At 33.4% G+C, this 57671-nt stretch carries 37 protein-coding genes (2 of these 37 only partly in view); 12 read left to right on the top strand and 25 right to left on the bottom strand.

All coding sequences use genetic code 11. The annotated features are described in order from the left end of the window. On the top strand, window positions 1–483 hold the final stretch of the coding sequence (sucC, locus tag PBN93_RS00500; protein WP_077398404.1) for an ADP-forming succinate--CoA ligase subunit beta. The gene continues 708 nt to the left of window position 1, outside the view; the window shows 483 of its 1191 coding nt (coding positions 709–1191); the start codon falls outside the window, past its left edge; it ends in the stop codon at window positions 481–483. Window positions 484–553: 70 nt separating this feature from the next. Here the strand turns inward: sucC and PBN93_RS00495 are convergent, their stop codons facing one another. Next, complete coding sequence (locus PBN93_RS00495; RefSeq protein ID WP_077398402.1) at window positions 554–940, bottom strand: DUF1456 family protein; 387 nt, start codon at window positions 938–940, stop codon at window positions 554–556. Window positions 941–1077: 137 nt separating this feature from the next. Between PBN93_RS00495 and PBN93_RS00490 the strand changes: the two genes are divergently transcribed. Next, a complete protein-coding gene (locus PBN93_RS00490; RefSeq protein WP_077398400.1) occupies window positions 1078–1485 on the top strand; it encodes a hypothetical protein in 408 nt (135 codons plus the stop codon). 205 nt (window positions 1486–1690) lie between these two features. After that, complete coding sequence (locus PBN93_RS00485; RefSeq protein WP_077398398.1) at window positions 1691–2113, top strand: Hsp20/alpha crystallin family protein; 423 nt, start codon at window positions 1691–1693, stop codon at window positions 2111–2113. Window positions 2114–2213: 100 nt separating this feature from the next. Here PBN93_RS00485 and uvrB read toward each other — a convergent pair whose 3' ends face one another. The 5 genes from uvrB to PBN93_RS00460 form a co-directional block, all read right to left on the bottom strand. Beyond that, a complete protein-coding gene (gene uvrB / locus PBN93_RS00480; protein WP_271081175.1) occupies window positions 2214–4199 on the bottom strand; it encodes an excinuclease ABC subunit UvrB in 1986 nt (661 codons plus the stop codon). A gap of 134 nt (window positions 4200–4333) precedes the next feature. After that, complete coding sequence (locus tag PBN93_RS00475) at window positions 4334–7063, bottom strand: T9SS type B sorting domain-containing protein (RefSeq protein WP_077398394.1); 2730 nt, start codon at window positions 7061–7063, stop codon at window positions 4334–4336. Between the two features lie 30 nt (window positions 7064–7093). Next, window positions 7094–7927, bottom strand: coding sequence for an ABC transporter permease (locus PBN93_RS00470; protein WP_077398392.1), 834 nt, complete (start codon window positions 7925–7927; stop codon window positions 7094–7096). A gap of 27 nt (window positions 7928–7954) precedes the next feature. Next, entirely contained in the window at window positions 7955–8857 is a 903-nt protein-coding gene (locus PBN93_RS00465; RefSeq protein ID WP_271081174.1) for an ABC transporter ATP-binding protein, read from the bottom strand. A gap of 86 nt (window positions 8858–8943) precedes the next feature. Then, a complete protein-coding gene (locus tag PBN93_RS00460; RefSeq protein ID WP_077398388.1) occupies window positions 8944–11394 on the bottom strand; it encodes a DUF11 domain-containing protein in 2451 nt (816 codons plus the stop codon). Between the two features lie 172 nt (window positions 11395–11566). Here PBN93_RS00460 and PBN93_RS00455 point away from each other — a divergent pair, with 172 nt between their 5' ends. Continuing rightward, window positions 11567–12652: a hypothetical protein gene (locus PBN93_RS00455; RefSeq protein WP_077398386.1), complete on the top strand. Its 1086-nt coding sequence runs from the start codon at window positions 11567–11569 to the stop codon at window positions 12650–12652. A 57-nt stretch (window positions 12653–12709) separates the two neighbouring features. Here PBN93_RS00455 and PBN93_RS00450 read toward each other — a convergent pair whose 3' ends face one another. Genes PBN93_RS00450 through PBN93_RS00440 form a run of 3 tightly spaced genes read right to left on the bottom strand, consistent with a single transcriptional unit; the run spans window position 12710 to window position 15395 of the window. Beyond that, window positions 12710–13768, bottom strand: coding sequence for a nucleoid-associated protein (locus tag PBN93_RS00450; RefSeq protein ID WP_077398384.1), 1059 nt, complete (start codon window positions 13766–13768; stop codon window positions 12710–12712). 54 nt (window positions 13769–13822) lie between these two features. Then, window positions 13823–14335, bottom strand: coding sequence for an IS1096 element passenger TnpR family protein (locus tag PBN93_RS00445; protein WP_077398382.1), 513 nt, complete (start codon window positions 14333–14335; stop codon window positions 13823–13825). Between the two features lie 25 nt (window positions 14336–14360). Further along, window positions 14361–15395 (bottom strand): COX15/CtaA family protein, encoded by a 1035-nt coding sequence (locus PBN93_RS00440; RefSeq protein WP_271081173.1) that lies wholly within the window; start codon window positions 15393–15395, stop codon window positions 14361–14363. A gap of 292 nt (window positions 15396–15687) precedes the next feature. Between PBN93_RS00440 and PBN93_RS00435 the strand changes: the two genes are divergently transcribed. After that, on the top strand, window positions 15688–16266 hold the full coding sequence (locus PBN93_RS00435) for a TetR/AcrR family transcriptional regulator (protein ID WP_271081172.1): 579 nt from the start codon (window positions 15688–15690) through the stop codon (window positions 16264–16266). 75 nt (window positions 16267–16341) lie between these two features. On the opposite strand, the gene PBN93_RS00430 is transcribed toward PBN93_RS00435, so the two are convergent. Genes PBN93_RS00430 through PBN93_RS00420 form a run of 3 tightly spaced genes read right to left on the bottom strand, consistent with a single transcriptional unit; the run spans window position 16342 to window position 31589 of the window. Further along, on the bottom strand, window positions 16342–18285 hold the full coding sequence (locus tag PBN93_RS00430) for an OmpA family protein (RefSeq protein WP_271081171.1): 1944 nt from the start codon (window positions 18283–18285) through the stop codon (window positions 16342–16344). A gap of 13 nt (window positions 18286–18298) precedes the next feature. Then, the gene (locus tag PBN93_RS00425) at window positions 18299–19240 is read right to left on the bottom strand and encodes a PorP/SprF family type IX secretion system membrane protein (protein ID WP_077403228.1); all 942 of its coding nucleotides are present in this window, start codon (window positions 19238–19240) and stop codon (window positions 18299–18301) included. Between the two features lie 37 nt (window positions 19241–19277). Beyond that, a complete protein-coding gene (locus PBN93_RS00420) occupies window positions 19278–31589 on the bottom strand; it encodes an Ig-like domain-containing protein (RefSeq protein WP_271081170.1) in 12312 nt (4103 codons plus the stop codon). A gap of 522 nt (window positions 31590–32111) precedes the next feature. Between PBN93_RS00420 and PBN93_RS00415 the strand changes: the two genes are divergently transcribed. Then, window positions 32112–32690, top strand: coding sequence for a TetR/AcrR family transcriptional regulator (locus PBN93_RS00415; protein WP_077403234.1), 579 nt, complete (start codon window positions 32112–32114; stop codon window positions 32688–32690). Between the two features lie 75 nt (window positions 32691–32765). Here the strand turns inward: PBN93_RS00415 and PBN93_RS00410 are convergent, their stop codons facing one another. The 9 genes from PBN93_RS00410 to PBN93_RS00370 form a co-directional block, all read right to left on the bottom strand. Further along, window positions 32766–34709, bottom strand: coding sequence for an OmpA family protein (locus tag PBN93_RS00410; protein WP_271081169.1), 1944 nt, complete (start codon window positions 34707–34709; stop codon window positions 32766–32768). Between the two features lie 13 nt (window positions 34710–34722). Further along, window positions 34723–35664 (bottom strand): PorP/SprF family type IX secretion system membrane protein, encoded by a 942-nt coding sequence (locus tag PBN93_RS00405; protein ID WP_077403228.1) that lies wholly within the window; start codon window positions 35662–35664, stop codon window positions 34723–34725. Window positions 35665–35701: 37 nt separating this feature from the next. Further along, window positions 35702–43402 (bottom strand): Ig-like domain-containing protein, encoded by a 7701-nt coding sequence (locus tag PBN93_RS00400; RefSeq protein ID WP_271081168.1) that lies wholly within the window; start codon window positions 43400–43402, stop codon window positions 35702–35704. 440 nt (window positions 43403–43842) lie between these two features. Further along, window positions 43843–45258 (bottom strand): CCA tRNA nucleotidyltransferase, encoded by a 1416-nt coding sequence (locus PBN93_RS00395; RefSeq protein ID WP_271081167.1) that lies wholly within the window; start codon window positions 45256–45258, stop codon window positions 43843–43845. A gap of 2 nt (window positions 45259–45260) precedes the next feature. Next, on the bottom strand, window positions 45261–45851 hold the full coding sequence (locus PBN93_RS00390) for an L-threonylcarbamoyladenylate synthase (RefSeq protein ID WP_271081166.1): 591 nt from the start codon (window positions 45849–45851) through the stop codon (window positions 45261–45263). Then, on the bottom strand, window positions 45835–47661 hold the full coding sequence (locus PBN93_RS00385) for a CDP-glycerol glycerophosphotransferase family protein (protein WP_271081165.1): 1827 nt from the start codon (window positions 47659–47661) through the stop codon (window positions 45835–45837). The genes PBN93_RS00390 and PBN93_RS00385 overlap by 17 nt, the downstream gene beginning before the upstream one ends. Then, window positions 47658–48344, bottom strand: a complete 687-nt coding sequence (locus PBN93_RS00380; protein ID WP_077402471.1) for a phosphocholine cytidylyltransferase family protein — start codon at window positions 48342–48344, stop codon at window positions 47658–47660. Before PBN93_RS00380 ends, PBN93_RS00385 begins: the two co-directional genes overlap by 4 nt. A 131-nt stretch (window positions 48345–48475) precedes the next feature. Next, the gene (locus tag PBN93_RS00375; RefSeq protein ID WP_271081164.1) at window positions 48476–49312 is read right to left on the bottom strand and encodes a glycosyltransferase family A protein; all 837 of its coding nucleotides are present in this window, start codon (window positions 49310–49312) and stop codon (window positions 48476–48478) included. 39 nt (window positions 49313–49351) lie between these two features. Beyond that, window positions 49352–50209 (bottom strand): ATP-grasp fold amidoligase family protein, encoded by an 858-nt coding sequence (locus tag PBN93_RS00370; RefSeq protein WP_077402477.1) that lies wholly within the window; start codon window positions 50207–50209, stop codon window positions 49352–49354. 80 nt (window positions 50210–50289) lie between these two features. On the opposite strand from PBN93_RS00370, the gene PBN93_RS00365 reads away from it, so the two are divergent. Beyond that, on the top strand, window positions 50290–51111 hold the full coding sequence (locus PBN93_RS00365; RefSeq protein WP_077402480.1) for a glycosyltransferase family 2 protein: 822 nt from the start codon (window positions 50290–50292) through the stop codon (window positions 51109–51111). A 64-nt stretch (window positions 51112–51175) separates the two neighbouring features. Here the strand turns inward: PBN93_RS00365 and PBN93_RS00360 are convergent, their stop codons facing one another. Beyond that, window positions 51176–51991, bottom strand: coding sequence for a 2,3,4,5-tetrahydropyridine-2,6-dicarboxylate N-succinyltransferase (locus tag PBN93_RS00360; protein WP_077402483.1), 816 nt, complete (start codon window positions 51989–51991; stop codon window positions 51176–51178). 105 nt (window positions 51992–52096) lie between these two features. Between PBN93_RS00360 and ruvX the strand changes: the two genes are divergently transcribed. The 5 genes from ruvX to PBN93_RS00335 all read left to right on the top strand — a co-directional run bounded on the left by ruvX (window position 52097) and on the right by PBN93_RS00335 (window position 55314). Continuing rightward, window positions 52097–52507, top strand: a complete 411-nt coding sequence (gene ruvX / locus PBN93_RS00355; RefSeq protein WP_077402486.1) for a Holliday junction resolvase RuvX — start codon at window positions 52097–52099, stop codon at window positions 52505–52507. A gap of 48 nt (window positions 52508–52555) precedes the next feature. Then, complete coding sequence (def, locus tag PBN93_RS00350) at window positions 52556–53146, top strand: peptide deformylase (protein WP_077402489.1); 591 nt, start codon at window positions 52556–52558, stop codon at window positions 53144–53146. Window positions 53147–53204: 58 nt separating this feature from the next. Continuing rightward, window positions 53205–53636, top strand: a complete 432-nt coding sequence (locus PBN93_RS00345) for a DUF5606 family protein (RefSeq protein ID WP_077402492.1) — start codon at window positions 53205–53207, stop codon at window positions 53634–53636. Between the two features lie 188 nt (window positions 53637–53824). Further along, window positions 53825–54916, top strand: coding sequence for a PAS domain-containing sensor histidine kinase (locus PBN93_RS00340; protein ID WP_077402495.1), 1092 nt, complete (start codon window positions 53825–53827; stop codon window positions 54914–54916). Then, window positions 54916–55314: a response regulator gene (locus PBN93_RS00335; RefSeq protein WP_077402498.1), complete on the top strand. Its 399-nt coding sequence runs from the start codon at window positions 54916–54918 to the stop codon at window positions 55312–55314. The genes PBN93_RS00340 and PBN93_RS00335 overlap by 1 nt, the downstream gene beginning before the upstream one ends. A gap of 35 nt (window positions 55315–55349) precedes the next feature. Here the strand turns inward: PBN93_RS00335 and PBN93_RS00330 are convergent, their stop codons facing one another. The 3 genes from PBN93_RS00330 to PBN93_RS00320 form a co-directional block, all read right to left on the bottom strand. Beyond that, window positions 55350–55946 (bottom strand): LURP-one-related/scramblase family protein, encoded by a 597-nt coding sequence (locus PBN93_RS00330; RefSeq protein ID WP_077402501.1) that lies wholly within the window; start codon window positions 55944–55946, stop codon window positions 55350–55352. Between the two features lie 133 nt (window positions 55947–56079). After that, a complete protein-coding gene (locus tag PBN93_RS00325; RefSeq protein WP_271081163.1) occupies window positions 56080–57660 on the bottom strand; it encodes a family 20 glycosylhydrolase in 1581 nt (526 codons plus the stop codon). Window positions 57661–57669: 9 nt separating this feature from the next. Further along, window positions 57670–57671: a 2-nt sliver of a GDSL-type esterase/lipase family protein gene (locus PBN93_RS00320; protein ID WP_271081162.1), read on the bottom strand. 643 nt of this gene lie beyond the right edge of the window; a 2-nt sliver of its 645-nt coding sequence is all that appears in the window; its start codon lies off the right edge, out of view — the gene reads right to left on this strand; only part of the stop codon is in view: it crosses the right edge, with 2 bases visible at window positions 57670–57671.

Genomic DNA, 57671 nt, shown 5'->3' with positions numbered 1-57671 from the left:
CAATACGCAGAAATGAGAGATTTGCGTGAAGAAAATCCAATTGAGGTTGAAGCTGGAGCATTAGGCTTAAACTATGTAGACTTAGACGGTAACGTTGGTTGTATGGTTAATGGTGCTGGTTTAGCAATGGCAACTATGGATTTAATTAAGCAAGCAGGTGGTGAGCCAGCTAACTTTTTAGATGTTGGTGGTACTGCAGATGCTGCACGTGTAGAGGCTGCTTTTAAAATTATATTAAAAGATCCTGCTGTAAAGGCAATCTTAATTAATATTTTTGGTGGTATTGTACGTTGTGACCGTGTTGCTCAAGGTGTTATAGATGCTTACAAAAATATGGGAACTATAAATGTGCCAATTATTGTACGTTTACAAGGTACTAATGCAGATATAGCTAAGGAATTAATAGACAATTCTGGTTTAGATGTACAGTCTGCTGTACAGTTCCAAGAAGCTGCAGATAAAGTAAAAGAAGTTTTGGCTTAAGCTAAAAACAGTAATACTAAAAAAGGGACAATCTTAAAGATTGTCCCTTTTTTTATGCTAAAAAAATATATTATTTTTTCTTGTTTTTATACTTTACATTGCTAAGATCCTGAGACCTGTTCTTTTCTCTAACCTTATCTTTGTAAATAGGTTTAGGTTTGTTGTTGGCGTATATTTTTTTCTTTGGTAGGGTACTTTTTCCTTTTTTAGCTAAAGCTTCAGCAGGAGTAGTTGGGTTATCCTTAGATCCTCGCAAATAAATTACAAGTCCGTTTAAAAAATTACGAAGAATTTGGTCTCCACACTCCATATATTTAGGATGATCTTCTTTCCTAAAAAAAGCACCAAGTTCACTTGTAGAAATTTTAAAGTCCACTAGTTTTAAAATTTCCACAATATCATCATCACGTAGCATAAGTGCTACTCTCAATTTTTTTAGGACATCATTATTTGTCATATATAACTATATTATTTTGCACAAAGTTACTATAAATATACCATTGATACATAGATATGCTTCAGTTATACATTTTCTAGACAATTTTTTGGATGATTTTTATAAAATGCAGTATATTGCTGCCAATAAATTTAGCTATGTCTGTAAAAACCAATTATTTAAAAAAACTTAGTGTATTATTAGATTTAATTGATTTGGCTAAGGTTGATGGCCTTGTACAATCTGAGTACGACTTTTTAGTAGAAGTTGCAGAAGACTTAGGTGTAGATGCTGTGGTGTTAGATTCTCTTTTTGAAGCAAAAATAGAGCGTATAAAGCCAGGTACAGAAGCAGAAAAAATTAGTCATTTTTTTAATCTAGTTAAATTAATGAATGTAGATGAAAAACAATCTATATTAGAAATTAACAAACTTCACAAATTAGGTTTAGGTATGGGATTATCTCCAATGGCCATACAACAAGTTTTATCTATTATGCATAATTACCCAAATAAAGAAGTTCCTTTAGCTGTAATAGAAGAGGCATTTAAGGCTCAGCAAAACTAATTACCTCACTTTTTTAATACTTAACGTTAACTGCTCTTACTTTATAGTTTGTTGTAGCACAATTTTTCGTGCCCAACATTTCTAAATATGTCTTTTTGTCACTTTAATATCATTTAAATATGTCAAAAAGTCATTATTTATAGGTTGGTATAACATTTGAAAAGTAACATAACAAGAAAATTATTAAAATTTAAAATTGTTAGTTATGAGTTTAGTTAAAAGAAATACAGTTTTTCCATCATTATTAAATGAAATACTAAATACAGATTGGTATGGAGGTTTAGAGAATAATACATCTAACACTGCGCCAGTAAATATTAAGGAAAACGAAAAAGATTATACCTTGGAGTTATTAGCTCCAGGCAGAGAAAAAGAAGATTTTAATATAGAAATAGATAAAAATATTTTATCTGTATCTGTGTTAGATGAAAAGGTTAAAACAGATGTAAACGAAAAGTTCTCATTAAAAGAATTTAGTGTAAAAAGCTTTAAAAGAACCTTTAGTTTGCCAGATACTATTAATGATGATAGTATAAACGTAACCTATAAAAATGGAATTCTAAAGTTTACTTTGCCTAAAAAAGAAGAAGCATTACCTAAGCCAAAAAGGTTAATAGAGATTGCTTAATAAAGTTTAAATATTGTTTTGTATGCTAGTACAAAGCAATATTAGATTTGGTTGGTTAGTTTTTGTAAAGTGCCCTAAGTAAAATTACTTAGGGCATTTTTTATTTTTCCTGTAAAGCTTTTATTTCATCTCTTAATTTAGCCGCTTGCATAAAATCTAATTCTTTAGCAGCTTTTTCCATAGCTTTACGTTTTTCACGTATCATTTTATCTTTTTGGTCTGTTGTTAAGTACGCCATATCTGGCTCTGCAGCTCGCATTTCTTCTTTTTCAAAATGGTATGTAGAAACAGAGTTTTGAGACAAAGCACTATCCAAACTTTTATTTAAAGCCATAGGCTTTTTATTATGTTTAGTGTTGTAAGCAATTTGGCGTTCTCTTCTATAGTTGGTTTCATCAATAGTTTTTTGCATACTAGCTGTAATTTTATCAGCATACATAATAGCTTTACCATTCACATTTCTGGCAGCCCTACCAACTGTTTGTGTTAAAGAACGTGCGCTACGTAAAAAGCCTTCTTTATCAGCATCTAAAATTGCAACTAAAGACACCTCTGGTAAATCTAATCCTTCTCTTAAAAGGTTTACACCAATAAGTACATCAAACAAACCTTTACGTAAGTCTTGCATAATTTCTACACGTTCTAGCGTATCTACATCACTGTGAATGTAACGGCAACGTACACTAATACGGTCTAAATATTTAGCTAATTCTTCCGCCATACGTTTGGTAAGCGTAGTAACTAAAGTGCGCTCATCTTTTTCTATACGTAAGTGTATTTCCTCTACCAAATCATCTATTTGGTTTAAACTTGGTCTTATTTCTATAATAGGGTCTAGTAAGCCTGTAGGTCTAATAACCTGCTCTACATATACACCACCACTTAACTGCAATTCATAATCTGCAGGAGTAGCACTTACGTGTATTACCTGGTTCTGTATCATTTCAAATTCTTCAAACTTTAATGGCCTGTTGTCCATAGCAGCTGGTAATCTAAATCCATATTCAACCAAGTTTTCTTTTCTACTTCTATCACCACCATACATAGCATGTACTTGTGGTACAGTAACGTGGCTCTCATCTATCACCATTAAATAATCATCCGGAAAATAATCTAGCAAACAAAAGGGTCTAGTTCCTGGGAGTCTTCCATCCAAATATCTAGAGTAGTTTTCTATCCCAGAACAATACCCAAGTTCACGTATCATTTCTAAGTCAAACGTAGTACGTTCCTCAAGGCGTTTAGCCTCTAAATGTTTACCAATTTCCTTAAAATAATCTACCTGTTTAACCATATCTGCCTGTATAGCGTGTATGGCATTTTGTAAAATATCTGGAGATGTAACAAACATATTAGCTGGGTAAATATTTAAATTCTCATATACCTCTAATACTTTGTTGTGTAATGGGTCAAAAGCTTCAATTTCTTCAATTTCATCACCAAAAAAATGAATTCTAAACGCATGATCTGCATAACTAGGAAAAACATCTACCACATCTCCTTTAACTCTAAAGTTTCCATTTCTAAAATCTTCAGTAGTTCTAGAGTATAAACTTTGTACCAATTGGTGTAAAAATTTGGTTCTAGATATAATCTGATCTCTTTTTATAGAAATTACATTTTTTTGAAACTCCACAGGGTTACCAATACCGTATAAGCAAGATACAGACGCAATAACAATAACATCTCTACGGCCAGAAAGTAGAGAAGATGTAGCACTTAATCGCAACTTCTCTATATCTTCATTAATAGATAAATCCTTTTCTATAAAAGTACCGGTAGTAGGTATATACGCTTCAGGTTGATAATAATCATAATAAGACACAAAATACTCTACAGCATTTTCTGGAAAAAACTGTTTAAACTCAGAATACAATTGCGCAGCCAAGGTTTTATTATGTGCTAAAACCAATGTAGGTTTTTGTACCTTTTCTACCACATTGGCCACTGTAAACGTTTTGCCAGAACCCGTAACCCCCAGCAATGTTTGGTGTTTTTCTCCTTCATTTACCCCTTTAACCAACTCTTTAATTGCTTGTGGTTGGTCGCCAGTAGGCTCAAATTTTGATACAACTTTAAATTTCATAGATTAAAAGTAACAAATACCGCAATAAAAGCATACAAATAAGCAATGTATTTTGGACGCTCGGGCGGGCTTTACGCTATACTCCGTTTTGCCTATCGGCAAATACGTGGTGCCACTTCAATCCCTAGCGCAGCTTATCGTTTTAAAGAAAAATGACCATTAAAGTCTCTACCGTTTTCAAGTTTAGCTCTAAACCAATAATCAGACTCAGGAGCCGGGATACCTTTACTATCACCATCCCAACCATTAGAGCTAGGGTCAATTTTGGCAACAAGTACACCATATCTATCAAAAATATAAATATCACTTTTGGCCAAAAATGTAGCACTAATACCATCAATCTGCCAAGTATCATTAATGGCATCGCCATTTGGAGTAAACATTTTAGGATAGCCAATTACAGACACTTCAAAAGGAGTTGTAGTTCCACAACCATTTTTATCCCTTACAAAAACCTCTAAAATACCAGCAGGAACGTTGGTAAATGTATTGTTATCTTGGTATGGTCCGCGAGGGTCTAAAATAGCATACTCATAATCGCCATCTCCAGTAGCAATAATACCAATGCTATTATTGTTACTTAAATCTTTAACCTCTACATTAGTAATAATAGCAATATTAGATGGTGTAACAGTAAAATCTTTATAATTTGTACATATTTGTGCACCTCCATTATAGCTATAACCAAGTTCTAGCTTATATGCACCAACAGTGCTAATGGTAATATTGGCAGTGGTGCCTATTAAATTTTCTGTACCATTGGGTTCAATTTTAAACCAATTGTAAACGTCATAACCAGCTTCTGCATTAAGCTCTAAAACAGGATTGTCTGTACATAAAAAATACTCGTTATTAATAACAACTTCTGGGGTTGGTTGTACAATTAAAGTAATTTCTTCTACACCTTGGCATTGGTTGCTAGCTTCTAATCTAGCATATAATGTAGCACTAGTAGAAATGTAATTTTCACCAGAAATTGGGTTTAATTCTAAAGATGCATCTGTGATAGATGCATAAAAATTAACCTCTAAGCCTGGGTAGTCTAAAGTTTTTATATCTTCTAAATTAAAAACACCTGTTATTTCCGTATCAAAAGGATTACTATCACAAGCGTAATAGGGTAGTTTTGTAGGTAAACTACTAGTAGTAGGTTGTACCTCTAAATAAAGTTCGGCATAGGCAATACAACCATTTTCATTAGTAACACTGGTATAAATTGTTTGGTATTTAAAGTTTGTGTTTGTAAAACCAACAGGGTTTGTTATAGGTAAATTGGCATCTCTGTCTGCAACAGAAGCATAAAAGTTAACCGTATTCTCTGCTATACCGTTAGATATATAAAAACTAGCCTCTTCTAAATTAAAGCTAGCAAAACCATCTGTAGAATCAGTATCTAAATCGCACTGCGTTAAAGTGGTATTTATAACAATAGGTAACGGATTTATAGTTACTTGTGCTTCCCCAATTATAGGACACTCAGATGGGTCTGCAGGAGTTACTTCTAATGCATATTTTCCTGCATCTGCTAATGTAGCATTAGTAACATTTAATATATTACTATTATTTGTTATTGGAACTCCATTTAAAGACCAAGTATAAGTTGCTCCAGGAAGATTATCCACTTCTAGCGTAAAGTTATCTGCCTCACAAATAGTTAAAGACGGACTGGTACTACCGTCTGTGTTTTTTACCAAATCTTCTTTAGCAAAAAAAGACTGTATAAAAGGTGGCAAGCCTTGTGTCGCAAACTTACCTTGTAAATTAACAGCGTTATGTTGGTAGTTGGCAGCATTACCAATTTGGTTGGGGTTATTTATTACGCCTAAATATTGTGTACCTTGGTCATAATTAGTAGCAATGGTTCTGTAAATTTTACCATTTTCACCTAGTTGTAATGCGCCACGGTAAATATTTCTGTCATCTAAAACAACTTCACTAGCAGAAATACTAGGAGCCATTAAATTGTATTGCAAAAGATTAGATGTTTCTGTGGTTAATCCTTGTTGAGCATTGTAAGTATGTACGTAAAGCAACTCGTTATTAGGCGAAAACTCTAGTCCGTATGGATCCTTATTTGGAGCATTAATGTTTATGCGTTGTTCATTTGTGAGCACACCAGTGTCTGCATCAAAATCGTACAAATATAAACCCTGACTAACATTAGCAGATGCCATTTTAGTACCATCTGAAGAGAGTTTTAAATAACCTCTTTTATCAGAAATAAAACTACTTACTTTAGATTTTACAGAGGTAGTAACAACACCAGTATCATTTACCTCAAAGGCGTGAAATGTATCAAAAACACCTTCACTACCATCATTGGTAGCATAGGTAATTACCCAAACAGATTTATCAAAACAATCTTTAAGTACCGCTGTAATTTTTTCAGAACAGTAATCTAACAGTCTAACGTTTTTAGAGGTTACAGCACCTTTTCCACCATCTAAAGACATATCTACAGTAGAGTAATTAAGGCCATAATCTGGGTCTGCTTCAAAAACACTAGTATCTACAGTAAAAATGTAAAAAATATTAGTGTCTTTTTGGTTGGGAACAATCAATGCAGATTGCGAGCTAGAAGGATCACCATACAAGCCCGTACCATTCTGCATTATTGTATGGTCTTTTGTAAAAACACGTATGCCGTCAGTATAAAATAATAAGTTCCCAGTATCATCAGATATTGTTGCGCAACCTTCTGTTGTATTTAATTTACCGTCTGTAAGTGCACTAACGCTACCATCACCATTAAAACGTAAACCAGCACCTTCTCCAAAATACCAATTAGAGGCCTGTGTTTGACTAAAAGAGAGCAGGGGCAATAACATAGCTATTGCAAGTAGTAGTTTAGTGGTTGGTTTCATAAAAGCGTTCTCTAAAACGCTTAAATATACTTATAAATCTCGTTTTTTTAACAAAGCGTATGATAAATATATAAAAATAGCGGTCCAGCATAATACAATTACCAATTGTAATGGCTGTACACTGTAGTCTCTAGTGATATCTTCACCAACTTGCTGTGCGGCAGATTTTATAACATTTAACCTGCTAAAAGGTTCTGTTATTGTACTCCACATAGATCCAAAAGGGAAAAAACTAGTTACATTATCTGCTAATTCTTTAGAGTATTTAGATGCTAAATAAGTGTAAGGAATAATTTCTGCTCCAATAAACCATATAAATAAAAAGCCAAGAGCAAAAGCAGAGCGTTTTACCAAAATACCTACAAAAAAGCAAAAAGAGAAAAAACCAATAAGCTTTATAAAGTAGGCAGCTAAGTACTCTAAATCAGAAAATATAATAGAAAACTCATTAAAGTCTGAATAAATTAAACCTAAAAACAAAGAAATTAAAAATATAAAAACAGTAGATGCTAACGAAAATACACCTATTGTTAAAAATTTAGAAAGTATTAATTCTTTTTTAGATAGACCATCTATAAGGTTCTGCTTTATTGTTTTATTACTGTATTCATTAGCTATCATAGATACAATAACTATTGCTAAAAATACTTTTAGAAAAGCAGCCATAAAGGTGTTAAAATGCCAAATGTATGGGAAATTAAAAATACCAACATCTGCTATATGAAATTTTAATGGACCAAAATCAACTTTTATCATAGAAATACCAGCAATAAGTATCATTAAAATAAAATAAGATAGTATAAGAACTTTACTAGCTCTGTTATTCCATAATTTTATAAATTCTATTTGTAGTAAACGTAACATATTTTTTAGTTTTTTTGATTGTTGTAATTAGTTAGACTGGTTTTTTGTAAGCTCTAGAAATTGCTCTTCTAAGCTTTCTTTACGTTTTACTAAATGAGATAGAATTATACCATTATTATACAGCTCTTTGTTTAATTCTGAGGCATTTATTTCAGCTTTTAAATCTGCTATAATTAAACCACTTTCTTCTCTAACATTACTAAAATTAGGATTTAGTTTTAAAAATGATAAAAGTGCTTCATTGTTTTCTGCTTTTAACTCAAAAAAGCCATGACTAACAATCATTTCATCAACCCTACCAGAATATAATTTCTCTCCTTTTCTTAAAATAACTACGTGGCTACACACTTTTTCTACTTCATCTAATAAGTGAGAAGCTAGTAATATAGTGGTTCCTTGAGCAGCAATAATTTTTATAATTTCTCTAATTTGATGAATTCCTTGTGGATCTAAACCATTTGTTGGCTCATCTAAAATAAGTATTTCAGGGTCGTTAAGTAGGGCAGAGGCTATGGCTAAGCGTTGTTTCATACCTAAAGAATAGGTTTTAAACTTACTATTTTTACGATCTAAAAGTCCAACTAACTCTAGTTTTTCTTCAATTTTAGACTCATCTACCTCTTTAATTTTACAAACTAGCTTTAAGTTTTGTACGGCAGTCATATATGGGTAAAAGTTAGGCCTTTCTATAATGGCCCCAACTCTTTTTAAAGCTTGGTGCGTATTTATGCTCCCATCAAACCAACTAAAATCTCCAGATGTTTTATTTACTACATTAAGTACAATCCCCAGGGTTGTAGATTTTCCACTTCCGTTTGGACCTAATATGCCATATACATTGCCTTTTTCAATTGTAAAAGATAAGTCTTTTACCGCGGTTAAATACCCGTATTTTTTTGTTAGATTTTGAACTTTAAGAATTGTTTTCAAAAGTAGTTGGTTTTATGATTGTTATTATCATATGACGAACTACTTCAGAATTTGTTACAATGTCTTACAAAAAATGATTGTTAACTTTAATTAAGTTTTACTCTATGTGTTATTCTTCTGTTGGTAATTACAGTTTTAGGTCTACCTAAAATAACAATGGTAACATCATCTGGTTCTCCATCACTATTTATATCAAAATCAGTACTATCACTTGGGTCATCAGAGGTATCTGAAATACTAAAACCATTTGGTAATTCTGCTTGTGCTTTAGCACTATTTGTTACCATTAAAGCCATTAGCTCTGCATTATTTATACTATGTGTTAATGTAAACCTTGCAGATGCAGATGGGGCTAATGTAGCAATAGATGCCGGAGTAATACTACCAGAATCTGCAATAGGGTCTGATATAGTTACATTGGTTAATGCGTTTGGTCCGTTGTTGGTTACAATAAGCTCATATGTAATTTGCTCGTTTAGAGAATCATAAGATCCGTCTGGTGCAGGTAGAGCAGACTTGGTTAATGTAATTTCATTATTTACTATGCTAACAGTTTCCGACATATCATCACTTGTAGTATTACTATCCACTTGGTCTTGGGAGTTGGTAACTGTATTAGTGTAAGATGTTGTACTAGAATTAAAAGGTAATTCATCTGCCCTAACTTCTAAAATAATAGATACCAATTCTCCTTGACTAAGAGTTCCTATTGTCCATTCTGGAGCAGACCAACTTCCTACGCTAGGACTAGCAGATAGTAATGTTAAACCAGCGGGAATAACATCAGTGATTTTTATGTTGGTAACATCATTAATACCAAGACTTTCTACAGTTACTTTAAACTCAAAAACATCACCTTCTAAAACAGAACTTACATTGGCTGTTTTTTTAACAACAATATCTGGCAAACAATAATAAGCAGCAATTGGCTGAGAATCATAGGTACAACCACCTTTGGTTACCCTAACAAAATAATCTCCTGCTTCATTAGGTGTGTAGCTAGAGAATATTGCACCAGGCACAGCTGTTCCGTTTTGAAACCATTGATATGCATCAAAATTGGCATCTACCACTTGTATTATGGAGCCAGGTAAACAACCTCCACCAGTTACTTGCAAATCTACTTCAGGAACTGTATCAAAACCAGAAAAATAGCCAGCAATACCACGTGCGCCATTAAAACCTAAAAACCCAACAGCTATAGGTCCTGTAGATTGTACAGAAACATTACCTGTTAAGTTAGGAACATAAAAGGTTTTCCAATCTGGAGAACCGGTTACTGGCGTTGCAGCTGGTAGTGTAACGTTTCCGTTACCATCTGTAACAGTTATATTACCGTCTGGAGTAGTGGTAGAGGCAATTATTGTAACCCCACCATTCATTGTAATGCCAGCGGCATCTTTTATATCTGGAATATTATTTAAACTATCTGGAAGTAAGCAGTTTACTGGAGCAACAAAGTTTAAGCCTACTGTAACTATAGAGGTACCACCAGCTAAAGATTGATAAGCATATGCATCTTTAGAAGTTGTTACAAACATATTGCCACCAGCTGCATTACTAGAATAATAGCTATCTGGAATTTCAAAATAATCTCCGTTGTTTATAGTAGCAATAGGTGTTGCAGATCCATTAACAAATATATCAGTACTATTTTGAGTACCAATAATTATTGGTTTTTCTGTTTCGTTATTACCATTACCACGAATAAAAACATATTCTTTACCTATTTTGTTTTGAGGTACAGGTTGGTCTATAGCGGCATCTCTACTAGAATTTCCGGTGCGCACAGCAATATTTAAACCACCGTTACTAATTACAATATTTTTAGTTGCTTGTACAGTAGCACCTAGCCAACCATCAATATTTGCGGTGGTCTGTTTTACATAGGCTTCAAATACAAAACTTTCATTTGCATTTAAAGTTACTTGGTATGTATCATCTGTTATGCCGCCAGCACTATTTCCTAATCTAAACTCAGTATTAGGGTCATAGCCAGATAATGTTACAACGGTGTTGTCTTCTGTAGCCATAATACCTAATGAGTTTGTTAAGCTGTTGTGTGTACCTCGGTTAGGAATACCGCCCCATTTAAAAATTTGCCCCATTGCTTGCCTACCTTTACTGGTAAGCGATGTAGATTGTGAGTTAGAGCTACCTCTGTAATTTACATAAAATTTTTCTCCACCAGGAGATTCAAAACGTAATCCACTTTGAGTTAAAACAATACCCGTATTGGCATTTTTAACTAAAGTAATATCGTTATCTCCATTAGTTAAATTGTAAGTGACAGGAGCTCCATTAGATATAGTTAAAGTAGCTATAGGAGCAGCAATTGTACCTTGGTAAACGTTTACAGTAAAAGCAGTAGTTTCTGGTGTAGATAAATACACGGCTTGTTCTCTTACAGCTTGGTTATTTCCTCCTTGCTTTAGCGGTGGTAGGTAGTGTAAATCACTTAATTGAGCGTATCCAAAATAATTAAATATTAAAAATAAAAGTACGCTTAACTTTTTAAAGGATTTAGTATGGTTCATTTTGTATTTTATATGGTATAACAAATAAAACCATACAATTTACATTTTCTAAATATATGTTGTATATGTGCTGTTAATTGTTGTAATATGTAATAACTGATAGTTAACAAATAGTATTTATTTCTTTTTTATCTCAAGTAATTTTCTATTTTTATTGAAAACGTAAACTACAATGTCCGAAAAAAAATTAATGTCTAAAAAAAAGCCAGCTTACCCAGTAAGTAGTCATTTAGATGCCTATTTAGAATATTATAATAGAAAAATTGAAATTCCTATTTTTTATGAAGATTTACTACGTTTTTCTGGGTCTGTAGTTGTATATGATGCTGATGATAATGATACTTTGTGGGTACGTGTATACTACTCTGAATTTGATAGAGCAGAAATAGATTTGAGCCTTAAAAAAGTATACTCCATATTACTTTCTGATGGTGGAGATAATATTATACAATATTTAAATGTAGATGCTGTAGACTTCTGTACATTTGGTAATTCTAAGCCATTTAGAATAAAGGTACGTAATATTTTAAATGATAACTTCACTTACTTTTATGTGAAAAAAACAGACGCATCTAGAATTTATGGTTTAGAGCTAGAGCATATGCTTTCTCCTTATAACCTTAACTTTTTGGTGTATAAAGATACTTTAATTGAAGAGCATATATCTGGTATTCCGGGAGATGTTTTTATTAAAGATATGTTGCCAAAATGTACAGAGTCTGAAAAAGCACAACTTGCAAAGGAATTTGTTAAGTTTAATGAACGTTGTATGATAAGGTTGTTAGGAGATATGAGATCTTACAATTACGTTATTGTACCAGTACATGATTTTGATCATGTAGTTTACAGAATTAGAGCAATAGATTTTGACCAGCAATGTTTTGAAGGTAATTTAAAAGTATACAGACCTCAGTTTTTTAAAGAAAATTTTCAGATGGTAGAATTAGTTCGTAAAAAACTGTTAATTAGCTCTGTAGACCAGTATAAGTTAGAGGAGCGCTCTATTGTAGCAAAACGAATTATAAGTTCTGGGACTAGAATTAAAAAGTTAAGAGCAATTTGTAAAAAAGATACTATTTCTTCTCCAGAAAACATAAAAATGTTAAGAGAGCACATTTATGAATTAACTTTAGATATGCAGTTTAAAAAATGTCGTAAAATGGGAAGAGTATTAGATTTGGCTTTAGATTTTGTGAAGCGTAATTATGAAGATGTAAGTATGAAACAAATAATGGAACATAGAATTAAAATAAATTAATCTTATGCTCCATTACCAATACATTTTAAAAACTAAAGGCTAATTTTTAGTTAGTTTTTAGTTTTTTTCTTCTTTATTAAAATATACTAAGTAGTAATACATTTGTCGTTCTTCATCCCAACCTTTTTCTACAAATTTTTCTGCAGATTCTGGATTTATAAAGTCCATTTTTATTTGAATATTGGTATCTAAATTAATAACATTTTTAATTTTTTTACGAACATCAGATACTGCTTTATTAGCAATATTAAAGTTAGATACGTCTTCTACACTAAATTTAGGGCCTTTTTCAACTTTGTAATGTTTAAACTCTGGTATTAACTCAGGGTTTTCCATTACTTCATTTAAGAATTCGGTTTCTTCAAAATTGTCATTTTTTGCAAAATGATTTACAGCCTTGTTCATAAATAATACTTCTTGCTGCTTGTCTTCTGCAGGTAAAACCACATCCTTTGCAAAGTTCTGACAAAATTTTAAATAATTTTTAGTGTAAAATGTTTCATCAGCTAAAGCATCTACCCCCAAAAAGTTTTCTAACCAATACTTGGTATCGTAACGGTTACTATCTACAGATAAAACCTTATAACCTTCTTCTTTATGTGAGTTAAAAATTAGGCAACCCTTATCTAGCTTGTTAATGTTTATACCCTGTAAAATATTAATATCTATGTTTTCTCCGTCCTCTATTAGTTGTAAGAAATCGTGTTTAAGCTCGCTTTTAAATATACCAATTGCATCAATTTTTCTGTTATCTAATAATACATCGGTAAGGTGAGTTACATATAATTCTCCACTTTTAATATGTGGGTGGTTAGACTGCTCAAAAAGGTGGGTAGCTATTTTTTTAGAAACTGAATGGCAGCTTTCTGGTGCATCAAAAATTTCTGCAGCTAATTTGTATATTTCATTAAACTCTACATCTACCTCATTTGTAAATTTAAAATAGTTTTCTTCTTTTTCTCTAAATGGTTTAAAAAAGTACTCTTTTAAAAGTCCAGTAGTTTCATCATTTAAAGTAAACGGCTGACTAGATAAAAAGGCGCCTTCACCCTTATTTTTATTGCCCACACGGTGTATAGAAATACTTTCTATTTGAGTAGAATATAAATTTATCAATGGTATATAGTTTTATAATTAGTATTTGTAAAAGTATGTTATTTGTACTTAAAATTAGTTCCAATTTTCATCAAAATCTAAATCTTCATAACTACCTAGATCGTCTGTGTAATTTTCATCAAAATCATCACCTTCTAAATTGTCTGCTTCAAAGTTTTTTTCTGGCGGACTATCTGGTAATTCTCCAAAACTAAACAATACATTAGGGTAGGTTATACCGTCTTCGTTATCTACAATATCAGCAAGCTCTACAAAGAAAGTCCACATACTTAAAAAATCATACACATAAATTAGTTTAGGTGTTTTTTCAGTAAGTATATCTTCTAAAAATATTTCGTTCATTAGTTTAACATCAGAACCATTTTCACTCATATCAAAAAGTGCAATTTCTTCGTCTTGGTTCCATTCTTCATCACAAGTATAAAAAGATGCCATTTCGCTTCCTAAAAAACCAAAAGCTTGTGTTATGGCGTTGTGTAAATCTTCTAGAGTATTACTATCTTCAATTTCTAAATCTCGGAATACATCATCTTTAGCATCTAAGATAATTCTAATTTTATAAATCATTTTTTAAATTTTGCGGGTTGCAAAGTTACAAAGTTTTATCTCTTTTAGCCGTATTTGCTAGTTCTAATACCATATAAAATTGAACTCCAAATAGTAATGAGGCTAAAACTAGGTGAAGGGTTTGGCTACCAAACGGAAAATGAATATAATTCATAGCTACACCAGTTATAATCTCTAGCAATAACAATAATAATACCCAGTTTATTTTACTTAATCCTAATTTTAATTTGTGTATTCTGTAAAACAAGTATGCGTTTAATAGTAGTACAATAATAGAAAAAGATCTGTGAATGTAAAAAGTAATAGTAACATTGTTTAACCAAAGATGTTTAGCGGTTTCGCCAACTATATCTGCTTGGTCATCTACCATTTGCCTTACTTGTGTGCCTAGTATTATTTGTACTAAGGTTAATAGTAAAGTAATAATTATTAATTGTTTGGTTTTTTTGTCTTGAGTTCTATTGTTTACTGTTTTATTTACAGTATAAATTAAATAGAGCAACATTGCAACTATGGCTAAAGCCATAACCATATGTACAGTTATTTTAACGGGGTTTAAAACTGAATAGACTACTGTTGCCCCTAACCAAGCCTGAAAAACCATAGCAAAAACTATAGCCCAAGAAAGTAAGGTTACTATTTTTTTAGTTTTCCAATATTTTAATGATAGCAAGGCTAAAACCAAGGTAGCTAATCCTGCTAATGCACCAAAAAGTCTGTTTATGTACTCTATCCAAGTATGTGTGGCATTAAAGGTTGCGTAGTCATGTTTGGTATATGCTTCCCAATTTTTAATGTTAAACTGGGCTTTAGTTGTAACATCTCTAGTGGCAACTTGTAATGTTTTATCTACTATAATTACTTCTCCTTTTTTAAAAAAAGAAAACGGCTGCCATTGCAATTCGGTAATGTTAGTTGGCGGTATATATTGTCCAAAACATTTTGGCCAATCTGGGCATCCCATTCCACTACCTGTCATCCTTACTACTGCACCAGCAATAATAACCAAGTACACCAATATTAAAGATAATTTAGCTGTTTTTATAAATGTTTTTTGCATTTTTTTTGGAAGTCTAAAGTATACTGCAAAAATACGTCTCTTTTGGTTTTAAAAGAAGCATTAAAAGCTAATAAAGTTATCTTTTTGTAGTGGCTTTAGTTTTTTTATTTAAACGTAGTTAACCTCTTGGTTGTTGTTTGTATTCTTTGTTGTTAAAAAAAAAACTTTAATTCTACTGTTTTTTAACACAGCAATGCTTGTGAAGTTAACGTATGTTCATATATTTGACTTATGATATAATATTGTAATTATTATTAAAATTAATACTCCCCATATTAACAACCTATTTACTATGAAAAAATTGACAAAAAAAGAATTATTTTTTGAAAAGACACTTAAGTTAATAAGTGAAAAAGGCTTTAAGGCCACCACAATGCGAGACATTGCTCATGAATTAAATTTTGAAGTAGCTAATGTTTACAATTATATAGATTCTAAAGAATCTTTACTAGAAGATTATTTATTTAGCACCTTAGAAGAATTTGTAGTTTATTTAGATAATATTATGAATTCTTCTTACTCTCCTGTAGAAAAGTTAAAGTTTGTAATATCTAAGCACGCCCAATATGCAATAAACAAGCCTTATGAGGTAGCACTTTTTGTATACGAGTGGCGTAATTTAAAAGGAGATAAATTACAGGAGTTTAAGGAAAAAAGAAGTAATTATATGTATACCGTGCGTCAAATCATTGAAGAAGGTATTAGTGAAGGGCAACTAAGAGAAATGGATGGTGAGTTTGCAACGTTTATGTTTTTCTCATCTATGCGTTGGTTATTTAGTATGATTACTAATGATGATATAAAAGTAAACCCAATAGAGATAGAAAAGCAGTTAACAGATTTTATATTTAAAGGGATAGAGAATAAATAATTAAATGTGTTTATTATAAAAAAGAGGAAGCTTTTTTAGCTTCCTCTTTTTTGTTTTTATAGGATGTTTTGTTGTTTAATTTTTAACAACAATAAACTCAGACCTTCTGTTTTTTTGATGTTCTTCTTCAGAACATTTGCTGTTAGAGTCACAGTTGTTTGTAAGCTCAGACTCACCAAACCCTTTACCAGAAACACGTTCAGGAGCAATACCATTGTCTAGTAAATATTTTACTGTTTCTTTGGCTCTTCTGTTAGATAGTGCTAAGTTGTACTTAGTAGTAGCTCTGGCATCAGTATGTGAACGGACTTCAATAACCACCTCTGGATATTCTTTAAGGTATGCAAAGACTTGTTGCATAGTAATTTGCCCATCAATTCTAATAAACGATTTATCTAGGTCAAAATAAATAGGATCTAGTTTTAAGTACTTAGTTAAATCTGTACCAATAGGCGCAGCCTTTTTAATAGGATTTAATTTTACAATAACAGGTTTTATTTCTTTATTGCGTTCTATAGCAAAACTAGTAGCGCCTTGCTCAAACTCTATTTTTTCTCCTAGTAGAGTATAGGTGTCTTCCCAACAAATATCATCTAATTTAAAGTTTCCTTTTGCATCAGATTTTGTTTCAAAAACTAGATTGTTCTCACTGTTTTTAATTTGTATTGTAGCATCAGCAATAGTTGCACCAGTTTTAAGGTTTACAGCAGTTCCTGTAATAGTATTGTAACAGTTAAGGTTAAGTTCTTTTGTTTGTGTAAAGCTATAAATATCATCATATCCTTTACCACCATCCCGGTTAGAAGCAAAAAAACCTTTTTGTGTATCTTCATCAAAAATTAAAGAGAAATCGTCTTGTTTGCTGTTAACGGGTTTTCCAATGTTTAGGATGTATGATTCGTTAAAGTTATCAGTAATTTGTGTTGCAAAAATATCAAGACCACCTAACCCAGGGTGTCCATCAGATGCAAAATACAATATATTATTTTTAGAAACATAAGGAAACGTTTCTCTAGATTCAGTATTAATTTTATTTCCAAGATTTTTAGGAGCACTAAAGGTTCCATCGGCAATAATATCTACCACATAAAGGTCTGACATACCACGAGTTCCAGGCATATCAGAAGCAAAGTAGAGTTTGGTTTCATCTGGAGATAGGGCAGGGTGTGCTACAGAATAGTTATCACCATTAAAAGGTAATTCTGTAATTTTTTTCCACTGCTCATTTACCTTAGTAGCTCTGTATAGTTTAAGTCTACTAACGCCGTCTTTATCACGGGCAAACCTGCCATTGTCAGAGTTATTTCTTGTAAAATACATAGTATTTCCATCTTTGGTAAAAACGGCAGAAGACTCGTGAGTTTTTTTATTTAGCTTACGGTCTAATTTATCGGCATTAATAGGGTTGCCTTCTTCATTAATTTGCGCAGCATAAAGGTTTAAAAACGGTTGATTGTTCCATTCATGAATAGATCTACGCACCACACCAGTATCTCTTGCCGAGGAAAAAACTAATTTATCATTATAATAAGCAGGAGAGAATTCAGAAACACTAGAGTTCATTTCTAAATTTTTAATGTTGTACCTACCGGAGTTTTTTTCAATTACGTTAAGATAATCTGTGTTGTTTTCAAATAATGAAGCTCTAGAATCGTATTGTTTTAAGTCATCAAACTTACGCATCCAAGCGTCCGACTTGTTGTATTGACCAATAGACTTTAAAGACAAAGCATATTTGTAAATTTCTTCAGGATCAACGTTAGCACCTTCTAAATTAACTAGTTTTTCATACCATTTAGCAGCATTTTCATACCTAGCATTAAGGTAATTAGAGTTCGCTAGTTTTCTGTAAATTGTTTCAGAAGTATATCCTAGGTCAATAAGTCTTTCATAAACGTCAATAGCCTCTGCGTATTGGTAGCTTTCAAACTTATCATCGGCCCTTTTCTCTTTTTTAGTTTGTGCATTTGTAAAAGCACAACAAAACAAAAAGGCAAGTGTTATGTATTTAAATTTCATTTGTTTTGTTTTTTTAGAAGAATCTAGGGGTAATTACTTTTTTATATCTTGATCTTAGCTCGTACCTTAAAAATACTTCAAAAGAGCCATCGTTAAAAGATGTGTTTCCAAGGTCTGTGGTTTCTTTATCATAGGCTAAACCAAGCATTAATTGGTCACTAAGTTGAAATCCCACCAGCGCACTAAGAGCCGCATCCCAACGGTAAGCCGCTCCAAAGCTAAATTTATCTTTAAGTAAAAAAGTAGCGGATAAATCTGCTTGTAATGGCGCTCCTTTAACCGCTTTAATAAGTGCCGCAGGTTTAAGTTTTAAGTCTCTATTAAGTTCAAAAACATATCCTGTAATTAAATACAAGTTCATACGCTCTACGGCAACAAAAGAACTGTTTTGTCCTTCTGAATTATCAAAATGTTCGGTTTCTAAAAAGTTAGGTACCGATATACCCGCATAGAATTTATCAGTATGGTAATAGATACCAGCTCCAAAATTAGGGGAGAATTTTTTCTCGATATCATCATATCCAGCAGGGGTAGACTCTTGCCTGTAATTAGCAAGTTTAGAAAAGTCAAGATTTAAGAAATGCCCACCAGCTTTAAGTCCAAACGATAGTTTACCTTGATCCCCAGTAGGAACTGTATATGAGAAAGCAGCATCTATGTACGTATCTTGATTGGTACCGTTACCAATTTCATCATGAACTACAGAAAGTCCAAGTCCCACTCTTCTAGAGACAGGAGAGTTAAGGTTAAGAGTTTGAGTAGTAGGCGCACCATCAAGTCCTACCCATTGCGATCTATGCAGTGCAGCAATACTAAATACACCTCTAGATCCAGCGTATGCAGGGTTAATAGCAATGGTGTTATACATATATTGGGTGTATTGAGCATCTTGTTGAGCAGAAGAGTTCTGCACAGCAAGAAAAATAAGAACAATACTAACAAATAATTTTTTCATAATTTATGATTTATGCGTTTAATGGTTGTGTTTAAAGTTACCTATTTAGATATAAATATCCGGCTTTAGATTTGTTTAGTCCGTTATTATTGTAATTAATAATGTAGTAGTAAACACCAGCAGGAAGTTCTTCATTTTTATTAATTACGACTCTCCCGTTAGATATACCTCTAAAAACGTTAGAACCACGATCATATCCATTAGTTTCAAAAACAAGAACACCCCATCTGTTGTAGATTTGTACAGTATTGTTAGGGAACTGCTCAATATTAATAATTCTAAAGTAACCGTCATCTACACCAGGCCCCACAAGGTCGTTGTAAATAGAGATATCACAAGCCGAACCTTCAGGAGGAGTACCACCAATATTATCACAAGGATCAAGTGGGTTTGTTTCATCATCTACTTCTTTACCATCTAAAATTAAATCACCATCTGAATCTGGGTTAAAAGGATCAGTACCTAAAGCCGCTTCTTCCGCGTTAGTTAATCCGTCCATATCACAATCACTAGAGTCTAGAGGAGTACCACCGTTAGACTCACAATCATCAAGCGGGTTGGTATTATCGGTAACTTCTTGTCCGTCTAAAATGGTATCACCATCTGTATCAGGATTGTTAGGATCTGTACCTAAAGTTACTTCTTCACCATCTAAAAGTCCATCATTATCAGAATCAGAATTATTAGGATCAGTTCCAATGGAAGCTTCTTCAGCATTAGTTAACCCATCCATATCACAATCACTAGTTGGTAAAGGTGTACCACCTACAGAATCGCAATCGTCTAAAGGATCTGTACCATCTGTAATTTCTTGTCCGTCAGAAATCCCATCGCCATCTGTATCAGGGTTATTAGGGTCTGTGCCTAAAGTAGCCTCTTCATTATTTGTAAGTCCATCACCATCTGAGTCTACAGATATAGTAACAGCTCCAGTACCCCTGTTGCCGGCATTATCAGTTGTAATAATATCTATAACATCCTCATCAGTCAATACCGGAAAAGAACCGTTAATTGGCGATTGCGTTTCAGTATCTAAACTCCAGTTTCCTGCAGAGTCAGTTGTAACGGCATATGTAACATCTATTATATTATCACCATTTGTGTCAAGTTCAATAATAAGAGCCTCATTAGCATCTCCTTGACCTGTTAATACTGGATTAATATCTGAAGTACTAAAGCTATCTACAATTGGCTGTGAATTATCTAAAGTAATAGGATCATTGTCTGTAGCTGGGTTAAGAGCAACATCGGTAACATCAGCGGTTACAGTAATTATTCCGTTAGTTAAGCCCGAAATATCTGCATCTGCTGCAGTCCAAGTATTACCAGTAACAGTAGCCGTTGTGGTTACTGTATTTGTACCATCAGAAAAAGTTACTGTTACAGTTTGTCCGTCTTCAACATCGGTAGTAATACCAGAAATAGTTACATCACCATCTTCCGATGCATTTACAACATCATCACCTTCAATAGGTGTTGTAATATCAATAGTTGGTAATGTGTTATCTAGAATAATAGGATCATTATCCGTAGCAGGATTAAGTGCAACATCGGTAACCTCTGCGGTTACAGTAATAGAACCATTAGTTAAGCCCGATATATCTGCATCTGCCGCAGTCCAAGCATTACCAGTAACAGTAGCCGTAGTGATTACCGTATTTGTACCATCAGAAAAAGTTACTGTTACAGTTTGTCCATCCTCAACATCAGTAGTAGTACCAGAAATGGTAACATCACCATCTTCTGCAGCATTTACAACATCATCACCTTCAATAGGAGTTGTAATATCAATAGTTGGTAATGTGTTATCTAGAGTAACAGGATTATTATCCGTAGCAGGATTAAGTGCAACATCGGTAACCTCTGCGGTAACGGTAATAGGTCCGTTAATCAAACCAGAAATATCTGCATCTGCCGCAGTCCAAGCATTACCAGTAACAGTAGCCGTTGTGGTTACCGTATTTGTACCATCAGAAAAAGTTACTGTTACAGTTTGTCCATCCTCAACATCAGTAGTAGTACCAGAAACGGAAACATCATTATCTTCCGATGCATTTACAACATCATCACCCTCAATAGGTGTAGTTATGTCTATTGTTGGTAATGTATTATCTAAGGTAATTGGATCATTATCCGTAGCAGGATTAAGAGCAACATCGGTAACATCTGCGGTAACTGTAATAGGTCCGTTTGTTAAACCAGAGATATCTGCATCTGTTGCCGTCCAAGTATTACTAGATACAGTAGCTGTGGTGGTCACAGTATTTGTGCCGTCACTGAAAGTGACTGTTACAATTTGATTATCCTCAACACCTGTGGTAGTACCAGAAATGGTAACGTCATTATCTTCCGATGCATTAACTACATTATCACCCTCAATAGGTGTTGTAATATTAATAGTTGGTAATGTGTTATCTAAAGTAACAGGATCGTTGTCCGTAGCAGGATTAAGAGCTACATCGGTAACATCTGCGGTAACGGTAATAGGTCCGTTAGTCAATCCAGAAATATCTGCATCTGTTGCCGTCCAAGTATTACCAGACACAGTAGCTGTGGTAGTCACAGTATTTGTGCCGTCACTGAAAGTGACTGTAACAATTTGATTATCCTCAACACCTGTGGTAGTACCAGAAATAGTTACATCACCATCTTCCGATGCATTTACAACATCATCACCCTCAATAGGTGTAGTTATGTCTATTGTTGGTAATGTATTATCTAAGGTAATTGGATCATTATCCGTAGCAGGATTAAGAGCAACATCGGTAACATCTGCGGTAACTGTAATAGGTCCGTTTGTTAAACCAGAGATATCTGCATCTGTTGCCGTCCAAGTATTACTAGATACAGTAGCTGTGGTGGTCACAGTATTTGTGCCGTCACTGAAAGTGACTGTTACAATTTGATTATCCTCAACACCTGTGGTAGTACCAGAAATGGTAACATCATTATCTTCCGATGCATTTACAACATTATCACCCTCAATAGGTGTTGTAATATTAATAGTTGGTAATGTGTTATCTAAAGTAACAGGATCGTTGTCCGTAGCAGGATTAAGAGCTACATCGGTAACATCTGCGGTAATGGTAATAGGTCCGTTAGTCAATCCAGAGATATCTGCATCTGTTGCCGTCCAGGTATTACCAGATACAGTAGCTGTTGTAGTCACAGTATTTGTGCCGTCACTGAAAGTGACTGTAACAATTTGATTATCCTCAACACCTGTGGTAGTACCAGAAATAGTTACATCACCATCTTCCGATGCATTAACTACATTATCACCCTCAATAGGCGTTGTAATATTAATAGTTGGTAATGTGTTATCTAGAGTAACAGGATCATTGTCCGTAGCCGGGTTAAGAGCAACATCTGTAACATCTGCGGTAACGGTAATAGCACCATTATTAAGTCCTGATAAATCTGCATCTGCCGCAGTCCAAGCATTACCAGTAACAGTAGCCGTTGTGGTTACCGTATTTGTACCATCACTAAAAGTAACGGTTACTGTTTGTCCGTCTTCAACATCTGTAGTAGTACCAGAGATTGTAACATTTTTGTCTTCGGACGCATTAACGATATTATCACCCTCAATAGGTGTTGTAATATCTATAGTTGGTAATGTATTATCTAGAGTAATAGGATCATTGTCCGTAGCTGGGTTAAGAGCTACATCGGTAACATCTGCAGTTACAGTAATTGTTCCGTTAGTTAAGCCAGAAATATCTGCGTCTGTTGCTGTCCAGGTATTACCAGATACAGTAGCTGTGGTAGTCACAGTATTTGTGCCGTCACTAAACGTAACTGTTACAATTTGATTATCCTCAACACCTGTGGTAGTACCAGAAATGGTAACGTCATTATCCTCCGACGCATTAACTACATTATCACCCTCAATAGGTGTTGTGATGTCTATAGTTGGCACTGAATTTTCAAGCGTAACAGGGTCGTTGTCCGTAGCAGGATTTCCTGCAACATCTGTAACATCTGCGGTTACAGTAATTGTTCCGTTAATTAAGCCCGAAATATCTGCATCTGCCGCAGTCCAAGTATTACCAGTTACAGTAGCAGTTGTGATTACCGTATTTGTACCATCACTAAAAGTTACGTTTACGGTTTGTCCGTCCTCAACATCGGTTGTTGTACCAGAAATAGTTACATCACCATCTTCTGCAGCATTTACAACATCATCACCCTCAATAGGAGTTGTAATATCAATAGTTGGTAATGTGTTATCCAAAGTTACAGGATCATTGTCCGTAGCAGGGTTTCCTGCAACATCTGTAACATCTGCGGTTACAGTAATAGAACCATTAGTTAAGCCCGAAATATCTGCATCTGCCGCAGTCCAAGCATTACCAGTTACAGTAGCCGTTGTGGTTACCGTATTTGTACCATCGCTAAAAGTGACTGTTACAGTTTGATTATCTTCGACATCGGTAGTTGTACCAGAAATGGTAACATCATTATCTTCAGAAGCATTTACAATATTATCACCTTCAATAGGAGTTGTGATGTCTATAGTTGGCACCGAATTTTCAAGCGTAACAGGGTCGTTGTCCGTAGCAGGGTTTCCTGCAACATCTGTAACATCTGCTGTAACGGTAATTGTTCCGTTAGTTAAGCCTGAAATATCTGCGTCTGCGGCTGTCCAAGCATTACCGGTTACAGTAGCCGTTGTGGTTACCGTATTTGTACCATCACTAAAAGTAACGGTTACAGTTTGTCCGTCCTCAACATCGGTTGTAGTACCAGAAATGGTAACGTCATTATCTTCAGCAGCATTTATAATATCATCACCTTCTATAGGTGTAGTTATATCTATTGTGGCATCTACATCGTGTATAATATCTCTTGTTGCTTGGGTAGCAGGGTTACCAGCTAGGTCAGATACGTTAGCTATTATTGTTTCTAAAGCATCAAGTGCTTGAGCATCTGCAGCAGTTATATCTAATGTCCAAGTTCCTGATGAAACAATAGCAGTGTAAGTGCTACCGTTTAGGTTAACAGTTACAGTCTGTCCGTCTTCAGCATCCGTAGTACCAGAAATTGTTACAGGTGAATTATCTTCTACTGCATTTATAATATCATCTACGGCAACAACATCTATAGCAATTACAGGGTTAGTTACATCTACAGTTAGTAAAGCAGGGTTAGATACCACCGGAGAACATACATATGAAAGCTCTGTAACTATTACTCTATATTGATATCCGTCTTCAGTAACGGTAATTCCAGATAAGGTTAAAGTAGGCGAGGTACTTCCTGTATATATATCAGCAGTGTTTGTATCGTCAATATCTACAAACCCACTTCCTGATTGATCATCTACTTGCCATTGGTATAACAAGTTTGTTCCCGTAGCAGTTACCGAAAAGGACTCTGATGTATCTGCATTTGTAATAATGTCCTGTGGTTGGTCTGCAGCATTGGCAATAGTAGGAGCAACTCCAGGTTGTTGAAAATCGTACTGCGAATTACTTGCGCTGTCTAGATTGTTAGGAACGGTATAGCCATCTGTAACATCAGTATCAATAACAATTCCGTTAGCATTTACAGTTGTTGGTGTGTCACCAAGTATACCATCTCCATTAGGATCTGTAAAACCAGCTTCAGTAACATCATTACATAAATCACCATCCGCATCTAATTCTAAAAAGTCAGGTATTCCGTCTGGAGTACTTTCAGAGTCAGCTAAAGTATAGTTAACTGTTCCGCTGTTTTCTTGTCCGCTATCTTGTACACTATTAGGAACACCGTCTGTGCCAACAGCACCATTTACTATTCCGTTGGAGTGTGCTTGGTTGCTTCCGGACTCAACAGTATCGTAAATACCATCATTATCAGCATCTAAGTCAAAATGGTTAGGAACACCATCACCATCAGTGTCAAATGCATCAACAATACCATCATTGTTTAAATCATTGGTTGCATTTGTGTCTCTAAAATTAAGTATATTATTATTGTCATCGTCAGCACTAGGGTCAACGCCACCAGGACTTTCTGCTGTATCTAGAATTCCATCGTTATCATCATCTAAATCAACCGAATCAGGAATTCCATCATTATCATTATCTGCTATACCAGCTTCACGGTAGTCTACTTCCGGTGTTTCATTAATAGCAATATTTGGCAGGTCTTGTGCTCCATTGTTTTGATCGTCATTAGTATCATACAAACCACCTGAAGTATCTACATCATCAAACTCATCTAAAAGACCATCACCATCAGAATCTAAATTGTTTGAAGGGGAATTAAATCCTGCTTCTTCCGTATCACTTAATCCATCATCATCTGTATCCAAATCTAAATAATCAGGTATTTCATCTATACCCGTCTTTTCAGGAGTTAAACCGTTAGGATAATTTGTATCTAAACCGTTTGCGTCAAAAGTACTTGATGGAGCCACATAACCTATTGTAGGTTGTGCCTCTACATTGTCTGGTATACCATCATTATCAGAGTCTATATCTAAATGATCTTCTATACCATCATTATCACTGTCTATACCTTGATATATAGTATAAACAGGAGCTGTTCCAGGTCCTGAAGCAGTAGTTGTAGAGCCATCTGTATTATTAGAAGAAGTAGTATTGTTTGGAGTATATAAACCGTTAATATCACAAGTTTGAAACAATACAGACCCCAAATAAGTGTTAGAAGAAAAACTAGGCTGTAGTTCTCCACTAAATGTGATGTCTAAATTTGTTGTTTCATAAAAATTAAAATAAGCTGCTAATCTTGGACCAAAATCAATATTATCCCAAGTTTGTGCAGGTCCTTGAAAAGTGGCTGTACCTGTAGCTAGATTTTCTGATACCGTAAGTAACGAATTGCTGTCTATAGCATACAATCCTGGTCTTGTTAGGGTAACACTTTCCCTAGCGTTGGCTCCATCAATATCATAGATAACACCACCAAACCTTATTAGGTTAACTTGAAAATTTGTTCCTGTTGCAACTAAACGCACATTAAATGATATACCACCAGTAGCACCGGCACCTCCACCAATTGTAAAACTTGGTTGCCAAGCATTTGCACTACCAGTTGAGCTGTCATCTATAGAGGTTAAAATTGCATTGTCAATATCTGTAATTCTTACAATAGCATCTAACACACCCAATGATGAACTTACCACTGTAGAGAATCTGTATTCTGCACCTATTGTACCCGCTCCAGATCCACCGCCTATATATGTACCTCCATTAAATGAGCCAGCAGGTATGCCACAAGCATCACCTTTTGTATCTGTAGGTGTAAATCCTAAAGATTCTACATAATCTAAAATACCATCATTATCATCGTCAATATCTATATCATTATTAACGTTATCACCATCTGTATCAATAGGATCTACGTGTGTTGTTGGGTCTCTAAAATCTACTTCAGAAGTAAAAGGATCTTGATCGTTAGGAAAAGTTGATACTTGTTGATTGCTATTTGTTGGACCGTTTGGATCTGCAATTCCATTAGGTTCCGTTGTGCTGTTATCAAAACCGTCGTCTAGACCATCATTATCAATGTCAGTATTGGTAGGTACTGTATCTGCAGAGTTATCTGCGTCTACATCATAAGCTTCAACGTAATCTGTTAAGCCATCATTATCAGAATCCAAATCTCTAAAATCTGGACTATCCGTACCGTCTGAATTAGCCGGCTGATTAATTGAAACACCAGAACCTGCCGCAGTCTCGTAATTATCTGCAAGTCCGTTACCGTCACCATCTACGCTAGGTAACACATATCCAGAAGTAGATTGCCATTCAATGTTATCAATAATACCATCATCATCACTGTCTAAATCTAAATAATCTGGGTTAGCGTCTCCATCTGTATTTTCTGGAGTATTTGTAAAAGAACCACCGTTATCTGTATCAAAAGCATCGTCTATACCATCGTTATCAGAATCATTTCCGGTACTTTGAACTAAACTAGCATCAGATTGAGATTCAACGGTATCCGTGATACCATCATTATCAGAATCTATATCTAAATAATTAGGACTTCCAGACCCATCACTATCAACAGGAACATTTGAAACCCCATTACCATCAACGCCACCATCTTCAGCGCTATCCGGAATTCCGTTAGTTCCAACATTACTTTCTCCCGTGTCTATAGATCCATTTCCATCTAAATCTAGGTTACCATTGCCCGTTTCTACAATATCAGGTATACCATCATTATCACTATCCAAATCTAAATAATTAGGAACACCATCATTGTCAAAATCTGAAGTGCCTTCTACAACATCTGTAATACCATCATTATCGTCATCTTCATCTATATTATCAGTAATACCATCGCCATCATTATCTAAGTTATATGTTTTAGTAGTAGCGGCAGAATTAGAGTTTCCTGCAGCATCAGTTGTTGTAACACTTCCTTCAATAGTTAAATCTGCATCTTCTTGTAATTCAGAACCAGGAACATCAATACTAAAAACACCACCAGAATCTACAGTACCAGTATAATCTGTACCGTTAACGGTTATTGTAACCGTATCTCCAGTATTGAAGTCTCCACTTACAGTACCAGTTATTGCAATGTCATTTGCAGCCTCTGTAGCAGTAACCAAGTTATTTGCAGTTACATTATCTATAACTATAGTTGGTACAGGAATAGAATTATCTAAAGTAATAGGGTCATTATCCGTTGCCGGGTTAAGAGCAACATCGGTAACATCTGCGGTAACGGTAATAGGTCCGTTAGTTAAGCCTGAAATATCTGCGTCTGTAGCTATCCAAGAATTAGCGTTAACAGTAGCAGTTGTGGTTACAGTATTTGTGCCATCACTAAAAGTAACGGTTACTGTTTGGTTGTTCTCTACACCAGTAGTTGTACCAGTTATAGTAACATCATTATCTTCTGCTGCATTAACAATATTATCACCCTCAATAGGTGTAGTTATGTCTATTGTTGGTAATGTGTTATCTAGAGTAATTGGGTCGTTATCCGTAGCAGGGTTAAGAGCAACATCAGTAACATAAGCAGTAACGGTAATAGGTCCATTAGTTAAACCAGAGATATCTGCATCAGTAGCTGTCCAATTACCACCACTAACTGTAGCGGTAGTGGTTACAGTATTTGAGCCATCAGAAAAGGTAACAGTTACGGTTTGGTTATCTTCTACACCTGTAGTAGTACCAGAAATGGTAACATCGTTATCTTCATTTCCGCTCACTACGTTATCACCTTCAATTGGCGTTGTAATATCTATTGTTGGCAGTGTACTATCTAATGTAATAGATTCATTATCCGTAGCTGGGTTAAGAGCAACATCGGTAACATCTGCAGTAACGGTAATAGGTCCGTTTGTTAAGCCCGAAATATCACCATCTGCCGCAGTCCAAGCATTACCAGTTACAGTAGCCGTTGTGGTAACAGTATTTGTACCATCACTAAAAGTAACGGTTACGGTTTGTCCGTCTTCAACATCAGTAGTAGTACCAGAGATGGTAACATCATTATCTTCCGATGCATTAACTATGTTATCACCTTCAATAGGTGTAGTTATGTCTATTGTTGGTAATGTATTATCTAGAGTAATAGGATCATTATCCGTAGCAGGATTACTTGCAGCATCGGTAACATCTGCGGTAACGGTAATAGGTCCGTTTGTTAAACCAGAAATATCTGCATCTGCAGCTGTCCAAGCGTTACCAGTAACAATAGCCGTTGTGGTTACAGTAGTTGTACCATCAGAAAAAGTAACGGTTACAATCTGATTATCTTCTACACCGGTAGTAGTACCAGAAATGGTAACATCACCATCTTCAGCAGCGTTTACTACATTATCACCCTCAATAGGTGTAGTAATGTCTATTGTTGGTAATGTGTTATCTAAGGTAATAGGATCATTATCGGTAGCTGGGTTGAGAGCAACATCGGTAACATCTGCGGTAACGGTAATGGGTCCGTTAGTCAATCCAGAAATATCTGCATCCGCAGCTGTCCAAGTATTACCACTAACCGTAGCAGTTGTGGTTACCGTATTTGTACCATCAGAAAAAGTAACGGTTACGGTTTGTCCGTCTTCAACATCGGTTGTAGTACCAGAAATGGTAACGTCATTATCTTCCGATGCATTTACAATATCATCACCCTCAATAGGAGTTGTAATATCAATAGTTGGTAATGTGTTATCTAGGGTAATAGGATCATTGTCCGTAGCTGGGTTTCCTGCAACATCGGTAACATCTGCGGTTACAGTAATTGTTCCGTTAGTTAAGCCTGAAATATCTGCATCTGCAGCTGTCCAGGCATTGCCACTAACCGTAGCAGTTGTGGTTACCGTATTTGTACCATCAGAAAAAGTTACGGTAACAATTTGATTGTCTTCAATACCAGTGGTAGTACCAGAAATGGTAACATCATTATCTTCCGATGCATTTACAACATCATCACCCTCAATAGGTGTAGTAATATCTATTGTAGGTGGGGTTTTATTTCCTTTTAATGTAATAATTAAGTTAGCGGTGTCAGAATTAGAACCGTCAGACAATCTGTATTGAAAAGTTTCGGTAAGTGTTTGACCAATTAATAGCCCAGCAACAGCGGTGTTGTTAATGTCTGGAGTATATGTATAGCTACCATCACTATTTACTGTAATAGTACCATAAGTTCCTGTATATACCGTATTAACATTGGTGCCACTACCATCTATTTCTGTAATTTGTATGTCTGGGTTATCTCCTTGCCAGTAAATATCAGACACACCCGCTATTTGAGCAGTAGGGTTTGCATCGGTAACATCTGGACCATAATTATATCCTAACCTTAATTGGTTTATAGGTTCATTAAAAAATACATTAACGTTACCGGTAGCATCACTTTCTATAGCGTTTCCTGTACCATAAAATGTGTTACCAGCAGTATTAACTACACCACCAGTGGTAACATACGTATAGTTAGACGCTGTACCGTCTAAAGAACCTCTTATAGTAATTTGATCTTGCCAAGTTGTACTTTGCGAATAATCTATATCCGTAATTAAAAAACCTAAGTTAAACACTGGTTCACTAAAAGTTATAATTAACTCTGTGTCTCCAGATAGGTTAGTAGCTGCATCTATCTGGTAAAGTAGGTAACCTGTATGCCCTCCATTAGTAGCGGTAGTTAAAACTATTTGGTTGTTAACTGTACCTATAGATGAAGGATCTGTAGATGTAAAACCAAGTTGTACACCACCAATTGTTTTAGATTTTCCGTTTACTGTTTCTCCGTTTGCAAATTGGTTTTCCCAAACTAATGTAGATAAACCTCTGTCTACATAATCTGCACCATCAACTCCAATATCAGTAATTATGTTACCAGAAACATCATTTTCTACAACCACAGTTATTTCGTCTGTATTGTCTAAGGCTATAGGAGCTTCATCTACACCATTAATAGTTATGGACAAAATTCCATAATCAATAAAACCATCTTGATCTGTTATGGTGTAAGAAACAATGTCTTGTAAAATTTCTCCGTTCTTTAATCCGGTAACAGATGAGTTTGCCTCATTAACATCATATACATAACTACCGTTTGCTTGTATGGTTACACTACCATATAAAGTGTTGTACGGTGTTCCTACTTGGGTAGGATAAACATCTATTTCAGAAACAAAAATATTATTCCCGGTATCAGCAGTACCATCTGTTAGTACATTTCCTGTTATTGTACCTGTAGAACTAGCGCTTATACTATTAATATTATCGTATGCAACAGGGGCAGTATAAACATTAATTAGAGTTTGGGAGGCACTAGACTGAGAACTTGTATCTGTAACTTGTATATCAACAGTTCTAAGCCCGTCAGTTTGTGAACTGGATAAGTTTCCGTAATAAGTTCCTGCAATAAATGCTTCAAAAGAAGCATTAGGTATTGGATTTCCTGAAGATTCTGTAATTAAAAAAGTAGTGCCCGATGTTTGGGTTACTAAAATACTTGTTCCTGCAAAATTATAGGTATTAGAAGGGTATGGTGGAGTTCCGTTTAAATAAAAAAGAGTAAAACCACTACCATCATTAAAAGCAAGTAATTCTTCATTCGGAAAGTCAACTACTCCAGTTAAAGAAATAGTAGCACTTAAAATGGTTCCTGCATCTGAAATTAACGTAGGCGCTATACTTATAGGGTATACATTTGATGTTGTAGGATCTACATTAAATTGATAATTGTTTCCGGGAGTATTGGAATTTAAATCTAATACAGGATTTGCATAGATTAGGTTTTCGCTAAAGAAAGTTGTTTTAGTCTTATTGTATGATTGTAGGTTTATTGGGATGCTAAAGTAAAAAATTGCAAGTATTAGTATTTTACTTACAAGTGATTTTTTTGGGTTTGGTGGTAATCTTCTTCTCATAGATATATTATTTTAACTGGGGACCTTTTAAATAATTGAAAACGATATGTGTAGAATATTATAAATAAGTTTGGTTTACATATATGTTAGCTTTTAAGAGTTTTTTAATATTAACAATTCTTCAATTAATTATAGTAATTATATTACAATATAGCAAATATATATACAGTTTATCCGATTTTTGATTGCTATTTCAATTATTGTTTTAATGAAATTGTTAATTTTTTGTTATTTATTACAAATAGTTAATAATAGTTAATAATAGTTATTATTAGTAATTTTAGTTTGCCATTGCTTTGTATAGCTACGTAAATATTTTTTTTTGGTTTGTTTTTTTATTTTTTTCTTGATAATACAACTGTTAACAAAATGCAATATTTAGATTATCTTTTGAGCTCTAAAAGTTAAAGGAATACTAAAGTCTGGTTAATTGTATTGGATAGTTAACGTACGTTCATATATTTGAATCTTGTTTTTTCTCGAAAAACAGGTCTCAATCAAAACAAGATCAAACATATTTTTATGAAAAGGATTACAAAAAAAGAATTATTTTTTGAAAAGACACTTAAGTTAATAAGTGAAAAAGGCTTTAAAGCCACCACAATGCGAGACATTGCTCATGAATTAAATTTTGAAGTAGCTAATGTTTACAATTATATAGATTCTAAAGAATCTTTATTAGAAGATTATTTATTTAGCACCTTAGAAGAATTTGTAGTTTATTTAGATAATATTATGAATTCTTCTTACTCTCCTGTAGAAAAGTTAAAGTTTGTAATATCTAAGCACGTTCAGTATACACTTAATAAGCCTTATGAGGTTTCTCTTTTTGTATACGAGTGGCGTAATTTAAAAGGAGATAAATTAGAAGAGTTTAAATTAAAAAGAAGTGGTTATATTAGCACTGTAAGCAATATAATTGATGAAGGTATCTCTGAAGGTTCTCTTCGTAAAATGGATAGTGAATTTGCAACTTTTATGGTTATATCTTCTATGCGTTGGTTATTTAGTATGATTACCAACGATGATATAAAAGTAAACCCAATAGAGATAGAAAAGCAGTTAACAGATTTTATATTTAAAGGGATAGAAAATAAATAGATTACAGTTTTTTATATAAAAAAGAGGAAGCTTTTTTAGCTTCCTCTTTTTTGTTTTTATAGGATGTTTTGTTGTTTAATTTTTAACAACAATAAACTCAGACCTTCTGTTTTTTTGGTGTTCTTCTTCAGAACATTTGCTGCTAGAGTCACAGTTGTTTGTAAGCTCAGACTCACCAAACCCTTTACCAGAAACACGTTCAGGAGCAATACCATTGTCTAGTAAATATTTTACTGTTTCTTTGGCTCTTCTGTTAGATAGTGCTAAGTTGTACTTAGTAGTAGCTCTGGCATCAGTATGTGAACGGACTTCAATAACCACCTCTGGATATTCTTTAAGGTATGCAAAGACTTGTTGCATAGTAATTTGCCCATCAATTCTAATAAACGATTTATCAAGGTCAAAATAAATAGGATCTAATTTTAAATACTTAGTTAAATCTGTACCAATAGGCGCAGCCTTTTTAATAGGATTTAATTTTACAATAACAGGTTTTATTTCTTTATTGCGTTCTATAGCAAAACTAGTAGCGCCTTGCTCAAACTCTATTTTTTCTCCTAGTAGAGTATAGGTGTCTTCCCAACAAATATCATCTAATTTAAAGTTTCCTTTTGCATCAGATTTTGTTTCAAAAACTAGATTGTTCTCACTGTTTTTAATTTGTATTGTAGCATCAGCAATAGTTGCACCAGTTTTAAGGTTTACAGCAGTTCCTGTAATAGTATTGTAACAGTTAAGGTTAAGTTCTTTTGTTTGTGTAAAGCCATAAATATCATCATATCCTTTACCACCATCCCGGTTAGAAGCAAAAAAACCTTTTTGTGTATCTTCATCAAAAATTAAAGAGAAATCGTCTTGTTTGCTGTTAACGGGTTTTCCAATGTTTAGGATGTATGATTCGTTAAAGTTATCAGTAATTTGTGTTGCAAAAATATCAAGACCACCTAACCCAGGGTGTCCATCAGATGCAAAATACAATATATTATTTTTAGAAACATAAGGAAACGTTTCTCTAGATTCAGTATTAATTTTATTTCCAAGATTTTTAGGAGCACTAAAGGTTCCATTGGCAATAATATCTACCACATAAAGGTCTGACATACCACGAGTTCCAGGCATATCAGAAGCAAAGTAGAGTTTGGTTTCATCTGGAGATAGGGCAGGGTGTGCCACAGAATAGTTATCACCATTAAAAGGTAATTCTGTAATTTTTTTCCACTGTTCATTTACCTTAGTAGCTCTGTATAGTTTAAGTCTACTAACGCCGTCTTTATCACGGGCAAACCTGCCATTGTCAGAGTTATTTCTTGTAAAATACATAGTATTTCCATCTTTGGTAAAAACGGCAGAAGACTCGTGAGTTTTTTTATTTAGCTTACGGTCTAATTTATCGGCATTAATAGGGTTGCCTTCTTCATTAATTTGCGCAGCATAAAGGTTTAAAAACGGTTGATTGTTCCATTCATGAATAGACCTACGCACCACACCAGTATCTCTTGCCGAGGAAAAAACTAATTTATCATTATAATAAGCAGGAGAGAATTCAGAAACACTAGAGTTCATTTCTAAATTTTTAATGTTGTACCTACCGGAGTTTTTTTCAATTACGTTAAGATAATCTGTGTTTTTTTCAAATAATGAAGCTCTAGAATCGTATTGTTTTAAGTCATCAAACTTACGCATCCAAGCGTCCGATTTGTTGTATTGACCAATAGACTTTAAAGACAAAGCATATTTGTAAATTTCTTCAGGATCAACGTTAGCACCTTCTAAATTAACTAGTTTTTCATACCATTTAGCAGCATTTTCATACCTAGCATTAAGGTAATTAGAGTTCGCTAGTTTTCTGTAAATTGTTTCAGAAGTATATCCTAGGTCAATAAGTCTTTCATAAACATCAATAGCCTCTGCGTATTGGTAGCTTTCAAACTTATCATCGGCCCTTTTCTCTTTTTTAGTTTGTGCATTTGTAAAAGCACAACAAAACAAAAAGGCAAGTGTTATGTATTTAAATTTCATTTGTTTTGTTTTTTTAGAAGAATCTAGGGGTAATTACTTTTTTATATCTTGATCTTAGCTCGTACCTTAAAAATACTTCAAAAGAGCCATCGTTAAAAGATGTGTTTCCAAGGTCTGTGGTTTCTTTATCATAGGCTAAACCAAGCATTAATTGGTCACTAAGTTGAAATCCCACCAGCGCACTAAGAGCCGCATCCCAACGGTAAGCCGCTCCAAAGCTAAATTTATCTTTAAGTAAAAAAGTAGCGGATAAATCTGCTTGTAATGGCGCTCCTTTAACCGCTTTAATAAGTGCCGCAGGTTTAAGTTTTAAGTCTCTATTAAGTTCAAAAACATATCCTGTAATTAAATACAAGTTCATACGCTCTACGGCAACAAAAGAACTGTTTTGTCCTTCTGAATTATCAAAATGTTCGGTTTCTAAAAAGTTAGGTACCGATATACCCGCATAGAATTTATCAGTATGGTAATAGATACCAGCTCCAAAATTAGGGGAGAATTTTTTCTCGATATCATCATATCCAGCAGGGGTAGACTCTTGCCTGTAATTAGCAAGTTTAGAAAAGTCAAGATTTAAGAAATGCCCACCAGCTTTAAGTCCAAACGATAGTTTACCTTGATCCCCAGTAGGAACTGTATATGAGAAAGCAGCATCTATGTACGTATCTTGATTGGTACCGTTACCAATTTCATCATGAACTACAGAAAGTCCAAGTCCCACTCTTCTAGAGACAGGAGAGTTAAGGTTAAGAGTTTGAGTAGTAGGCGCACCATCAAGTCCTACCCATTGCGATCTATGCAGTGCAGCAATACTAAACACACCTCTAGATCCAGCGTATGCAGGGTTAATAGCAATGGTGTTATACATATATTGGGTGTATTGAGCATCTTGTTGAGCAGAAGAGTTCTGCACAGCAAGAAAAATAAGAACAATACTAACAAATAATTTTTTCATAATTTATGATTTATGCGTTTAATGGTTGTGTTTAAAGTTACCTATTTAGATATAAATATCCAGCTTTAGATTTGTTTAGTCCGTTATTATTGTAATTAATAATGTAGTAGTAAACACCAGCAGGAAGTTCTTCATTTTTATTAATTACGACTCTCCCGTTAGATATACCTCTAAAAACGTTAGAACCACGATCATATCCATTAGTTTCAAAAACAATAACACCCCATCTGTTGTAGATTTGTACAGTATTGTTAGGGAACTGCTCAATATTAATAATTCTAAAGTAACCATCATCTACACCAGGCCCCACAAGGTCGTTGTAAATAGAGATATCACAAGCCGAACCTTCAGGAGGAGTACCACCAATATTATCACAAGGATCAAGTGGGTTTGTTTCATCATCTACTTCTTTACCATCTAAAATTAAATCACCATCTGAATCTGGGTTAAAAGGATCAGTACCTAAAGCCGCTTCTTCCGCGTTAGTTAATCCGTCCATATCACAATCACTAGAGTCTAGAGGAGTACCACCGTTAGAGTCACAGTCATCAAGCGGGTTGGTATTATCAGTAACTTCTTGTCCGTCTATAATAGAATCCCCATCAGTATCAGGGTTATTAGGATCTGTACCTAAAGCCGCTTCTTCATTATCAGATAATCCATCATTATCAGAATCAATAGAAAGTAAAACTGTACCAGTACCAATATTTCCAGCTGAATCTGTAGCTATTATTTCTATGGTGTCTTCATCTTCTAATATTGGAAATGTACCATTATCTGGTATTGCTGTAGCCGTATCAATGCTCCAATTTCCTGTAGAATCTGTTGTTACCGAATATGAAACATCAATTACACCATCACCATCTGTATCTAAATCAATTAATAGAAGTTCATTAGAATTTCCTTGACCTGTTAATAAAGGAGAAGTTGTATTAGCTGTAAAGCTATCTACTATAGGATCAGTAGAATCAATAGTAGCCGAATCAGCAGCGCTATTAGGGCCAACGTTCCCAGCAACATCTGTAATATTAGCAGTAACATTAATAGAGTTACCATCACCAGGATTAGCAATTATAACATTAATAGTACCATTAGTAATATCTGTAGCATTAAGAACAATGTCTTGAGAGTTTCCATTACCATCAGTAATAGTTACAGTATCACCTGCCACGGCATCAGCCGTAAGAGTAATAGTAGCATCAATATCACCCACTAATTCATTTTGAGAAATTAAACCGTCATTGTTAGTGTCTTCAGTAATAGTTACTGTAGGTGCAGTAGGAGGAGTTGTATCAATAGTAGCCGAATCAGCAGTGCTATTAGGGCCAACGTTCCCAGCAACATCTGTAATATTAGCAGTTACATTAATAGAGTTACCATCACCAGGATTAGTAATTACAACATTAATAGTACCACTAGTAATATCTGTAGCATTAAGAACAATGTCTTGAGAGTTTCCATTACCATCAGTAATAGTTACAGTATCACCTGCCACAGCATCAGCCGGAAGAGTAATAGTAGCATCAATATCACCCACTAATTCATCTTGAGAAATTAAACCGTCATTATTAGTATCTTCAGTAATAGCTACCGTAGGAGTTGTAGGGTCTGTAGTATCAATAGTTAATTCTAAAGTAGTAGCATCATTAGTGCTATTCCCAGCCGCATCAGTACTAGTAACCTGTACTTCATTAGTACCATTAACATTAGGGCTAAAAGTTCCGCTATCTGGAGTAGCTGTTTGAGTATCAATAGTCCAGTCACCAGAAGCGTTAGCAGTAGTAGTGTATGTAGCACCACCCACAACAACAGTAATAGTAGAGTTAGGTTCAGCCGTACCTGTAAGAACAGGTGTAGTATCATTAGTAACTTGACTATCAACCGTAGGAGTTGTAGGATCTGTAGTATCAATAGTTAATTCTAAAGTAGTAGCATCATTAGTGCTATTCCCAGCCGCATCAGTACTAGTAACCTGTACTTCATTAGTACCATTAACATTAGGGCTAAAAGTTCCGCTATCTGGAGTAGCTGTTTGAGTATCAATAGTCCAGTCACCAGAAGCGTTAGCAGTAGTAGTGTATGTAGCACCACCCACAACAACAGTAATAGTAGAGTTAGGTTCAGCCGTACCTGTAAGAACAGGTGTAGTATCATTAGTAACTTGACTATCAACCGTAGGAGTTGTAGGATCTGTAGTATCAATAGTTAATTCTAAAGCAGTAGCATCATTAGTGCTATTCCCAGCCGCATCAGTACTAGTAACCTGTACTTCATTAGTACCATTAACATTAGGGCTAAAAGTTCCACTATCTGGAGTAGCTGTTTGAGTATCAATAGTCCAGTCACCAGAAGCGTTAGCAGTAGTAGTATATGTAGCACCACCCACAACAACAGTAATAGTAGAGTTAGGTTCAGCCGTACCTGTAAGAACAGGTGTAGTATCATTAGTAACTAGACTATCAACCGTAGGAGTTGTAGGGTCTGTAGTATCAATAGTTAATTCTAAAGTAGTAGCATCATTAGTGCTATTCCCAGCCGCATCAGTACTAGTAACCTGTACTTCATTAGTACCATTAACATTAGGGCTAAAAGTTCCACTATCTGGAGTAGCTGTTTGAGTATCAATAGTCCAGTCACCAGAAGCGTTAGCAGTAGTAGTGTATGTAGCACCACCCACAACAACAGTAATAGTAGAGTTAGGTTCAGCCGTACCTGTAAGAACAGGTGTAGTATCATTAGTAACTAGACTATCAACCGTAGGAGTTGTAGGGTCTGTAGTATCAATAGTTAATTCTAAAGTAGTAGCATCATTAGTGCTATTCCCAGCCGCATCAGTACTAGTAACCTGTACTTCATTAGTACCATTAACATTAGGGCTAAAAGTTCCACTATCTGGAGTAGCTGTTTGAGTATCAATAGTCCAGTCACCAGAAACGTTAGCAGTAGTAGTGTATGTAGCACCACCCACAACAACAGTAATAGTAGAGTTAGGTTCAGCCGTACCTGTAAGAACAGGTGTAGTATCATTAGTAACTTGACTATCAACCGTAGGAGTTGTAGGGTCTGTAGTATCAATAGTTAATTCTAAAGCAGTAGCATCATTAGTGCTATTCCCAGCCGCATCAGTACTAGTAACCTGTACTTCATTAGTACCATTAACATTAGGGCTAAAAGTTCCACTATCTGGAGTAGCTGTTTGAGTATCAATAGTCCAGTCACCAGAAGCGTTAGCAGTAGTAGTATATGTAGCACCACCCACAACAACAGTAATAGTAGAGTTAGGTTCAGCCGTACCTGTAAGAACAGGTGTAGTATCATTAGTAACTAGACTATCAACCGTAGGAGTTGTAGGGTCTGTAGTATCAATAGTTAATTCTAAAGTAGTAGCATCATTAGTGCTATTCCCAGCCGCATCAGTACTAGTAACCTGTACTTCATTAGTACCATTAACATTAGGGCTAAAAGTTCCACTATCTGGAGTAGCTGTTTGAGTATCAATAGTCCAGTCACCAGAAGCGTTAGCAGTAGTAGTGTATGTAGCACCACCCACAACAACAGTAATAGTAGAGTTAGGTTCAGCCGTACCTGTAAGAACAGGTGTAGTATCATTAGTAACTAGACTATCAACCGTAGGAGTTGTAGGGTCTGTAGTATCAATAGTTAATTCTAAAGTAGTAGCATCATTAGTGCTATTCCCAGCCGCATCAGTACTAGTAACCTGTACTTCATTAGTACCATTAACATTAGGGCTAAAAGTTCCGCTATCTGGAGTAGCTGTTTGAGTATCAATAGTCCAGTCACCAGAAGCGTTAGCAGTAGTAGTGTATGTAGCACCACCCACAACAACAGTAATAGTAGAGTTAGGTTCAGCCGTACCTGTAAGAACAGGTGTAGTATCATTAGTAACTTGACTATCAACCGTAGGAGTTGTAGGATCTGTAGTATCAATAGTTAATTCTAAAGTAGTAGCATCATTAGTGCTATTCCCAGCCGCATCAGTACTAGTAACCTGTACTTCATTAGTACCATTAACATTAGGGCTAAAAGTTCCGCTATCTGGAGTAGCTGTTTGAGTATCAATAGTCCAGTCACCAGAAGCGTTAGCAGTAGTAGTGTATGTAGCACCACCCACAACAACAGTAATAGTAGAGTTAGGTTCAGCCGTACCTGTAAGAACAGGTGTAGTATCATTAGTAACTTGACTATCAACCGTAGGAGTTGTAGGATCTGTAGTATCAATAGTTAATTCTAAAGCAGTAGCATCATTAGTGCTATTCCCAGCCGCATCAGTACTAGTAACCTGTACTTCATTAGTACCATTAACATTAGGGCTAAAAGTTCCACTATCTGGAGTAGCTGTTTGAGTATCAATAGTCCAGTCACCAGAAGCGTTAGCAGTAGTAGTATATGTAGCACCACCCACAACAACAGTAATAGTAGAGTTAGGTTCAGCCGTACCTGTAAGAACAGGTGTAGTATCATTAGTAACTTGACTATCAACCGTAGGAGTTGTAGGGTCTGTAGTATCAATAGTTAATTCTAAAGCAGTAGCATCATTAGTGCTATTCCCAGCCGCATCAGTACTAGTAACCTGTACTTCATTAGTACCATTAACATTAGGGCTAAAAGTTCCACTATCTGGAGTAGCTGTTTGAGTATCAATAGTCCAGTCACCAGAAGCGTTAGCAGTAGTAGTATATGTAGCACCACCCACAACAACAGTAATAGTAGAGTTAGGTTCAGCCGTACCTGTAAGAACAGGTGTAGTATCATTAGTAACTAGACTATCAACCGTAGGAGTTGTAGGGTCTGTAGTATCAATAGTTAATTCTAAAGTAGTAGCATCATTAGTGCTATTCCCAGCCGCATCAGTACTAGTAACCTGTACTTCATTAGTACCATTAACATTAGGGCTAAAAGTTCCGCTATCTGGAGTAGCTGTTTGAGTATCAATAGTCCAGTCACCAGAAGCGTTAGCAGTAGTAGTGTATGTAGCACCACCCACAACAACAGTAATAGTAGAGTTAGGTTCAGCCGTACCTGTAAGAACAGGTGTAGTATCATTAGTAACTAGACTATCAACCGTAGGAGTTGTAGGGTCTGTAGTATCAATAGTTAATTCTAAAGTAGTAGCATCATTAGTGCTATTCCCAGCCGCATCAGTACTAGTAACCTGTACTTCATTAGTACCATTAACATTAGGGCTAAAAGTTCCACTATCTGGAGTAGCTGTTTGAGTATCAATAGTCCAGTCACCAGAAACGTTAGCAGTAGTAGTGTATGTAGCACCACCCACAACAACAGTAATAGTAGAGTTAGGTTCAGCCGTACCTGTAAGAACAGGTGTAGTATCATTAGTAACTTGACTATCAACCGTAGGAGTTGTAGGGTCTGTAGTATCAATAGTTAATTCTAAAGCAGTAGCATCATTAGTGCTATTCCCAGCCGCATCAGTACTAGTAACCTGTACTTCATTAGTACCATTAACATTAGGGCTAAAAGTTCCACTATCTGGAGTAGCTGTTTGAGTATCAATAGTCCAGTCACCAGAAGCGTTAGCAGTAGTAGTATATGTAGCACCACCCACAACAACAGTAATAGTAGAGTTAGGTTCAGCCGTACCTGTAAGAACAGGTGTAGTATCATTAGTAACTAGACTATCAACCGTAGGAGTTGTAGGAGGAGTTGTATCATTATTATATGGATCTGTTCCATTAGTAATTTCTGTTCCATTATCTATTCCATCACCATCACAATCAGCATTATCCCAATTACTGTCTGTATTTGCACTTACTTGATTAACGCTAAATATACAAGGGTCTAAAGGGTTAGAATCTGTAGTGTCAGGATCACCATCACCATCATCATCTAAATTTTCAATTGTAATAGTTTCACTCAAATCATCAGTAGAAGCGTTAGAGTCAATTTGGTCTTGGGTATTATCTACTGTATTTGTTACATCTATACTTGTCGTAGGAGCAACAACATCATCTGCAGTTGCAATTATAGTTAAATTTTGTTTTTCTCCTTTAACCATAGTACCTATAGTCCAATTAGGAGAAGACCAAGTGCCTTTACTAGGAGATACACTAAAAAGGGTTAGGCCCGTAGGTAATATATCTTCAATTACTAAATTTGTTACATCATCAACTCCAAGGCTTTCAACTGTAATAGTAAAAGTTATATTTTCTCCTTCAGAAATTGTGCTCTTATCAGCAGTTTTTTCAACAAGTATATCTGGCTGACAATAAAACACTTGAATTACATTTGAATTATAATCACATCCACTTTTAGAAACATTTACATAATGCTCTCCTATTTGTGTTGGTGTATAGTTACTTGTTACGGCACCAGGTATAGCAACGCCATCTCTATACCATTGATAAGAATCAAAAGTTTCGGTAAGTGAAATTGTACTTCCTAAACAACCAGAACCTGTAATTGTATAGTCTACAACTGGTACAGTATCGAATCCTGAGAAATAACCTCCAATACCTAATGAACCACTTAATCCAATAACACCAACAGCTATTGAACCAGATGACTGTACAGATACATTACCAGTTAGGTTAGGTATATAAAAACTTTTCCAAGCTAAACCATTTGCCATTTGGGCTGCAGGTAAAGTTACAGTGCCGCTACCATCTGTTACAATAATGTTAGCGTCTGGTGTACTATTTGAAGCTAGTATAGTTAAACCTGCATTAGATAAATTAATTCCAACTAAATCTTCAATATTTCCTATATTATTTAAATTATCTGGAAGTAAACAGTTTACAGGAGCAATAAAATTCATTCCTGTTGTTGCTGCAGAAGAATTACCAGCTAAACACTGGTAAGCATATACATTTTTAGATGTTGTTACTGTCATATTACTACCAGGAGAACTACCAGTATAATTTGCTCCAGGGATAATAAAATATTCGCCATTGTTTATAGTTGCAATAGGAGTTGAAGAACCATTAATGAAAATATCAGTTCCATTAGCAGTACCTATTATAACAGGAAATTCTAATGCGTTACTACCATTACCTCTAATAAAAACATATTCTCTGCCTATTATATCAATAGGTACTGGCTGGTCTATACCAGCATCCTGAAGGTCTGAGCCAGCAACAACTCCAACTAAAATATTTCCGTTACTAATAGCTATATCTTTATCAGCTGTTATGTCAGCTCCAACCCATCCATACCTATTTGCATCTCCATTATTACCAACAGACTCTAATACGTATGTTTCTCCTTTATCTAATGTAATAGTTATAATATCATCAGTTAAGCCAACCGCATTAGTTCCTTGTCTAAAAACACAATTGGGGTCATAATCTGATACGACTACAGTTGTATTATCTTCTGTAGCCATTATGCCTAATGTTGCATTGTATATATTTCTGTCGTGTAAAAAAGGAATACCACCCCATTTAAAATGTGTACCTAGAGCAGCTCTACCCTTAGAAGTTAAAGAAGCACCTTGTGCACCATTTCTACCTCTGTAGTTTACATAAAATTTTTCTCCAGAAGCAGATTCAAATCGAAGTCCAGCAGTAGAGAGTATGACTCCTACATCAGCATCTGGTAACATTGTTATACCATTATCATTATTAGCTAATGTATAAGTATATGGCAGTGCATTGGATACAGATACTGTACTTATAGGTGTTACAGATGTTCCAATATATATATTTACATCAAAAGCAGTTGTTTCTGGTGTAGATAGATATATTGCTTGATTGCTCATATGATTACCTGTTTGAGTTAGAGGAGGTAAATAGTGCAAATCACTTAACTGAGCAAAACTTGTGGTAATGAATAATAGACAGAAAAAGTTTATTATGATTTTTTTTTTGACATTAAACTTTGAAAAAATCATTGAATGGAAATTTTTCATTTAAAAGGGGTTAATGGTTACGTTTAATTTTAAAAAGTGCTTCGTTTTTTATTGATAGGAAAAAAACTAAGTGTAATGTTTTTATAAATGAGAAAACACTTCTTTTAACCTGTTTTATTCAAATATACCTATGAATAAATGGTTAAATAATTATATGTTGTCTAACACGAAGAAAGTGTAGATGAATGGTAGAAAAGTGTATGTGAAGGAAAACATAAAAAATGTATGTTTATGTTTTTATGAACAATATAAAGTGTTGTATTTGCTGGCAAATAGGTAATTGTGAGGCGCTATAATCCTAGTTCTTTTCCTTTTTTTAGCATAAAATTATAAGCAGCATCATACTCGTTAGGAATAGTGCCGTCTAATATGGCTTCTTTAATAGCTTCTTTAAGTATACCAATCTCTTTAGAGGGCTGTAAATTGAAGGTTTTCATAATTTCTTCACCTGTAACTGGTGGCTGAAAATTACGAATTTGATCTCTTTCTTCTACCTCTACAATTTTTTGTCTTACTAATTTAAAGTTGTTACGGTATTTACGTTGCTTTTTAGTGTTTTTTGTGGTGATATCTGCCTCACATAAAGTCATAAGGTCTTCTATATTTTCACCGGCATCAAAAATTAAACGTCTAACTGCGGAATCAGTTACAAAATCTTCAGAAAGCACTATTGGTCTAGAGCTCATTAACACCATTTTTTGTACATACTTCATTTTATCATTTAATGGCATACGTAATCGCTTAAACAATTTGTAAACCATTTTAGAACCAACAAATTCATGACCTCTAAATGTCCACCCCTTTTTTTTATGAAACTTTTTTGTTGGTGCTTTACCAATATCATGTAGTAACGCAGCCCAACGCAACCATAAATTATCTGTATTTTTAGAGATATTATCTACTACCTCTAAAGTGTGCCAAAAATTGTCTTTATGTTTATGACCTTCAATTTCCTCTATACCTTGCAGAGCACTCAACTCTGGTAAAATAAATGGTAATAATTGTGATTTATGAAGCAGTGCAAAGCCTATAGATGGTTTTGAGCTAGACATAATTTTATTTAACTCATCAACAATACGTTCTTTAGATATAATTTTAATTCTGTCTTTATTTTCTGCTATAGATGCAAATGATTTTTCTTCAATGTTAAACTGTAGTTGAGTTGCAAAACGTATTGCTCTCATCATACGTAATGGATCATCAGAATAGGTTATACCAGGCTCTAAGGGAGTTTTAATTGTTTTATTGGTTAAATCGTTTATTCCATTAAAAGGATCTAGCAAATTACCATATGTATCTTTATTTAAAGAAATTGCCATTGCGTTAATGGTAAAATCTCTTCTATTTTGGTCGTCCTCAAGGGTGCCATTTTCAACTATAGGTTTTCTACTATCTTCATGGTAACTTTCTTTACGCGCACCTACAAATTCTAATTCTAAGTCTTTATACTTTAGCATAGCAGTACCAAAGTTTTTAAACACAGATACTTTTGGATTATTAGGTAGTTTAGATGCAACCTTTTGGGCTAAATCTATACCACTACCAACAGCAACAACGTCTATATCTTTAGGGGTTCCTCTTTTTAAAAGAAAATCACGTACAAAGCCACCAATAACGTAGGATGCTACATTAAGTTCTGCAGCCGCTTCTGCTATTACTAAAAAAATTGGGTCTTTTATTGCGTCTTTGTAGTTTTCTTGCGTCATTCCTATTTCCGAATCACCTTTACCGTACCATCATTACTTAATTTAATTATTGATGAAGGGGTGACTTTTTGTATGTTACGCTGCAAATTTACGGCATAGTCTACACCTTTTAAAATATCAGAACTTATTTCTTTAAAACTTTTAGCTGTTGGTTCACCAGAAAGGTTAGCAGAAGTAGAAACAATAGGTTTTTTAAACTTACTTATTAAATATTGACAAAATTGGTCTGTTGCTACTCTAATTGCTAAGCTATTGTCTTTAGCGATAAGATTTTGAGCTATATTTTTTGGATTATCATATACAATTGTTGTTGGTTTGTCTGTAATATCTATTATGTCAAAAGCAACTTCGGGAACTTTCTCTACGTGTTTTTCTAGCATAAAATCATTAGCTACCAAACAAATCATAGTTTTTGTATTGACTCTTTTTTTTAGCTTGTAAATTTTATTTACTGCATCTTCATTAGTGGCATCGCAGCCAATACCCCAAACAGTGTCTGTAGGATATAAAATAACGCCACCGTTTTGTAAAACAGTTATGCAATTGTTTACTTCCTCAATTAAACTTTGATCGGGTTTATTCTTGTGTGCCATTGTGTAATTCTCGTAGTTTTATATATCTTTTTTTAGTAGCATAAGCATAAAGATAACTTATTATAACTCCTTTTTTACCGTCTAAAATACCAAATTTAACTATGTAATGTTCTAAAAATTTACCTATTGGTTTTATGTAAAGATGAAAAACAGTTGCTTTTTTGTTTTTAGCAAAATCTTCTTGAGCTTTTAACTCTTCATACTTAATTCTTTTCTGTTTGTATACGTTATAATCATAATAAGCATAATGAATTAATTTATTTTTAAGTACGGAAGATTTTCCTTCAACTTCTAACGTTTCATGCACAATTCTTTTAGTAGAAAATTTTACTTTTTCTTTATTAAAAAGGCGGTAATTTTTATCATTTTGCCAACCACAAAAGCGTAATATTTTATTATGAAACATAAATGTTCTGTAAACAAAAAAAGCAGAAGTATTTATGTTTTTATTATTTATAGTTTTTAAAATTTCGTGTTGTAAATCATCAGGGATCCTTTCATCAGCATCAATAAATAAAACCCATTTATTTTGAGCTAGACTAAGAGCATAGGCTTTTTGGTCAGAATAGTTTTTGAATGCTCTTTGAATTAAAGAAACTTTTGGATGTTTTTTTATAGCTTCAACTGTTCCGTCTGTACTATACGAGTCTACAATTATAATTTCATCAGCAAATTTTAAATTCTCAATAACAGCGTCTATATTTCTAATTTCGTTGTATGTAATTAATAACGCACTTAATTTTTCGGACTTGAGATCATTAAAGGTATTTTTTAGTGGTTTTCCAAAAATAGAATTAATTTTGAGAGCTCTATCTATAGGAAGCTTACGCTTGGCAGGCACACCGTTGTTATGAACAAATTTTTTAGCAGCATTTAACATACGCTCTGCAGATTTGCCATCTGAGTATGGGTGGTATTCATCTTGAATATATTTTCTTTGACTAGAAAATGGGTCGTTTTCAAGATTAGAGATTATTTTTTCTTTTAGGTTATTATAACTTGTAGAATTATCCCAAAATATTGTTTTGTTAATGTTTTTATAGGTTATAACTGGTTTATTTAGTAATAAAAATTCGTAAATTACAGAAGAAGTATCGCTGACCATTAAGTCAGATAACAGTAAATATTTTATAATATTATTGTCTTCTATAAAAATAACGTTTGTATTTTCTTTTGAAATAATCTTGTATATGTTTATTAAGTCTTTACTCATTAAATCATGAAATTTAATAAGTATTAAATAATTAGTATTTTTAGCTATCGATTTAATTTCATTTACCAAAAATGGGGCAGAAGTAAGACTAGGTGAAAAAGTAGGTGCATAAAGAATTATTTTTTTAGCATTGTAGCTTTTTAGTAATTTGCTTTTTTCCGTATCATATTTATTTTTTTCAGAATAGTAGATATCTAATTTAGGCCACCCAGTTTCTACAACGTCAAAATTTTTATATTTACGCTGAAATTCTAGAAATTTTTTTGTGAAATAGGGTCCTTGAGTTAAGTACAAATCAAAATAATGTCTTATTTTGAAATGACCTTTTTTTTCTCCTGCTAAGCCATGAAATATTTGCACTTTAACTCCTTGTATGTAATAAGGGACTTCATTTCCTGGAGAAAATATAATATCGCTTTGGTAAAGTTGTAGGTCTACTATTCTGGTAGTGTAATTATCTGTTTTGTAAGGGAATTTTTGGGTAAGTTTAGAGTCAATGTACCATAAAAAATCATCTCCTTTTTCAATCAATAAATTTTTAATTGGATTTAGGATTCCAAAGGCATATGCATTTTGACAAAATAAAATTACTTTCATTTATAAAATAAATTGTTGGCATTCACTAAATCTTCTTTAAAATCTACCTCCATACAGTTATGCTTAGAGATATCAACAGCAGATAATGCTACCTTGTCTTTTTCTATGGCTAATTCAAGGCCTTTTTCAAAGTAATCATTATCATCACATTCTTCCAATCTCTTAATAAATGATTGGATATCTTTTTTTGCTATGTAATTTATGCCTACGGCTTCACCAAGACCATTTTTTACAGACTTAGAAAGCTTAAAGATAAAATTATCTTTTAATGTATATTTTATTTCTTCGTCTGCAACGCTATTAGTATTAACAGCAACAAAAGAATTGTCGGTTTTTATTATAGGTAATAAAGTATTTAAAAGAGTTTCATCAAAAACAACATCACCATTTAACCATAGCACAGATTGATTTACATTTTTTACTAATGCTCTTAATAAGCTTTTAGATGTGTTAGTACAGTCAAAAAAAGGATTGTATATGTAGTTTAATTCTGGGAAGCGTTCCATAATTAAATCTTTTTTAAAACCAACAACCACACTTATATCATTAGGATTGAATATTTTAGACAGATTTTCAATCTGCATTTGCATGATGCTTTTACCATTTTTTAGTTTAGTAAGTGGCTTAGGAAAAGGGTTTCCCAATCTAGATCCTATACCAGCAGCAAGTATTACTATTTTCATTTTAAGTTCTTTAATAATTTAGGGTATCAATGATTTGTTTAAGTTATAGATGCTTAAAACTTAAATAAGTTAGCAACATAAAATATTTTATTTAGATTGATAAATTTTTTTTGCTTTTTTTCAGAAATAACTTACCCTTTTTGTTTTTTTAAAATTGAATCTAAGTCAAAATGGTCAGACAGTGCTTGCCACTGCGTCTCATTTTTCTTCTTTTTAACATTTTCTTCTTTAAGAGATACTTTTTGACTTCCCATAATAGGTACAGGTAGTTTAGGCTTAACACTAGATTCTTTAGTTAATGTATTATTTAATAAAGACATTCCTTTAAACCATAAGTCATCTGCCTTAGGTGTTAATTTTAAAAATAAGTTTTTATTAAATATTGTATTGGGCATAGAGTTAGGAGGGTATAATACTCCCCAAGATCCTATAGGTAAGTAAGGGTTATGTAAATTAGTTTCTTCTCGAGTCCTCCATTTAATAAATGGCAAGTAGCTGCCATTTTTATTCATTTTTATTTGTGTTGCTCTATGAGCGATAATACAATTTTTATGTTTTAAGTGCTCTTGGTACAACAATTCTAACCAATTTTTTTGGTACATTTGATCATCATCACAGGTTACAATTATCGAAGATAAATTTTCCTCTAAAGTATGTATAAGTTTTCTGTGAGAGCAGGTTAAATTAGAGAATTTAATTTGAAATATTTTAGACTCTAATTTAACAAGTTTTTTTGGTAAATTATTTTTTAATGAATCATTTAACCATAAAATTATTTTTTCTGGTAACACCGTCTGATTTAAAATACTTTTTATAACCAAATCTAAATTATTTAACCTAGTTGGTATAGAAGTTAAAGAGACTATTACAGGGATGCTATCTTTATGTTGTATTAATTTTTTTTGTGATTTTAATCTATACTTGCAAGTATGGTATATAGAATGGGGTAACTCTTTAAATACTTTCATTTATATTTTTGTTAAGTAAGATTATTAGAATAATTTATATTAAACTGATGGTAGTTTAAAGTAATCACCTACAATTTTATTGTATCCATCAGGATAAAATTCTTTTCGAGCATCTGTAGGGTAAAAGGTCATTTCTCCAAAAACAGATGAACCATTTACAGAGTAAAAATCAACTCTAACAAAAGGAAATCCTTTAGATAATTTTTTTGACAAAGCAATAAGTTCATTAAAATTAGTGGGCTTATTAATTTTATTTGGGTCTTTTTTCTTCCAACCAAATGGCATTTTCTCCCAATTTAAACTATAAAAATATTTTCCTAAAGTATCAGACTGAGCAATTAAAAATTTTGGTTCACCGTCAAAACAATAAAACTTATAATCTATTAAATCATTAGTTATTTTATCTTGCATAAACTGTTCAATAATTAGCCTTGGTTTTACATTTTTATAGGCCCATTCTAATCCTCCTCTATAGTATTGGTTTTTGTTTAACCATTTATACATTTTTAAGTTAGCTTTGGTTTTATTGACTTTAGATTTGTCTGTTACCACCAAATTAAAATTACATCCGTGAACACCTTTAATAACAAATTTTTCTGGTAATTTCTGCCAGTCAATTTCTTTTGGAGAATTATAAACTCCTATACAATCATTTAAGTATTGTTTGCCTATCTTTTCTTCTACAAATTCTCTTACAGCGTATTTGTCTACTAACTTTGGTAATAGAGGATTTCTGTAAAATACTTTATACCATGATAATTTTTGATTAAATTCTATTGGATTGTTATAATCTAATTTTTTGCCCGTATAATACTCATAGTAATGCTTAACATAAAATTTTTGAGGCAAAAATTTAAATGTTTTAATGAGTTTTACCCAAAATTTTCTTAATATCATTTTTCTATTTAGTATTGTTTTTCAAAAGTAAAGATTATTAAAATAATCCTTAGTACTTTTGTTATCATTTTTAATTTTATATGAAAGCACCAGACATTTCCATTATAATAAGTACATACAATTCAGTAGAGTGGCTAAAAAAAGTACTTTGGGGTTATGACACACAAACAATAAATAATTTTGAAGTTGTTATTGCGGATGACGGATCTAGAGAAGAAACTAAAAAAGCTATAGAAGAGTTAAAGAAAGTTGTAAATTATAGTATAAGTCACGTTTGGCATAAAGATAATGGCTTCCAAAAATCTCAAATATTAAATAAAGCAATTGTAGAAACTAGAGCTCCTTATATTATAATGTCTGATGGAGATTGTATACCAAGAAAAGACTTTGTAGAAATTCACAATAATTATAAAGAAGAAGGATATTTTTTATCTGGGGGTTATTTTAAGCTTCCTATGAATATATCAAAATTAATTTCTAAAGAAGATATTGAAACAAATATATGTTTTTCAATTTCATGGTTAAAAAAACGTGGATTAAATGCGTCTTTTAAAAATAATAAATTAAGGTTTACTGGTTTTGGAGCTAAATTTTTAAATACAGTTACTACTACCAAAGCTACATGGAACGGACACAATTCTTCTGGTTGGAAAAAGGATATTTTAGCAGTTAATGGTTTTGATGAACGTATGCAGTATGGCGGTCAAGATAGAGAATTAGGTGAGCGCTTAGTTAATTTAGGAATAAAAACGAAGCAAATAAGGTACAGTGCTATTGTTATACACTTGGATCATCCTAGAGGTTATGCAAATAAAGAAAGCTGGAAAATAAATAATGATATTAGAAAAGATACACGTAATTTAAAGCATAAAACAACTAAGTTTGGAATTAATAAAGATTAATTTACTTAAAACAAAAAGCCCACAATTCTAATTGTGGGCTTTTTGTTTCTCTAGTATACATCTACTATACAGCAACATCATACTCTCTTAAAGCATCATTTAAAGATGTTTTTTTGTTGGTACTTTCTTTACGTTTACCTATTATTAATGCGCAAGGAACGTTGTATTCACCCGCAGCAAATTTTTTAGTGTAGCTACCTGGTATAACTACAGAACGTGCAGGTACTCTACCTTTCATTTCTACTGGAGTATCACCAGTAACATCTATAATTTTAGTACTCATTGTTAAAACAACATTAGCACCTAAAACAGCTTCTTTTTCTACTCTTACACCTTCTACAACTATACATCTAGAACCTATAAAAGCACCATCTTCTATAATTACCGGAGATGCTTGTAATGGTTCTAAAACACCACCAATACCAACACCACCACTTAAGTGTACATTTTTACCAATTTGAGCACAACTACCAACAGTAGCCCAAGTATCTACCATTGTACCTTCATCTACATAAGCACCAATGTTTACATAACTAGGCATTAAAATAGTACCAGGAGATATGTAAGCACCGTGTCTTGCAACCGCATTTGGTACTACACGTATTCCTTTTTCTTTATAACCTCTTTTTAAAGGCATTTTGTCATGGTATTCAAAAATACCTGCTTCTAATGTTTCCATTTTCTGAATAGGGAAATAAAGAACAACAGCTTTTTTTACCCATTCATTTATTTGCCAATCGTCACCTGCAGGTTCGGCACATCTTAATTCACCATTATCAATTAAATCTATAACTTCTCTAATAGCGTCTTGTGTAGCTGTTTCTTTTAATAAATCTCGGTTATCCCAAGCAGCTTCTATAGTTTTCTGTAATTCTGTCATTTTTTTGTAAAATCAATTTTAGCAAAGATAATAGGTGAGACTTAATAATTTAACCAAATGTAAACATATAACAATTTATATATTATTTTTGCCAAAAAAAACAGTTTGGGTAGATTATTAGCTATAGATTATGGAAAAGTGCGTACAGGCATAGCTGTAACAGATGAGTTGCAGATTATAGCATCTGGTTTAACAACCGTAGCAACTAAAGAGTTAATAACATTTTTAAAAAATTACATAGCTAAAGAAAAAGTAGATAAAATTATAGTAGGGGAACCTAAACAGATGAATAATACAGCGTCTGAGTCAGAAGTGTTAATAATTCCTTTTTTAGAAAATCTTACAGCTGTTTTTCCTAATATGATTATAGAAAGAGAAGATGAACGTTTTACATCTAAAATGGCATTTAATGCAATGATAGATAGTGGATTGAATAAAAAACAACGTAAAAATAAAGCACTTGTAGACGAAATTAGTGCTACAATTATTTTACAATCTTATTTAAATAGAAATTAAAATATTAGTTGTTAAGTAAATAACAACTCACAAAAATTAAGTAGTAATATGATTTTACCAATTACAGCATATGGAGATCCTGTGCTAAGAAAAAAAGCGAAAGATATAAACCAAGATCATCCTAAGCTAAAAGAGCTTTTAGAGAATATGTGGGAAACTATGTATAACGCAAGTGGAGTAGGTTTAGCAGCACCACAAATTGGTTTGCCATTGCGTATATTTTTAGTAGACACAACACCTTTTTCTGATGATGAAGATTTGTCTGAAGAAGAACAAAAAGCTTTAAATGGATTTAAAAAAGTATTTATTAATGCTAAAATTACTGAAGAATCTGGTGAAGAATGGGCTTTTAATGAAGGTTGTTTAAGTATACCAGATATTAGAGAAGATGTATCTAGAAAAGAAAATATAAAAATTACGTATTTAGATGAAAACTTTAATGAACATACAGAGGAATATAGTGGTTTGTTGGCAAGGGTTATTCAGCACGAATATGACCATATAGAAGGTATTTTGTTCACAGATAAATTATCTTCATTAAAGAAAAGATTGCTTAAGAGTAAATTAGGAAATATTTCTAAAGGAAAAATTAGAGTGGAATACAGAATGCGTTTTCCTGAAATGAAAAAAGGAAGATAGATTTCTTTTTTATCCCTATAAAAAATATAATATTTGTAATAGATATATAAAATAAAATATGAGTTTAGATAAAATTTTATCAATTTCTGGTAAGCCAGGATTACATAAGTTAGTAACACAAACACGTACCGGTTTTGTAGCAGAATCTTTATTAGACGGAAAAAGAAGTACGGTAAACATGCGCACAAATGTTAGTGTTTTATCAGAAATTGCAATATATACGTTAGAAGAAGAAGTTCCATTAAGAGAAGTATTTAGTAAAATACAAACTAAAGAAAATGGAGAAAAAACTTCAGTTAAACACAAGGATGACAAGTTAAAATTAGAGGAGTATTTTTTTGAAGTATTGCCTAATTATGATGAAGACCGTGTTTATGCAAGTGATATTAAAAAAGTAATACAATGGTATAATTTATTACATGACCATGGTATTACAGATTTTTCTGAACCTAAAGAAAGTAAAGAAACAGAAGAGTCTGCAGCAGAATAAAAACAGAATATTAAACGATGTAAAAGGCAACATATGTAAAAGTATGTTGCCTTTTTTTATTTAACAGATGTATTTTACCGTTCGTCTACACTTACTGCTTTTCTACAGCAAATGATCCTAAATTGTATAAAAATAGACCCAAATTTGTATCAGATTACAGTTTTAACCCCAAATAAAAAACAAGTAGTATGAGTGCAAAAGTTATGAATGTAGACAATGAGGTAAAAGGAGCTTTTTTTGATATGGCACATACACCAAGCGTAATATTTGATAAAAATATGGTGTTTTTAGATATGAATGAAGCTGCAATATCTACACTAAATATTAAAAAATGTGATTTTATAGGGAAGTCTATTTTAGAGGCATTTCCTTATTTGGAGGGTACAGAAAGATTAGAAGCATATAAAAATGTAATTAAAACAGGAGAACCTATCAGTTTAGATGAAATTTCTTTTTATACAGATGATAAAACTTTTGTTTTTATAGTTAGGGCTTTTAAGGTAGGAGAAGGTTTAGGTGTAACAACTTTAGATATTACAAATTTAATTACTACAATAGATAAGCTAAAAGCTACCCAAAATAATTTGCAGATTGTAAATGAAAATTTGAAATTAAAAAATAAAGAATTAGAAGAATTCTCGTATGTTGCAGCACATGATCTTAGAGCTCCTTTAACAAATATGCAAAGCCTATTTGGTATGTTAGAGTCTAGCAATGCAATAACAGATGAAGTAAAACCAATATTTGATAAGCTAAAATATGTTGGTAAACTTATGTGCGATAAGTTAAAGGCTTTAAACAATGTAATTGCCTTAAAATCTAATTTAGAAGAAAAAAAAGAAAAAGTAATATTTAAAGATGTTGTAGAGAAAATAAAAGCAATACACTCAGAAAAAATAATTACCAGCAGGGCAATAATTAAAGAAGACTTTACTGCTGTGCAAAGTATAAATTACAATCCTATACAGTTTGATAGTATTTTGCATAACTTAATATCTAACGCTATTAAATACAAACACCCTCGCAGAAAACCAATAATAAGTATATCTACTCATTTAGAAAACAATAAACCAGTTTTACTAATTAAAGATAACGGTTTGGGCTTTGATACTAGTAACGGAAAAAGTAAAGTATTTGGTTTATTTAAAAGAATGCACACACACGTAGAAGGCTTGGGCGTTGGACTTTATATTATACATTCTATTGTTGTAGGTAACGGTGGACAAATATTAGTAGAAAGTGAAGAAAACAAAGGAACACAATTTAAAATATATTTTTAATGGATAAAAATACAACCAACTTATGTAAAATTTTACTAATTGAAGATGATGTAGTAACTAACTTTATAACAACTAGTAAATTAAACAATTTAGGATATAATAACATAACTGCTGTAGAAAATGGTAAAGAAGCTATAGAATATTTAAAACACAATAAGCCAGACTTAATTGTATTAGATATTAATATGCCTATTATGGATGGTTTTGAGTTTATGGAGAGTAAAGAGCAAAACTGTATTTGTATGGGTGTGCCTATTGTAATTGTAACTTCTTCTGGCAGACCTTCAGATAAAGAAAAAGCTAAAACATTTTTAGATGTAATTAGTTATTTAGAAAAACCATTAAATTATGATAAACTTCAAAAAATATTAATGTCTTTAAGAGAATGTTTAAAATAATAAATGCCTTGTTTTTACAAGGCATTTAATTTATGTTATCCTCTTCTTCTTTCTAGTAAAATCATCATCATTAAGCCTAGCATAATACGGTCGTCATCGTCATTATCTAGTTCGCCTAGTTTGGTTAGTTCAAAATTTCTGCCAAAAAATGAAGCAGATTTTTTTAGTTTAATAATAGACTTGCCTTGGTTATCTTTTACGATATAAGAAGGATTAAATAAATAACCAGTAAACATACTTAACACGGGAATTTCTCCTAACATAGAGTCAAAAACTTTAACCCAAGGATTTTCTTCAGATATATTGTATTGTTGCTTTTGGTTTTCATCTATAATATCGTAATGTGCTTTCCATAAAGATCTCCATCCTTTACGAGCAACTTTGCCAAATTCTTTACCATTTTCATCTTTAAAGGCATAGGCAGCAGAAAAATCTAACCATTTATCTGCCTTAATGCTATAATTAACCTTTGCTTTAGATTCGTCACTATAAATTTTAATTTCTTCTTTAAACTTAAACATCTTTTGTTTAACATATGCTATTGTTTTACCACTAGCATCTGTAGCAGTAAAATCGTTAGAAAATGAAGAAATTTTAAATTGAAACTTTACAGGAAATTGAATGTTTTGCATAAAATAAATCTAAGTTTTAGTTGTTTATAGGTTATATAACTCTTTGGAGCTTGTGTTATTGCGTTAAAATAATAACATAAATATTTAATAACATTTAGCACCTTAAAACAATTTGTCTATTTTTTAAATTATTTTAATTTTTTTTCCAATCTATAAGTTCACTAGGGTAATAGTTCACTCTCATACTGTTTAAATAAGGGGTTTGGTTAGCTAATCTATTTTTGTAGTTTTCCCAATTCCTATTTTCTTTTATGGTCCAATTTAGCTCAGAGTAACCAATAATTCTTGGAAAGGCTAAATATTCTAATTCCTCAATATTACTAATAGTTTCAGACCATAAAGGAGCTTCAATTCCTAATACTTGTTCTTTAGGTAAATTTTTTATAAAGTTTTCTGGTGTCCATAAATAAGCCGTGTCTACAGGTATATAAGCTGCCCAAGTTAAACCGTGTTTAGACAGGGAATCGTATTTCATATCTAAATAAGTTTTTTTAGCTGGTGATAAAATAATTTTCATACCCTTATTTAAAGCCAATTTTGCGTTTTTTTCACTTCTCCAATATTGTGTTATGGCATTGTTTTTAATATCAGTTGTAGCAATTTCATCCCAACCTATTGGTGTTTTTCCGTGACTTTCTACAATTTTTGATACTTTTAAAATAAACTTTTTAAAATCTTTCTTTTTAGTAACGTGGCTTTCATCACCGCCTAAATGAAAATATGGTCCTGGAGAAATTGCAGAAATTTCTCTTACCACATCATCTATAAAAGCGTATACAAGATCTTTATTTGTGTCTATAGTACTAAAGCCAACGCGCATACCAGTATAAACTTTTGGTGTTTTTCCGTTGCCATTTAGTTGTGGGTAAGCTACAGCGGCTGCGTTTGTATGTCCGGGCATATCTATTTCTGGTACAATTGTAATAAGCCTTTTGGTTGCATAACGTACAATTTCTTTAAAATCTTCTTGGGTATAAAACCCTCCAGGGCCACCGCCAACTTCTGTGCTAGCGCCAATTTCTGTTAATTTTGGCCAAGATTTAATTTCTATTCTCCAACCTTGGTCATCTGTTAAATGTAAGTGCAATGCATTAAATTTATAGTAAGCTAAAATATCTAGGTATTTTTTAACATCTTCTACACTAAAAAAATGTCTCGCAACATCTAACATTGTGCCTCTATACTCATAATTAGGTTGGTCTATTATTTTTCCACTAGGTACAAGCCACATTTTATGGGTAGTAAGCGTATCATTGCTTTTTAGAGGTATAATTTGTCTTAGTGTTTGTATCCCTCTAAAGGCTCCAGCAGCTGTTTTAGCATTTATAATAATAGAGTCCTGTGTAATATACATTTGGTAAGCTTCTTTACTTTTTAGCTCCAAGCTATCAGTTTTGTTAATGTATATAATTTTAGATGTATTTGTATTTGTAGTGTTTACAGGAACATCTAATTTAATTTTAGCACTTATTTTGTTAGATAAAAAGGAGCCTACTTGTTTAAAACCAGAGTCGCTAGATGTAAAAATAGCAGTATTTTTATCCAACCCAAAAGCACTATTAGTTGGTGTTATTTTTAATGGTAAGGGAATCATATTCTCTGCAGATAAATCTGTAGTGGGGTATTTTATAATTACTCTTTTTTCTTGGCAGGCAATTATTAAAAAAAGACCAATAAGGGTTAAAAAGGTTCTAAACAAGATAGAGTTTTTCATTTAAAGTGGTT

The organism is Cellulophaga omnivescoria (assembly GCF_027915275.1).
Lineage (GTDB): Bacteria > Bacteroidota > Bacteroidia > Flavobacteriales > Flavobacteriaceae > Cellulophaga > Cellulophaga omnivescoria.
This window is presented reverse-complemented; position numbering and strand designations above follow the sequence as displayed.

Coding starts and splice junctions, on each gene's coding strand:
- PBN93_RS00365 (WP_077402480.1), top strand. CDS start 50,290: ATGAAAGCACCAGACATTTCCATTATAATAAGTACATACAATTCAGTA.
- PBN93_RS00400 (WP_271081168.1), bottom strand. CDS start 43,402: ATGAGCAATCAAGCAATATATCTATCTACACCAGAAACAACTGCTTTT.
- PBN93_RS00460 (WP_077398388.1), bottom strand. CDS start 11,394: ATGAACCATACTAAATCCTTTAAAAAGTTAAGCGTACTTTTATTTTTA.
- PBN93_RS00385 (WP_271081165.1), bottom strand. CDS start 47,661: ATGAAAGTAATTTTATTTTGTCAAAATGCATATGCCTTTGGAATCCTA.
- PBN93_RS00345 (WP_077402492.1), top strand. CDS start 53,205: ATGAGTTTAGATAAAATTTTATCAATTTCTGGTAAGCCAGGATTACAT.
- PBN93_RS00325 (WP_271081163.1), bottom strand. CDS start 57,660: ATGAAAAACTCTATCTTGTTTAGAACCTTTTTAACCCTTATTGGTCTT.
- PBN93_RS00485 (WP_077398398.1), top strand. CDS start 1,691: ATGAGTTTAGTTAAAAGAAATACAGTTTTTCCATCATTATTAAATGAA.
- uvrB (WP_271081175.1), bottom strand. CDS start 4,199: ATGAAATTTAAAGTTGTATCAAAATTTGAGCCTACTGGCGACCAACCA.
- PBN93_RS00455 (WP_077398386.1), top strand. CDS start 11,567: ATGTCCGAAAAAAAATTAATGTCTAAAAAAAAGCCAGCTTACCCAGTA.
- PBN93_RS00495 (WP_077398402.1), bottom strand. CDS start 940: ATGACAAATAATGATGTCCTAAAAAAATTGAGAGTAGCACTTATGCTA.
- PBN93_RS00380 (WP_077402471.1), bottom strand. CDS start 48,344: ATGAAAATAGTAATACTTGCTGCTGGTATAGGATCTAGATTGGGAAAC.
- PBN93_RS00340 (WP_077402495.1), top strand. CDS start 53,825: ATGAGTGCAAAAGTTATGAATGTAGACAATGAGGTAAAAGGAGCTTTT.
- PBN93_RS00370 (WP_077402477.1), bottom strand. CDS start 50,209: ATGATATTAAGAAAATTTTGGGTAAAACTCATTAAAACATTTAAATTT.
- PBN93_RS00435 (WP_271081172.1), top strand. CDS start 15,688: ATGAAAAAATTGACAAAAAAAGAATTATTTTTTGAAAAGACACTTAAG.
- PBN93_RS00490 (WP_077398400.1), top strand. CDS start 1,078: ATGTCTGTAAAAACCAATTATTTAAAAAAACTTAGTGTATTATTAGAT.
- PBN93_RS00475 (WP_077398394.1), bottom strand. CDS start 7,063: ATGAAACCAACCACTAAACTACTACTTGCAATAGCTATGTTATTGCCC.
- PBN93_RS00410 (WP_271081169.1), bottom strand. CDS start 34,709: ATGAAATTTAAATACATAACACTTGCCTTTTTGTTTTGTTGTGCTTTT.
- PBN93_RS00335 (WP_077402498.1), top strand. CDS start 54,916: ATGGATAAAAATACAACCAACTTATGTAAAATTTTACTAATTGAAGAT.
- PBN93_RS00390 (WP_271081166.1), bottom strand. CDS start 45,851: ATGGCACACAAGAATAAACCCGATCAAAGTTTAATTGAGGAAGTAAAC.
- PBN93_RS00425 (WP_077403228.1), bottom strand. CDS start 19,240: ATGAAAAAATTATTTGTTAGTATTGTTCTTATTTTTCTTGCTGTGCAG.
- PBN93_RS00420 (WP_271081170.1), bottom strand. CDS start 31,589: ATGAGAAGAAGATTACCACCAAACCCAAAAAAATCACTTGTAAGTAAA.
- PBN93_RS00440 (WP_271081173.1), bottom strand. CDS start 15,395: ATGCAAAAAACATTTATAAAAACAGCTAAATTATCTTTAATATTGGTG.
- PBN93_RS00360 (WP_077402483.1), bottom strand. CDS start 51,991: ATGACAGAATTACAGAAAACTATAGAAGCTGCTTGGGATAACCGAGAT.
- PBN93_RS00415 (WP_077403234.1), top strand. CDS start 32,112: ATGAAAAGGATTACAAAAAAAGAATTATTTTTTGAAAAGACACTTAAG.
- PBN93_RS00445 (WP_077398382.1), bottom strand. CDS start 14,335: ATGATTTATAAAATTAGAATTATCTTAGATGCTAAAGATGATGTATTC.
- PBN93_RS00430 (WP_271081171.1), bottom strand. CDS start 18,285: ATGAAATTTAAATACATAACACTTGCCTTTTTGTTTTGTTGTGCTTTT.
- PBN93_RS00470 (WP_077398392.1), bottom strand. CDS start 7,927: ATGTTACGTTTACTACAAATAGAATTTATAAAATTATGGAATAACAGA.
- PBN93_RS00395 (WP_271081167.1), bottom strand. CDS start 45,258: ATGACGCAAGAAAACTACAAAGACGCAATAAAAGACCCAATTTTTTTA.
- PBN93_RS00375 (WP_271081164.1), bottom strand. CDS start 49,312: ATGAAAGTATTTAAAGAGTTACCCCATTCTATATACCATACTTGCAAG.
- def (WP_077402489.1), top strand. CDS start 52,556: ATGATTTTACCAATTACAGCATATGGAGATCCTGTGCTAAGAAAAAAA.
- PBN93_RS00405 (WP_077403228.1), bottom strand. CDS start 35,664: ATGAAAAAATTATTTGTTAGTATTGTTCTTATTTTTCTTGCTGTGCAG.
- PBN93_RS00330 (WP_077402501.1), bottom strand. CDS start 55,946: ATGCAAAACATTCAATTTCCTGTAAAGTTTCAATTTAAAATTTCTTCA.